This is a genomic window from Crocosphaera chwakensis CCY0110, assembly GCF_000169335.1.
Classification (GTDB): Bacteria; Cyanobacteriota; Cyanobacteriia; order Cyanobacteriales; family Microcystaceae; genus Crocosphaera; species Crocosphaera chwakensis.
Window position 1 is genome coordinate 1 of record NZ_AAXW01000008.1, and the last position, 57671, is coordinate 57671.

Genomic DNA, 57671 nt, shown 5'->3' on the forward strand with positions numbered 1-57671 from the left:
ACTCGATCAAGCGCAAAAAACTATCAAAGATTTTCAAGATAGTGATAGAATCGAAAGAACATATGATTCATCTCGTTCTTCTGTTGCTAGTCGTCCTAATCTTTCTTGGAAGTCATCTTGTGGTTCTCCTAATAATGGTGAAAAAGTTTGGTGGGCTGTAAAAACAGATGGTTCTAACCTTAATCTCGTTAAAAGGAATTATTGTGGTGATGCCATGATTTATTCTAGGGGAGAAACACAAGTGGCTAGTTTTACCTCAAAGTCTGAGGCTGAAAGTTTTGCTAAAATGTTAAATGCTCATTCTGGTGAACCATTTTGGATTCGTGAAAGTATTAGACGTTAAAATGTTAAGTTAAGTCAGTTTTTGTTTTTATAGCAGTACAAAAAAATCATGACATTATTGTAAGATGAGAAGTGCCTCCGCCTACAATATTTGGAAATTTCCTAAATGTCTTAACGATAATAAGTAATGCTATATTGAAAATACTGACTTTATTTTACTTCTTTTAATAAAATTTATAATGATTACTCAATCTAATAAAATCATCATCGGCTTTTTGATTGCTATCTCATTAAGTGCTATCTCAGGAATTAGTTTTGCTTTAATCAAAGCGAGTTTATCCAATAATTTAACTCAATCTAGTTCTGAAAATGAAGCAAATCAAAACAAAGATTATCAAGAAAGTAAAAATATTGAAAACAATTTATCAGTCATTCCTCCCCCTCGACAAAAACAAACAATTTTAACAACTCAATTATTACAACAAGAAGAAAAAAAATTTAAACAAGGAAGTGAATACTTTAATGAAGCTGATAGATTACTCGCAGAAGCAAGAGATAAAAATGATAGTCAATCTGCTATATTTTTACTAAATGAAGCTCAAAAAAAATTAGAACAAGCTGATAAGATAATGCAAGAATTTGAACCAAATAGTCCTTATTATCAATCGGCTCAAAATTATATCAACTATATTCCTTTTTATGCAGATAGTATTAATCAATGGAAAAATTATTTTACTCAATTAGATACTTATCAAGCAAAAACTCATCCTTGGGAAACGACTATTAACAATAATAATTTTATCGATCTAACTTATCATAATAAACAGTATGTCATGGCGAAAGCAAAAAAACAATCAGTGGTTTTAACGTTTGATGATGGTCCTTCCCCTCAATATACCGAGGCAATTTTAGATATTTTAAGGAAGTATAATGTTAAAGCAACCTTTTTTGTAGTTGGTAGTCAAGTTAGTCAGTATTGTCCTATTCTACGGCGTATTTATCAAGAAGGCCACGAAATTGGTAATCACAGTTATAATCATCCGTGGATGGGTAGAATCTCTTCAGAAGAACAGCAGCAAGAAATTTTCCAAACTCAGTCTATTATTGAAAATTGTATTGGTTCAAAACCCCGTTGGTTTCGTTCACCCTACGCTAGTCAAAACGAGTCAACGTTAAAAATCGCTCATCAAGCTGGTTTAAATACAGCATTATGGACGATTGATACTGAAGATTGGCGAAAAACAAGTACCACAAACAGTATTATTGAAAAAGCATTAAATTATCGCAGTAATAACATTATTTTGATGCACGATGGTGTTGAACCAAATCCCAATTTTAAGCATCCTTCTGCTTCTTCAAGTCGTAGCAATACCGTGCAATCTTTAGACATCATCATTCAACGTTTCCAAGATAAGGGATTTCAGTTTGTAACTATCAGTGAAGCATTTTCTAGTTATTAGTTAATCTATTCTGTTTCTTCCCAAAAATACTCTTGATTTGTGGATTTATCAGCACAAGCTTTTTCTATTTCTTGTTTCCATTGTGAACGAACTTCTGTAAATAAAGTGTCTATCATTGCCTCATTAAAAAATAAGCTTAATAACCCGATAGATTGTCCTTCTGATTGATGACGAAATTCATTTAAACTATAATCAGCGAGGGACAAAAAACTCTCTAATAAACCCTCAGTTAAAGGTTGTCTGGCAAGTTGGGAAAACAAAGCTTGAACTTCTTTATTATCTTTTAAAGCAGTGCGAATCATTTCTTGTTTATCAGGAGTTAGGGTTATACTAGGTTCATCCTCACAACTAATATTAATCCATTCGCCTTTTAAAGGGTTGATTGATTGAGATAAAGCTAGATTAGGAGTTAGAGAAACTGTCAAAGAAGCTAATCCCATCAGAATCGTTGATTTTTTCAAAAATGTAATTATTTTACTCATGTTTAATTTAATGAAATTATTAAAAACTCTTATTTATTCTAGCATTAGTAGAAATATTACAATTGTTCCCAATCATCTTTATTTATTTTGGCACGTTTTAGGACTCTAGTTAATAAACCAAGACTAACATCTCCCTGATGAGGATTAGGAATTGTTAATTTTAAATTATCTTTGACCATATATTGATGTTTGCCACCAGAATAAGGGCCTTGAAAACCTGCTTTTTTTAGATAAAAAATAAGTTCTCGTCATTTTATCGGTTTTAAAGGTGGCATTAGGCGACCTCTTGCGTTACGTTGAGATCAACACCGTCAATAATGGGAAAAGAATGACCTAAACGAAACCCTAAAATAATCCATCCTTCGAGTGCATCTTGTAAATCTTCTCGACAAGCTTCTAAAGTATTTGCATTACTCCAAACACCCTCACATTCAGGAATTTCTCCATAAAAAGTTCCATCTTCTAACAACTCATAAGTTGCCTTGTGCATTGCTGTAGAGATATATTTAGTCAACATATAAGCATAACCAGTTATTAGCTAATATTTGCAATTACTATTATAATCTTAATCAATCAGCATAAACCCAGATATTAGTATCAATAAAATATCTATCTTTCATATAATTTATCTCTCGAAGGTAAATCGAGATTATCCACAGTAATGAGATGAGCATAAACTCGTCTAGTTGACTTAGCTTGAGTAGGAATTAAATCAGCTTCAGCCTGTAACTTTTCTTCTAATTCCTTAATCATCTGGTTAACTCTCTCTGTGGGTAAATTATCAGGAATATTAATAACAATTTGCATTCTAATAACTCCGTTTCAGCTAAATCATTTAATGCCAACACTTTCTAAAGCAAAATGAACATTTTTTCTAACCGAATTAGCAGAAATGTGTAACGCTTCTTGCTCATTATTGCTCAATTTTATCTCTAATATTTTCTTGACTCCACGACAACTTAAAAAGCAAGGAACACCGATATAAATATCATTTAATCCATATTCTCCTTGTAAATAAGCAGCCGTTGGCAACAAACGAGATTGATCCCTTAAAATGCTTTCAATCATAATATAAGCAGCAGAAGCTGGTGCATAATAAGCTCCCCCTGTTTTTAATAATTTAACCACTTCTGCTCCCCCGTTACGGGTTCTTTCGATTAACCTATTAATGGTTGGTGAATCTAATAACTCAGTAATAGGAATGCCGTTAACCGTGCAATAATTCGGTAAAGGTACCATTAAATCCCCGTGTCCCCCTAACACCATGGCCGTTACATTAGCGGTGGAAATGCCCAATTCCATAGCGATAAAGGTTTGCAGACGGGAAGAATCCAACACCCCGGCCATCCCCATTACTCGCTGAGGGGGTAACCCAGTTACTTTACGGGTTAAATAGGTCATTACATCAAGGGGGTTGGTAATGACCATAAAAATAGCATTAGGAGAGTATTTATAGGCTTTTTCAGCTACATCAGCCACAATTTTAGCATTAATTGCCAAAAGGTCATCTCGGCTAATACCAGGGGTTCTGGCACGGCCTGCGGTGATGACCACTAAATCGGCTCCGGCTGTCTCTTCGTAATTATTTGTCCCCACCACCTCACAGTTATGGTATTCGAGTCCTTGAGCTTCCATTAAGTCAAGGGCAATGCCTTGGGGAAGTCCTTCAACAACATCCAAGAGAACCACATCAGCTAAGTCTTTTTCTACGATGCGTTGGGCCAAAGTTCGCCCCACATTTCCTGCGCCTATAATGGCTACACGGAGAGATTGACAGGGGAGAAGGGAGTCGTAAGAGACAGTCATAATCTTTAAAATTTATACGGCTTCTAGTTGGTCGAGGCGTAACCAAACACTGGGAGTGGGAACATAAAATCGAATTAAAGCATATTCGTCATTCATGTCAAGAATTTCCCCTTTGCTTTCAAACAGATAGGAAGGAAAACGGGTATCACTGGCTTTCGCTTCTACACTGTTTTCGAGCTTTTCTTTGACGACGCGCACTAAAGCACCTTTTTTAATTTTACCGGCCATAATGGTTCTGTTATTCTCAATTTTTAGAGTTTCCTTCTAATCCTAGCAAGGGAAAATCAATAAGTAACCCCTGATCATTAAAGAATTACTCTTATCGTCGCTTCGCTCCTAGGTGTGGGGAAGAAATTATTGTTCACTGAATAAATGTTTAATCTGAGGATTCTTGAAAGACCACTCTAACAATAGTTCCTTTACCCACTTGAGAGACAATATTAATTTTTCCCCCACATTTTTCGATTAAGTGATGGGCAATGGTTAATCCGAGTCCGACTCCTTCAAGATTACGATTGAGGGTATTACGTCCCCGATAAAAACTATCGAATAGTTTGGGGAGATCACTCTGTTCGATACCCATTCCTGTATCACTAACGGATATTTCTACCCCTTCAGATTTTAAGGCTGCTTGTACGCTAATGCGTCCCCCTTCTGAGGTAAATTTGAGGCTATTATGAATAATGTTTTGTAGAATGCGTCTTAACCAAACGTTGGGACAAGCTACAGGTGGAAAGCCAGGGGGAATAGTGTACCCTAAAGTAATTCCTTTTTCTTCAGCGATCGCTTGATAGGTACTAACGATACCCGGAACCACTTCTCCAAGGTGAACGGTAGGCTCAGCGTCTCCTAAACTTTGATTGAGTTGTAATAAGTCTTGTAATCCAATGAGTAGGGTATTTTGGCGATCGCATTCTCTTTTCAATAAATCGATATACCGTTGTCGAATATCCCGTTTATGTTGTTTCGACTCTAGCAACCTTAAAGCGGTTTTCATATTGGTTAACGGGGTACTCAATTCTGTGGTTAAGGGTTTAAGAAATTCTTCTCCGAGAGTTAAACTTTGTTGTGCAACGGGTCGAGCCGTTTCGGATAAATTGTTAGGGTTAACTGATAAACTGTGACGTAACAGTCGACACCATAATTTTGTGACTAAAGTAGCCTCAACGGTAGTCGGTAAAGGAAAGGATAAAACAGAGTCACTCAATACTTCGACTGGTGTGGTATCGGTAATAGTAATCAAATGTTTTAGCCCTGATAATACCTTTCGGATGATAGCGGGGTTAAAACTATAGACGACTTTGAGAACAGTAGGTTCTAGAAGTCCTGATGGTGGATCTTCTTCTGCTGGAATTTGTTCTTGTGCCAAAATCAAACTACACAGTTTGGGGGACAAAATTAAGCAAAAATGTTCTCGTCTTAGCTGAGTGTTAGTTTCTAGTACAATGGGAGTAAAGTTATCCTGGGATGGGGAAGCACCAGATGCACTATGACGACCAGGGGCCGTGCCACCAGTGCGACTAATGGTACAACGATAGATTTGTTGAGAAAGACCTTCTTGATAATAGCTGTCTAGGGTTGTCCACCAACGGGAATTCGGTGGTAATTTTGCCCATACTGTGGCTTGAATTTCTTCGTCAATTAAAAATTGAATCACCGTATCAACCCATTCCCGAAAGGTACTGGCTGACACGATTAAAGGCGATAAGTTAGGGTCGGTGCTTTGAGTTAGTTGATATAGAGATAGTTCTGAGGTGGAGGGAGGATTCATCCGTTTATAATCGCTCTTTTATTATGCTTTAGTATTTTCTCATTTTTCTTGGTTAATTGAGTTATTTTACTGAGTTTTGTTAACAAATTTTATAATTTATCTTTTGTGGTAGTTGTTATTTTTTAATTTATATGATCAATTACCTTATTTCAATGGTCATTACTCACTCAGCAGGAAGATTTTAATGAATTCCTTTCATTATCTTATTCTTATTTTGGCTTATGTCGGAGGGTTATTGATAACTGGATTATGGGGGTTTCCTAATCCTAATCCGTCTTGGCAACAATGGTGTATTGCGGGTGTATTAATTGCTATTATTCCTTTTACTTTCTTCATTTTATTAAATCGTCGTTGGCGAAGATGTCCCCGATTAAGATTTTGGTTTATTGTTTCTTTAGTTGCTTGGTTAGCTGTCTTATATTTTCAATGGCGTATCCCTTCTCCTCGTTCAACGGATATCAGCTATTTAATTCAAGATAACTTTAGACCCCAAAAAGTTCAATTGATAGGAAAGCTTATATCAGAACCCAGATTAACTAACAATGACCGTAAAAAGTTTTGGTTACAAGCTCAAAAAGTTAATTTTGATAAACCAGATAGTGATTTTAAAATAGTAACAGGAAAAGTTTATGTAACTTTACCAATCAAAGAAATTAACATTATTTATCCTGGTCAAAGTTTAATCATTGAAGGGAATTTATATCAACCGCAATCGCCTAAAAATCCTGGAGCCTTTGATTTTAAAAAATACTTAGCAAAACAAGGTTCATTTTCAGGATTAAAAGGAGAAAAAATTATCTTTACAGAAAATAAGAATAATTGGGGATTAACTAAACTAAGAAGTCGTATCATTAACGGATTTACTAATGCTTTAGGAGAGCAAAATGGATTAGTTATTAGTTCTATGATTCTCGGAAGAAGAGCGGTTGATTTACCTCCAGAAATTAGGGATTTATTTGTTAATATGGGACTGTCCCATATCTTGGCTGCATCAGGATTTCATGTGGCTTTATTATTGGGAATTATTTTTTGGTTTACTCGTTCTCTTTCTCCAACGAACAAGCTTATTTTTGGTATTACAATCTTAATTCTATATGTAGGTTTGACAGGAATTCAGCCCTCTATTTTACGAGCAAGTTTGATGGGAACTGCTATTTTAATTGGTGAAGTTGTAGATAGAAAAACAAATCCTCTTAGAACGTTATTATTATCTGCATTTTTATTATTAGTTTTTAATCCTTTATGGATCTGGGATTTAGGATTTCAGTTAAGTTTTTTAGCAACATTTGCTTTATTAGTTACCAGTCCCTCTATTGAAAATAAGTTGGATTTTTTACCGCCTAAAATTTCTTCTATGATAGCAGTTCCTGTTGCTGTATCTATCTGGACATCTCCTTTAATTATGTATGTTTTTCATACGTTTAGTTTTTATATTATTCCTTTTAACATTTTGGCAACTCCTTTAATCATATTATTAGTCATAGGAGGAATGATTAGTGCTATTTTTCTTCTCATTTTTCCTGTTTTTGGTGTAGAAATAGCTAAATTTTTATTTTGGCCGCTAGAAATTTTATTGCACTCTGCCAAACAAATTACTCAATTGAAATTAAGTGCTTTGGTTGTCGGACAAATATCTTTATCTATTTTAATTATAATTTATGGAATTTTATTAATTATTTGGTTAAATACAACCTGGCAAAAACATTGGAAATTAGGTGGTATAACAATCATTTTATTGCTGATAGTACCGATTATATCTAAAAATATTTTCTTGTCTAAAATTACAATTTTGCAAGGTAATTCAGTTCCGATTGTCATTATTCAAGATCGAGGACAAGTTACAATCTTAAACACAGGTGATGAAACAGACATTAAATATAACTTATTACCCTTTTTATATCAGCAAGGGATTAATGAAATTACAAACGCAATTTTGACTAATAATGAAACTAAAATTTCTTTATCACTACTTGAAAAGGAAATTAAAATCAAAAATATAATTTATTTATTTGATGAAGAAAAACACGGTTTTGATCATCTCGATAATCAAACCATAATCAAGCTTAATTCAACTATTATAAAAGCCTTAAATCAATTCCCCTTAATCTTAAAATGGAAAAATAATAAGCAATCTTGGTTATGGATAGATAGTCAAGTAAAAAACGATAACTTAACTATGCCAATTCCTCATCAATCTTCCGACATAATTTTGTGGTCAGGACAGAAACTATCGTTAGAATGGGTAAAATTGCTTACGCAAAATTCACCAAAATTTATTATTATTTCAACTAATTATATTCCAAAGTTTATTCAAAAAGAATTGACAAAACAAAACATTCAATGGTATTGGATACAAGAAATTGGAGCAATTCAATGGATACCAAAACAGGGCATTAAACCTTTATTAAAAAATCAAGAACAAGATAGCTAATATGTGTAATCTAAAATACTTTTGAAATCTTAACAAATAGAAAAGTTAGTTAAAACAATCACAATGGTTTTTTCAGCGAAGTGTTACCTTAGTAAAGGATAGAAATTTCTCTAGAATTTAATGATGAGGATTGTATGAATAATCCACAACTCCCTTTTAAGTGTACGAGTCAGGAACTTGAAAAAGCAGCCATTGAACGGTTCCGGACTCATATAAGTTCACTTCCTGCCCAATGTCAAATTTTCCGCGAACCCTGGAATCATTCGACAGTAATTTGTATTGACTTTGTACAATGTCCTCATTTGCTAGATACTCTTAAAGATATGGAACCTTCTTTAGTGGAAGGGGTTCAAGCATTAGGATTAGGCAATGCCATTATTTTTCGTTTAGGTAAAAAATTGATGGGATGGAAAAATATCGTCTCTTAAACTCAAATCTTACATCTTGTTTAAAATTAGGTTTTCTACATTAGGGTGGGTTAGACGGCTATCATTTAGCTACTCACAAGAATATACTAATCTGTTGTAACCCACCACCTAGGTTAAAATAAGAGATAATAATTATCTTAAGTTTTACTTGTATAAACAATATTAAAACTGTTCAGGTAGATGAAATTAATTCTCATTTATTAAGCCAAGAAAACGAACCGCTCGCTATTACAGATAAAGGTTATTTATTAGGGTATTTTTATCCTGCGTCATACTCACCATCATCTTTAGATATGAATAAGAAATGGTAAAGATTAGAGAATATTATAGCAATTCCCATAGTCATGAGGTACAGTAGCAGCAATGAGTAAACCAGTTACGAATATCTTGTTTGGTAACTTGTAACATAGCTGATGTAATGTAAGGATTCAGGTCTAGAAGTTAGGAATTAGGGAAGGAAACAAACAATTCGGATGACCGACTTTGGCTATTAATGACTTCTCGAAAAAATCAATCACCGAACGTTCTTGACGACGACAAGTTTGAATAACCGTCAATAAGTTAGCTGTTTGTTTAAATCGTTCCATGCTTCTTGAACCCCCACTAACTTTCCGTTTCGTGATGGCTAATCTTAAGGATCTTTCAGCAAGATTATTATCAGGGGGGATCTCTGGATGCTCCAGAAAATACCACCATTGCTCTGCCTTTTGCCGAAGGTTTCGCAAAAGTTTTCCGGCTTCATAACCGGCTTTAGGCTTCCATTCTTCTGTGGCTATCTTTATCTTATCTTTGAATTGTCTTGCCCAAACTTGATAACCATGCCTATTCTTATCGTTTTGCCAAATACGATAATGACGGAAAGCTTCATCAATTAATTTGAGAAAAGTTTGACCGATGGTTTTGTTATATTGACCTGGAGTTTTTATTAATCGCTGAAAGTGACGGCGTAAATGTGCCAAACATTTCTGTTGAGCAACAACAGTATAACCATTGTAAACTCCCAAATCATCACTACTTAAAACACCACCATATTCATGGCCTAACTGATCTTCTAATTCCTTACGCCCCCTAGTATCAGCAGCCCGAAACAGGCAGAAAAGTTGATTGGTAAATACCCACAACCATTCTTTGACTCCCTTCACTGGCCAGGGTGTTTCATCAACATGAATTGGGGGTTGTTCTACTTTGACCCACTTGGATAATTGTTCAACCGACGGATTAATGGCTGTTTCTACTCGTTGATTGGTGGCTACGATGGTCCCCATACCTATCTCAATTTGCCCTAACTCCCACAACATCTCTTGTTGCTTTTCATAAGGTAGATGTCCATAATTCCCTAACCATCCCAGAAAAGCTTGTAACTTCACTCCTAAATCTTGTCCTGGGACGGTCTTGGGCGACCAATTCGCTTTGGTCACTTCACCACAATGCCCACAGCGACAATGATGACGATGATATTCTACTACCTCAATGGGTTTATCTACCAGTTGTGCTACCTGCTGAGAATCAACTTTCACTGGTTCTATTAATAATTCTGTTTGACCACAGTGACTACATATTGATGGTTGCAAGATTTGAATTCTGTCAATTCTCCCAAAGCCTTTCCTTGTTTTTCCCTTATGTCCAGGTTGTCCCCCTGGTTTTCTTTTCTTATCCTTATCGTCTTCAGTTGTTTTAGCCTTCTCAGACTTTTTCAATAAGTCTGTTGATGGGGGTTTTGATGAGGTTTGGCTATCTAAATTACGACTGAGCTTTAATTTTTCTATTTCTTTTTGTAGCTGCTCGATAAGTTTCTGTTGAGCCAAGATAATTTGTACCAACCCAGATTTTGACAGTTGGTTTAATTCGTCTGGATTTAACTGTACTCCTGGTTCAGTTTGACTCATACCGTTACTTTAGCGCAGTCAGCCTGTTTGTCAATATTTGCCACCTGAATCCTTACCTTTTTCATTGTCTTTTTCAGGTGCATATAAAGTTTTTTTGACACTATAATTCAATCTTTGGCTGATTCTTCCCATTGTGGTTTTTTTGACTTGCACTCCTGTTTCTTTATAGAGTAACTCACATAATTCTTCGAGAGTTGCATCATTATTTTTTTCCATGATTTCCACTAAAATAACCAATTGCTCACTATTAAGCTTAGGAGATGGGCTTCCTCCTTGCGGTAAAGGTCTAATATCTCCAGTTTGTTGATATTGTTTAAGCAATTTTTGAATAAAGCTTTTCGCTACTCCAAAACGCTTAGCTAGATTCCTGATAGAGAGGTTTTCTTTTTTCCACACTTCTATGATTTTTTCTCTAAAGTCTATAGAATAAGGCTTCATTTTTTAGTACATCAGTAATAGATATTACAATCTATAATGTACCTCATGAGTCAGGGAAATGCTATATTTTTAGCTTCTAATATGACTATTTCTCTTTGATAATACTAAAAACTGTTGAATAATTGCAAGTTATTGCTTGGTTAATTGTGAGAGACTGTTTATAAAGTAAATCTTAAGATAATAAAATAACCAAAAATACTCGAAATTATAAAATCGAAGTTATAAGACAAAAAATCTCATAATTTACCTGAATAACCCGAATAATTATTATTAATTTTCATTGAAATTACCAATAAAGGATTAAGAAATATTAACCGAAAAGGGACTTTTGATACTTTCCCTACAAAATCTTTTCTGACAATCGCTAAACATAGAAACAGTTAGGAGTGCATTTCGGATATCAATGTGGTTGAACCATTGAAAATCCTATAACTATCCTTTGTTATTTGTTGTGATCGCTACCTAAAAACTACAGTTACAAGTTATTCAGAATTATGTTTGCGAAAGTTCCTGAACGGTATATGCACCGAGTGCGATGGGTTCTCGCATTAGGCTGGCTATTGCTAATTACCTCCTTATTTTACGACCCTATTTCCTATTGGTTAACCTTACCAGAAAACACCTGGAGTCCCCTCAGTATTAGTAATATCACGCCCTACGAATGCGTTTTAGTACAAGGGAAATGTTTACCAGAACAACCCTATCCCATTGGGGCGATAATGTTTTGGGCTTTGATTGTTCCCACTGGGGTATTTGTCTTAATGGTATTTGGCCATGAAGCATGGCGACGCATTTGTCCCTTGTCATTTATGTCCCAAATTCCCCGCGCATTAGGGATTCAAAGAACTCGGAAAAAGGTTAATCCTCAAACCGGTAAAGTTCGTCATGAATTGATCAAAGTTGACCCTAATTCTTGGCTGGCAAAGAATCATTTATACTTACAAATGGTTCTGTTTTTTCTTGGTATTGCAGCCAGAATTCTCTTTGTTAATTCTAATCGTATTGCTTTAGGATCATTTTTAATTGGAACCATTATTTCAGCAATGGTTGTCAATTACTTTTTCGCAGGAAAATCCTGGTGTCAATTTATTTGTCCTATGGCCCCAGTTGAGCAGGTATTTGCTGAACCTAGAGGATTACTCAATAGTAAAGCCCATACAGGCGATCGCCAATTGGTCACTCAATCCATGTGTCGTACCATCAACGCAGAGGGTAAAGAACAAAGTGCTTGTGTGGCTTGTCATAGTCCCTGTATGGATATTGATGCAGAGCGTTCCTATTGGGAAAATGTCACCAATCCTAAACAACAATGGCTTTATTACGCCTATGTGGGTTTAACCGTTGGTTATTTCGTCTATCCCTTTTTGTTTGCTGGAAATTGGGAATATTTAATTTCTGCTGCTTGGGCGCACCAAGAAAACCAATTAGCGACTTTATTTAACCCAGGATTTTACATTTTCGGCAATCTCATTCCCATTCCTAAACTGGTTGCTGTTCCTTTAACCATTGGTTTATTTGGTTTAGCGGGTTACTATCTCGGATGCAAAATAGAGAGACTGTATAAAGGGTATTTATTCCGTAACCATAAATTGGTGAGTACCGAAGTGGTTCGTCATCGGATGTTTACCGTCTGTACCTTCTTTATTTTTAACTTCTTCTTCATCTTTGGTGGTAGTAACTTCGTGCGGATGTTACCTTCCCCATTAAGATATCTATTCCCAGTTTTAATGGCTGGTTGTAGTGGCGTTTGGTTGTATCGGACTTGGTTTAGAAACCCTTATCGTTATCAACGAGAAAGTTTAGCTACACGACTACGGAAACAACTCAACAAACTCAAGCTCAATGTTTCTCAATTCCTTGATGGTAGAGCGTTAGATGATCTCACCGCTGATGAAGTTTATGTTTTAGCAAAAGTGCTACCTGGATTCGATAAAGAGAAGAAAATCGAAGCTTACAAAGGAGTGCTTAAAGAATCCATCAACGAAGGATATGCTAATAGTGCCAGTAGTCTTGAGATGATGCGTCAAATGCGTCTAGAACTCAACATTACCGATCAAGAACATGAACTGTTATTGACAGAATTAGAAGTCGAAGATCCCTTCTTAGTTGATATTGAACATCACCAAAACCACGAAGAGTGGTTACGTCAAGAAAGCTATCGTCAAGCATTACTCGACACCATTATGGAGTCTTCGAGGGAACATCCCCATCAAGCGATCGTTTTAGATTTATTTGATGTAATGACCGGGAAAAAGCCCTTTGAATCCTTTAATGAACTCCTGAATAAATTATCCCCTGACGAGTTACGCTCCATTGAGGAAATACGAGAAGAATATTCGATTACTTCTCAAGAAGAAGAGGAAATCTTACTGCACTCTAATCCTCATCAATTGTGGCAAACCATGGCCTATACTTTGAGTGCGATCGAACACCTTGATGCTCTAGCCGAAGGTAAAATTAATCCTGCTTGTAATCTTGGGGAAATTAGCGATCAACAAATGAATTTTTATCGCAATACCTTCAGTAAGTTTGACAAAGATGGTAACGATAACCTCTCTGCAGTGGAGTTACACTCTTTATTGAGGTCAATTGGTCGTTCTTACTCCTCTGAACGGGTGCAAGAAGTAATGGATATGATCACAGGAACTCCTAGGAGTGAATTTATCTCTTTTGGAGACTTTACTACTCTATTACACCAAGAATTAACAGAACATCCTCAAGAGGGAATGTTAGAACGGTTCCGTCGCTTTGACGTAGATAATTCTGGTTTCATTAATCTCGAAGAATTACGCTTGTGCTTGCGAGATATTGATATCAGTTTGTCTGACAGCCAAATTGAGGAAATGCTAAAGTTAGCTGATAAAAACAGTGACAATAGCATCAGCTATGAAGAGTTTTGTGAACTCTTTGGACAGTTTAAAAATACTGTTCATTCTGTGTAATCTGATTAATTTAATTAATTTGATTAATTTAATTATCTCCCGATTGAACATCGGGAGATTCCTTTTTGAACAAGGGTTTAGATGATTGTCAGCTAACCCTTCGATGATTTGTCAGTATTTTTTTGGGTTAAAAAATCATTAATTTCTCTTTGGACTCACAAAGGATTTATTGCCCATTTCTGAGCCAAGCTAATGCCCTTAAATAACCTGGATTCGGGCTTTTGAGTTCTGAGTCAGAAGGATCGAATAGGGGATTACGGCAAATTTTGGCGAACCATAATACAATGGACACCATCTTTATAAAAATACCGTCCTACGTTCTAACTCTCATGATAAAACCCCCAATTTCTGTTTGTCAGGAACTTCACAATCGTTTAGTGGGATCTCACAGATAAGTAAGTGTATGCTAATGCTTAAAGTTGGCGTGAGGAGTGAAATTAATGAATTTACGCAATAATGCTCTAAAGACTCTTAGAGAAACCAGTCGAACCTTTTATATTCCTATCAGTCGTCTTCCCGGTGACTTACAGGATGCGGTTGCTTCTGCTTACCTTTGTATGCGAGCGATTGATGAAGTCGAGGATCACCCTGATCTTGATAACTTCACCAAAGGCAAAATTTTGCGACAAATGAGCCTTAATTTACAAGCAGCCGTAGAAATGTCAAGAATTGAAGACTTTTCCGTAGGATTAGTTCCCTATAGTCATTGTTTACCCGATGTCAGTCTACGGTTAGGACAATGGGCGATGTTAGCCCCTCCCACCATTGCTCCACGGGTTTGGGATGCCACAGCATCCATGGCTGATCGCATGGCTTACTGGGCTGAAAATAACTGGACAATCCGCACAAAAGCCCATCTAGACCAATATACCTTCAGTGTTGCTGGTGCTGTGGGCTTGCTATTATCGGATTTATGGGCTTGGTACGACGGAACCCAAACTAATCGTCAATATGCCATAGGGTTTGGTAGAGGGTTACAAGCGGTTAATATTGTACGAAATCATCGAGAAGACTTACGCCGTGGGGTTAATTTTATTCCTCAAGGCTGGAAAATTGAAGATGTTCATCAATATGCCCGCGATAACCTGAAATTAGCCGATCTTTACACCCAATCCCTCGGGCCTGGGCCTGCTTTAGATTTTTGTAAAATTCCTTTAGCTTTAGCCCACGGAACTCTAGAAGTGATGGCTTTAGGTAAAGAAAAACTTAGCCGTAGTGATGTGATGGCTTTAGTACAACAGGTGACCCGTTAAAGCAGAGTGACTTCTGTGATTATTATTTTTTTTTAAAGTCTCTCCTCGGAGAGATTATTTTTTTTTTAGGTGTCAATTTCAACTAACTTGTTACGGGAGGAAACCCCCGATTTAATCAAAATGTGAGATTTTGGCACATTAAAGTGTTTAGCCAAGAGAGTTATAAGTTCTTGATTGGCTTTCCCATCGGTGGGGGGAGATTTGACCGCGATTTTAAAATGATTATCGGCCATTTCTTCTATTTTCTGCTGTTTGGCGTTGGGTTTAACTTTGACCTGGAGTTTGAGCAACATAGAACAATTGACAGAGAATAGTATGTTTAACCAGACGTTGTGAGACAAGATTTGCTAAACTAATAATTTAACGCACATTCAAACGGTAGTTAATACCGTATATTCCCAATTTATTGAGATGTAAAGGGAGTGGGGCAATAACCCGCTTTTTTTTATGGTCTGAATCATGACTCATCCTTTGATTCCACAAATTATCGATTTAGCCACCCCCATTGTTCAAGAAATGGGGTTAGACGTAGTAGAGGTAGTGTTTCAAACTAATAAACGTCCTCCCGTCCTGCGGGTTGATATTCGTAACCCTGACAGTGATACCAGTTTAAACGACTGTGAACAAGTGAGTCGCGCCTTAGAAGCGGTCTTAGACGAAACCGCCATTATGCCTGGAGCTTACGTCTTAGAAATTTCGAGTCCTGGGATTTCTCGATATTTAAGCGATGAACGGGATTTTGTTGCTTTTAAGGGTTTTGAGGTCAACGTTACCACAAATCCGCCCTATAAGGATAAAAAAGAATGGCAGGGAAGACTCCAGGGACGAGATGACAAAGCAGTGTATCTCAATCGTAAAGGACGAGCGATCGCCATCCCTTGTTCTGTCATTACTCAAGTGCAATTAGCAGACTAACCAAAATTGAAGAGGTAAGAGAGGATTTCTTAATATGTCATTAGTTAGTTTACCGGGATTGACCCAGATGATCGAAGAAATTAGTCAACGGCATAATTTACCTAAAACAGCCGTTCAAGAAGCCCTGAGAGAAGCGTTACTCAAAGGGTATGAACGGTTTCGTCGTTCTCAAAATCTAGATCGTCAACAATTTTATGATGAATATTTTGATAATTTCGAGGTAGAACTCGATACAGAAGAGGAGGGGTTTCGTATTTTATCAACCAAAAGAATTGTTGAAGAAGTCGAAAATACCGATCATCATATTTCCCTACAAGAAGTTCAAGAAGTGGCCTCCGAAGCTCAACTCGGAGATGAAGTGGTCTTAGATGTGACCCCCGAACAAAAAGATTTTGGTCGCATGGCCGCCATTCAAACTAAACAAGTCCTTCTACAAAAATTACGGGACCAACAGCGTAAACTAATTCAAGAAGAATTTCATGAGTTAGAAGGAACGGTTCTAAATGCAAGAGTTTTACGATTTGAACGACAAGATATTATTGTCGCCGTACAAAGTACTTTTGGGCAGCCCGAAGTCGAAGCCATCTTACCCAGACGGGAGCAACTTCCCAACGATAACTATCGAGCCAATGCTTCGTTTAAAGTGTTACTTAAAAAAGTCCGAGAAGGCTCCCACCGAGGTCCTCAACTCTTGGTATCCCGTGGGGCTGCCGGTTTAGTGGTGGATATGTTTTCCGTCGAAGTCCCCGAAATTGAAGAAGATATTGTCCGTATTGTGGCCGTTTCTAGAGAAGCTAACCCCCCCTCTCGTTATGTCGGACCGAGAACCAAAATTGCAGTGGATACCCTAGAACGAGACGTTGATCCTGTAGGAGCCTGTATTGGGGCTAGAGGTTCTCGTATTCAAGCAGTGGTCAACGAACTCAGAGGAGAGAAAATTGATGTCATTCGTTGGTCTCCAGACCCTGCTACCTATATCGCCAATGCTTTGAGTCCAGCGCGAGTTGATGAAGTCGTATTATTAAATGCAGAAGAACGTCACGCCTTAGTATTAGTGGCCGAAGATCAACTCAGTTTAGCCATTGGTAAAGAAGGCCAAAATGTTCGTTTAGCTGCCCGTTTAACCGGATGGAAAATCGATATCAAAGATATAGCCATTTATAAAGCTGAGGCTGAAAAAAGACAACTAGAAGCCGAAACTAGAGAAGAAGAATATGACGAAGAGGATGAAACTGAATTAGAGCCCATGACCTCTGCCGTTGAAGACGAAAACTTTGACGAAGAATCTGATCTCGACAGTTCAGATGAGTTTGATAATTCCACCTTGTCTTAATCATCAAACTTGTATTCTTGGACTGACGACGGAATAACTTGTGTTCTATGCCCGAAAAAAGTGTCATCAAACCCAATTATAGACGTTGTATTAGTTGTCGACGAGTTGCTCCGAAAGAAGCATTTTGGCGAATTGTACGAGTCTATCCTTCTCGGCAGGTACAATTAGATCAGGGGATGGGAAGATCGGCCTATCTCTGTCCTAACAAAAGTTGTTTAACCCTAGCCAGTCAAAAAAATCGTTTAGGACGGGGACTTAAAGCCTCTGTTCCTGATAGTATCTACCAAACATTGTGGGAACGTCTAGCATAGCTTGTTGAGGATACCTGATTTTTGCCATGATTATGTATATAGAATTTCGGGAAAAATTTAGGGAATAAACCCACAATTATCGTTAGCATAGGAGAGAACATTGTTTTCGTAGTCATGATTATTAAACCTAAAACCAATAGCTCAACCCAAGAGCTTAGCCGTCGCTTTTACAGGCGACTTGAACAACTACAGTAGCCAAAACCTAGTCAGGGGGATAGTGGATGAAAAACGCACACAAAGTCAGAATTTACGATTTATCAAAAGAATTGAGCTTAGAAAACAAAGACATTTTAGAAATTTGTGAGCAGCTAAATATTGCTGTTAAAAGCCACAGTAGCACGATTACTGAATCAGATGCCGAACGAATCAAGGGAATGGTTGACAAATATCTTGCTCAACAAGGAACCTCTCGCGCTAACGATGGAGGAGCCTCAGGAGACAAAAAACAACAAATTTTAGCCATTCACCACAAACAAGTTCGTCCCAATGCTGCACCTACGCCTTCAGAGACCTCATCATCTAACCTGAAGTCTCCTCGTCCCCCTGTTCCCCCTAAACCGCCAGTGTCTCCCAACCCCCCCCAAAAACCAACACCTCCCACCGCTGCCCAACCCCCTCAACCTCCCTCTAAACCGTCTCCTTCCCCAGAACCCGATCCTAAAACACCTGAAGGAGAACCAGAACCTACTGCAGCCAATCTCGTAGAACCTCCTCAATTGCTGAAACCCCCAGTGAAATCTTCCCCAGAGTCTCCTCAAAAACCAATCAGTAAACCGGTTAAAAATAAACCGATTAAATCTTCTGGGGACGGGAAAAATAAAGTTAAACCGTCTAAGAAAACGTCGAAGAATACTCCTCCCAAACCTAAAGATAAGGCTCAAAAGCCGACAGTATCTAAATCAGAGGAGTCACAAGAGACTCAACCAACTCAAAAAAATCTCAAAAAGCCTAGTCCGAGTAAACCTGACTTAAAACGCCCTGTTCCTCCTCAAGCAGAAGAGGAAGAAAAAGCCCCCGCCCTAGTGGCTCCTTCTGTCAAGCCAGCGTCAGACATGACTGAAGAAGAAGAGGATAATGACGATACCCTCGATGCTGTTCTCAAACCTAAACCTCAATTAAAACGTCCGTCTCCTCCCCGTATTTCTAAACGGAAAGATTGGGATGAGGAGGAAGACGAACAAGAACCTAAAGGTAAGAGTAAAAGTTCGACTAAAGGAAAACGCCGTTTCCAACCCATCGATGACGATGACGAAGATTTTGAAACCGAACTTAATGCTAATCCTGTTTCTCTCAGTTTAAGTCTGTCTACAGCCCGTCCCCCTAAACCTAAATCTCAAACAAAACCTAACACTAATAACACCCAAAAACCGAAAAAACCAACCCTAAAAACTGCCGATAGCCCTCCTGAACGGAACCGAAATGAACGTCGAGAACGGCCAGAAGCTCGTCAGCGGCCTGAAAAAGTTGTTCTAGAGAGAAACTTAACTGTTAGAGAACTCTCAGAACAATTGCAAATTGCCGAAACAGAAATTATTAAACATCTGTTCTCAAAAGGGATTGCAGTCAATATTACTGAAACCTTGGATCAAGATACGGCCAAAATGGTCACAGAATCCTTTGATATTGAAGTAGAAATTCCAGAAGCGAAATCAGCGGCCACTAAGAATACGGAAATGCTCGACGAGCAAGACTTAGAAAATCTACAACGTCGCCCCCCTGTGGTTACCATTATGGGTCACGTCGACCACGGGAAAACCACTTTACTTGACTCCATTCGTAAAACCAAAGTGGCTCAAGGCGAAGCAGGAGGTATTACCCAACATATCGGTGCTTATCATGTGGATATCGATCATGGAGGAGAAACTCAACAAATTGTCTTCTTAGATACCCCTGGTCACGAAGCCTTTACTGCTATGCGAGCTAGAGGGGCGAGAGTGACAGATATGGCTATTCTCGTAGTTGCTGCCGATGATGGGGTGCAACCTCAAACTAGAGAAGCTATTAGCCACGCCCAAGCAGCAGAAGTTCCCATTGTGGTGGCCATCAATAAAATTGATAAACCAGAAGCTAACGCCGATCGCATTAAACAAGAACTCTCAGAACTAAGTTTAGTGCCTGAAGAATGGGGCGGTGAAACCATTATGGTGCCAGTCAGTGCTTTGAAAGGGGAAAATCTCGATGAATTATTGGAGATGCTTGTCCTAGTCTCAGAAGTAGAAGAATTGGTAGCTAACCCCGATCGCTTAGCGAAAGGAACGGTCATAGAAGCCAACTTAGATCGGACTAGAGGACCAGTAGCTACCCTTTTAATCCAAAACGGGACATTACGAGTCGGAGATGCTATTGTAGCTGGTTCTGTCTTCGGTAAAATTCGGGCCATGATTGATGATCGAGGCAACAAAGTAGAAGAAGCCTCCCCCTCTTTTGCTGTAGAAATTTTAGGGTTGAATAGTGTTCCTGCTGCAGGGGATGAATTTGATGTTTATCCTAGTGAAAAAGAAGCTCGTACCGTTGCTGAAGATAATGCGGAAAATCAACGTCAAACTCGGCTACAACAAGCGATGTCTTCTCGTCGGGTTACTTTAAGTACCTTATCAGCCCAGGCACAAGAAGGAGAGTTAAAAGAACTAAATCTCATCCTCAAAGCCGATGTTCAAGGATCTGTTGAAGCTATTTTAGGTTCTCTAGAACAGTTGCCTCAAAATGAAGTACAAATACGGGTTCTTCTAGCTTCTCCAGGAGAAGTAACGGAAACGGATGTGGATTTAGCAGCCGCCAGTGGCGCGGTAATCATTGGCTTTAATACCACCTTAGCCAGTGGTGCTAGGGCAGCAGCCGATCATGAAGGAGTGGATATCCGCGAATACGATATTATCTATAAACTCCTTGATGATATTGAAGGGGCTATGGAAGGATTACTCGAACCCGAAGAAGTAGAATCACCTTTAGGTCGAGCAGAAGTTCGGGCTGTGTTCAGCGTCGGTCGTGGTGCGGTAGCTGGTTGTTATGTACAATCGGGTAAAGTAGTTCGTAACCGTCAAATCCGTGTCCATAGAAATAATCAAGTTGTGTATCAAGGAGCTTTAGATTCTCTTAAGCGTGTTAAAGAAGATGTGCGAGAGGTTAACTCTGGATATGAGTGTGGTATTGGTGTGGATAAGTTTAATGATTGGGAAGAAGGCGATATCATCGAAGCCTACGAACTGGTCATGAAACGCCGTACCTTAGCTGGAAAATCCAGTTAACAATGTTTAAGCCCCTATCTCAGGGGCTTTATTTTTTTGAGTCATTATAAGCTTCCATATTGGGCTTCCTAGCGACTAAGCGAACCTTGGAGATAACCTTCATGGACACCTTTTACCAATGGGGATTAACTATTATTCTTGTTAGTCAACTAACTTCATGTCATTATCCCCCCATTAAAAACTTCATCGCTAGGGGACCATTGAGTGCGATTCGTTTCTCTGAAACCTATACATATAGGGGGATAGAGAGCATCTGTTGAGTAAACCAATTTGGTTGGAGTTCGCACTTTAATCCTCAATAGAATGATAACTTCATTTTCATGTAAGTGAGTGAAAGTACCCTAGAAATCACAAGTCTTACCGTCATGGTGCTTGATTGAAAGCATTTTCCCCAGGTTCGAGACTAGCCATCAAACCCTGAAGCGGGAGAAAAAGCGTAAAGATACTAATAGCCTAATTTGGTATCACGTGAGCAAGTTCTTATGAGTAACAGAAGTGAAGGAAGGTTTGAGAACCGTCGTTATCCCCAAACCAGTGGAATAAGGCTATACACACTGGGAGTACCAAAAGGTCATAAGGTTCAACTAATTGAACATAAAGGGTGGGAAAAGTGTTCAATAACTTTTCTCAGCACTACCCTAAAACTCGGCGGACGCTTCCACTCTAAGAGAACAAAACAATGAAAATGAGGAACGAAGTAACCTATCTATTTACTCTCAATCAAGGTCGAAAGATTGAGTAGTCAGCTAAGACAAAACATCTACCAAAAAAGGTAGGTAATAGATAGGAAAGATTGAGTCAGAAGCTAACGCTTATGGTAATGCGTAAGATATGCCGACAGACTCACGGTAGAACGGAATGTAAAGCTACAAGTAGCAATGAATAAGTTATGAACACGGTTAAACCGATGTATAAATGGTCAGATATCCCCTGGCGTAAGCTAGAAAAGAACATCTACAAGTTGCAAAAGAGGATTTACAAAGCGTCTAGTCGTGGTAATGTCAAATTAGTTCGCCGACTCCAAAACTTCTAATTAAATCCTGGTCTGCAAATGTCTAGCGGTTCGTCGGTCACTCAGATAATCAAGTAGGAGACCGCAGAGTGGATGGGTTAATCTCTATCCCAAAACAGCGTCTCACCTTGACAAATAAATTAACACTGGGTACAAAAGTCGCTCCCACTAGGAGGGTATGGATTCCTAAACCTGGGAAACAAGAGAAGCGACCATTAGGAATACCGACAATTAAAGACCGAGCAATGCAGGGACTTGTCAAACTGGCACTTGAGCCAGAATGGGAAGCCAAATTTGAGCCTAACTCATACGGGTTCAGACCAGGACGCTCATGTCATGATGCAATTACAGCAATCTTTGGCTCAATAAAACAGAAGTCTAAGTATGTTTTTGATGCCGATATCAGTCAATGCTTTGATTGCATAAATCACAACAAACTACTCGAAAAACTAAATACCTATCCTACCCTACGGAAGCAAATCCGAGCTTGGCTGAAGGCTGGTGTTATGGATGGAATAGAGTTAAAACCAACTTTACATGGAACACCCCAAGGAGGCGTATTAAGTCCGCTTTTAGCGAATATTGCCTTACATGGAATGGAAAATGTAATTAAAGACTTAGTAGTTCAATATAGAATATTAAGTCCCACGGGAAGACCACTAAATACTAAAGATAAGCGACAAAGCGTAAATCTTATTAGGTATGCTGACGATTTTGTGATATTTCATGAAAACATAAACATACTTAACAAATGTATAGAGGTCATAACTCAATGGCTAAATGACATGGGGTTAGAAATAAAAGCCAGTAAAACAAGAACAACCCATACATTAATGCACTACAAAAAAGAAAAACCTGGATTTGATTTCTTGGGATTTCACATCAGACAATTTAAGTCTGGAAAATATAGAAGTGCAAAATATAAAGGGAATATTCTAGGCTTCAAAACTATTATCTCACCCAGTAAAAATAGCGCATCAGAACACTATCAAAAGATTGCTGAAATAATCAGAAAACACAAATCAAAGAGACAAGCTGCTCTCATTGATAATCTCAACCCAATAATTAGAGGTTGGTGCAATTACTTCGCAATAGCTAGTTCAAGCAAAGTGTTCAGGCGACTCAAAAACATAACATTTTGGAAGTTATGGAAATGGGGTAAGAAAAGACACCAAAATAAGGGAAGAAAGTTTGTAAAAAACAAATACTTTCATCACGTTGGTAACAAAAATTGGGTTTTTGCTACAAAGATAAGCAACAATGAACTCTTTACCTTAAAGTTACACGATGAATTCACATTCAATGATAAATACATTAAGGTTAAAGGGAATGCCAGCCCATACAATGGCAACCTGATTTACTGGAGTACAAGAATGGGAAAAAACCCTGAGATGCCTAAGCGAACAGCATCATTGCTCAAAAAGCAAAAAGGGAAATGTACCCATTGCGGATTAACTTTCAAAGATGGAGACCTAATAGAGCTAGACCATATCATCCCTAAGTCGAAAGGCGGAAAAGATGAATACAAAAATTGGCAATTACTCCATCGACACTGCCATGATGAAAAGACCAAAACAGACGGAAGTTTGGAAAGGTCTGGTAACAAAACTGACTGCAATAGTGTCATACCAAAACAACTATCCATTATCCCATCCAATTACAAATGGGTTGAGGATATGCTTGTGATGACGTACTGATGACAATAGCCGTTCTACTGAGGAGCGGTGTGACGGGAAACTGTCACGCACCGTTTTGGAGAGCAGTGGAGAAGGTGACTTCTTCACTGACTTTAATTTATTCAATCTTTAACTCAAATTTCACGATCGTTTTCAATAGAACACAATCATGCTGAACAAGTAATAGCTAAATTTGAAAGTTTAAAAATTAAATGGTGAGGTAATACCAAATCCGCTCTTTTGACCCCAGTGAGATCGCCGACGCGCGTAGGTTGGGTTAAACGAAGTGAAACCCAACAGAAAGATTTTTACACGGGTCAAATCTAGCGAGAGCGACATGAGGGGCAATCTAGATATTTTAGGTTGTTCAGGTAAGATAATATTGGATTATCTTACCTAAATTGTTCATACCTACCCAATCTAAGGGATAATAAAAAAAACGCTTTACTCCCTTTATGTCGGGATCTCCAGCCCCAAAAATTCCCCGTCATCAGTCCGTTACCTCTCCCACCGATCTCCAAAACGTTCGGGTGGAAGAATTTTTAGCAACAAAAGGCTTACCGTCGAGAATTATTGACCTTTCTCACTAAAGATTTTCGTTCGTAACTCAGTAACATTAGGAGTCTCAAAACTCAGGTTGTAAGGAAACGTCGTCTAGAGACTGGACACTCAGACGACGATTTAAGTGTTTAATGACTTTTGAGAATTGGTATAAGTTGCCTAACTCTACTTTTTACCAGCCCGTGGGGCTGCTGGCCCGTCTATTTCTACTTTAGTATCTGAAGAAGAATTAGGACTTTTGCTCGGTTCAGTTGATGTTTTCGGGCTTTGGGTAGGAGTTTTTGGCTTTGGGGGAGCAGGTGGGCTTTGATTTTGGGGGGTTTGAGTCGGAGGTTTCGGCTCTATTGGAGTTTTAGGGATAGAATTAGTGGAATTTTCAGGAGCAGGCGTAGGAGTTTTCGGCTCTGGGGGAGCAGATGGGGCTTGATTTTGGGGCGTTTGAGTCGGAGGTTTCGGCTCTATTGGAGTTTTAGGGGTAGAATTAGTGGAATTTTCAGGAGCAGGCGTAGGAGTTTTCGGCTCTGGGGGAGCAGAGGGAGCCTGATTTTGGGGCGTTTGAGGCGTTGGATTCGGTTGAATCGGAGGTTTCGGCTCTATTGGAGTTTTAGGGGTAGAATTAGTGGAATTTTCAGGAGCAGGCGTAGGAGTTTTCGGCTCTGGGGGAGCAGAGGGAGCCTGATTTTGGGGCGTTTGAGGCGTTGGATTCGGTTGAGCCGGCGTGTTGGGTGTAGCAGAAGGAGACGCTTGGGGTTGATTGTTTCTTTCCCCCTCAGCAACACCAGTTCCGCAGATGTTTGGATCGTATTCAAAAAGAACTTTTACCCGTGTTGATTGAGGAAAACTACGGGATCTGACTGTTTGTAATCCCTGATTATTCAAAAGGCCGTAGCCTGAACTACGAGTCATAAAAGGGGGTTTTCTCAGTTGTCCATTGTTATTAACTAAAACGTTATAAATCGCACTTCCCTCTAATTTTAGGTTACAAGCAGCTTTAGGATAGGTTGCTTTAATCGTCATCATTTGACTGGGTTTCAACGTGACTCCCGTTTGCTGCATCCATTCAAGATCCCTGTCTCTGGCATCTTCGCGTTTTGTCCCTTGAGGATTATAGGTTAAATTATCCGCTCCTTCTAAAGTATCTTCGAGGAGATTTCTCACAATTTCATCCCGTCGGATTGGGTTGTTATTGGGATTACGAGATATTTGAGGATTACGAGAGGGGTTATTTCCTAGGGGATTTTGATTGTTGGGGCGATCGCCTTGAAATAGTGGATTATTGGGTCTAGCAGGGGTGGGGTCGCCAAAGTCAATATTTTGACGAGGATCGACCATTTCAGGGGTTTTTGTGTCAGGTATGGGAGGGGTTTTTGGGGTTGGGGTTTGTAGAGAAGGAGGTGGTAAGGGAGTGCGATTGATCGATGGAGGGTTGCTAGGAAAAGATCGTCGTGGTGGTAGTTCTACGGGGATTCTACTATAATCGTTGTAGGAATTTAGGGGAGGTAGAGGGGGCAAAGCAGGGGGAGTTGGTAAATTATCGAAATTATTAGGTAAAGAAGACTCTAAAGAAGGAGAATCTAACATAGGCAGATCCCCTAAAGTAGAATTAGGGAATTCTGGCATACTCGATAAACTTGAATTATCCTCAGGTAAACGACTTTGTTCACTAGGGTTTAATTCAATGAGGGGAACATTGATCGGTCCTTGGTCAGTTCCTTCTGATTCAGAGGTGGGTAAATTGGTAACATAAGGAACCAGTAGAAATAATGCCAGACCATGAAGACCCACAGAAACGAGAGTCGGAATAAAATTAGAATTAAAAATGCGAATAGGTGCGTTTTGAAAATAGGAAGAAGTCATACTAGGTTATACCTAAGTCTTTATAAGTAGTTGCTATTCTGTTATTTATAACAAAAGTTGTGTCACAATGGCAGTCAGTTTTGAACCTGAGTTCAATGAAACTCGTTTATCGTCGCTTCGCTCCTGGTTATGGGGTATGGGGTGTGGTCAATTTTTGCCTGTTTTAACATCCCACCCCAGGAGCTTTTGAGTTTAAAACCCTACCGTCTGTACGGTATATTCAATTATTCAATTGGTTGGAGTTTGAATTCTCATCCAATTGACACCCTAAACCCTACGCTCTACCCCCTGTTCAATATTGCTTTTGTTGAGAAAGATAGAACTATGTAGGCTAATAGATATAATTAAGACTAAAAAGAAAGATGGGAATATTAGTAAGGTTAAGGTTTAACCCTCAGCTATATTCCCATCTGATGACTCGATTAGAGTAAGACTGAATTTCAGACTTAATCAATTTTTTCGAGTTGCCAAAGAATTTGATTTCCTTCTCGGCGAACCCGTGAAACAACCCAGTTACGCCAAGACCAATGATCACCCCGACTGGTGACAGCACTGGCATTTATATCCATTAAATCCGCTAATTCTGAGCTAGTGATTAAGTAACCCTTATCAGCGATTTCATCAGCAATGCGTAGGGTTTCAATGAGGTTTTGAATTTCGATGACTCTCTCTTCACGGGAGAGATCAAATTCTTCAATTGTATTGACAGATGAGTCAATCATAATAGTATCAACTTAAAATTGCAAAAGGGTGGTCTTGAGTAAACTATAAAGAAAGTTGCTAAGATTTCATGAATCTTGCTACTGTTTATCATAGCGACTTTTTGATAAAATATCAGTAAGGCTAAATTTTTTTTATCAGGAATGATTGACTTATGTATTTATCTAAATCTTCTTTATAGGATTCTTGATATCGAGTAACTGTAGTGTCTCTTGGTTGTAACTAGCCCTTAAACTTGAATTAGGATATCGCTCTATCATCATTATCATATCAAAAAAAATCTCTGTCGGGGACACTAAGCAGAGTAAAGGCCCTAACAGAGATCATGTTTAAAAATTAAGTGATCACAGTAGGTTTATCCCGTCCTGTAAATTGCTTAATGTGAGCAATTTCTTCTGCTAATTCAATTAGAGAAGATAAGGCTTTTTGGGTGTCTACATCATGCTTACTGGCATCAGGTTCATAACTTTCTAAATATACCCGTAAGGTTGCTCCTTTTGTTCCTGTTCCTGAGAGGCGGAAAATAATACGAGAACCATCAGTAAAGCCGATCCGAATACCCTGCTTTTCGCTAACACTCCCATCTACAGGATCAGTATAAGCAAAATCATCGGCATAGGCAACTTCATAGTTACCATAGGTTTTGCCTTTCATGTCCCCTACCAGCGATCGCAGACGGTTCATTAACTCGTTAGCCGGGCCTGACTCGACTTCTTCGTAGTCATGACGGGAATAGTAGTTACGGCCATATTCTTGCCAATGATCTTTGACAATTTTTTCGACAGACTCCCCTTTTACCGCTAGAATATTCAACCAGAAAAGTACCGCCCAAAGTCCGTCTTTTTCTCGAATATGATTCGATCCGGTGCCAAAACTTTCTTCACCGCAAAGGGTGGCTTTTCCTGCATCTAATAAGTTGCCAAAGAATTTCCAACCGGTGGGGGTTTCATAACAGTCTATACCCAGTTTAGCAGCAACTCGATCAGCGGCCGCACTGGTTGGCATGGATCGCGCAACTCCTGCAATACCATCCTTATACCCTGGGACTAGGGTAGCATTAGCGGTTAACACGGCTAAACTATCGCTAGGGGTGACAAAAAAGTTTTTACCTAAGATCATATTGCGATCGCCGTCTCCATCGGATGCTGCTCCAAAGTCCGGCGCATTGTCTCCAAACATGATTTCTACAAGATCATGGGCATAAACTAAGTTAGGATCAGGATGGCCTCCCCCAAAGTCTTCTAAAGGTGTCCCATTTTGTACCGTTCCTTCTTTGGCCCCTAAATGCTTCTCAAATAACGCTTTCGCATAGGGTCCAGTCACCGCGTGAAGGGAGTCCATACACATTCTGAAGTTATCAGAACTCACCATTGACTTAATTTTATTGAAGTCGAATAATTCTTGCATCAACTCCACATAAGGGGTTACAGAGTCGATCACTTCTACGTCCATTGTCCCTAGTTTAAAGGAACCGGGGCGATCTAAGTTGATATCGGCCGCGTCTAAAATTTTATACTCACTGATGGTTTTGGTGCGATTGTAAATAGCATTGGTAACTTTTTCCGGTGCAGGTCCACCATTACTGACGTTATATTTTACCCCGAAGTCTCCATTCGGACCCCCAGGGTTATGACTAGCGGATAAAATAATGCCTCCAAAAGCGTTATATTTGCGAATAACGGCGGATGCTGCTGGCGTGGAAAAAATACCACCACAACCCACTAAAATGCGCCCGATATTGTTAGCTGCAGCCATTTTTAGGATAATTTGAATGGCTTGACGATTATAATAACGTCCATCCCCTCCTACTACCAGGGTTTGGCCTTCGCAACCATCGAGACTATCGAAGATCGATTGAATAAAGTTTTCTAAATAATTCGGCTTTTGGAAGGTAGGAACCCCTTTTCGGAGTCCAGAGGTTCCAGGTTTTTGGTCATCAAAGGGGGTTGTAGTAACGGTACGAATTGTCATAATGCAATTAGACCTAGATTTTGTATGCTGCTATACCTATGCTCAGGTATCATTTATAACCACTTTACGTCATTTACGGTCACGTTTAGTTAAGAGTTCGGAGTGAGGAATTACTTTAGTGGACTGAGACAGCTAAAATAGTGTAATAGATAAGCCCAGTCAGGAGCTTTTACGACAATTTTGCCATTTACCGTAGCGCAAATGCGGTCATAGGCGATTGCGAGTGCATTATCTGCAACTTTCCCTGTAACTTCTAAACTATCGGTTAAGGCCGCAGCTAAAGCAGATTGATGAATCTTATCCACAGGGTCATCAGGTAAGATAAAAAAGAGATAATAATTCTTCATGATGGAGGTATTTTGACTGTACCTGAAATACTCCCAAGTTGGGAGTTTCCTGTTGCAGACATCTGCTCTCCAGAGTTTGATTAATTCGCCTCAATTATGATTTTTGTAAAGGGAAATTTAACCTTTCTCGTTGTTGTAAATATAAGTTAGCCACTTCCCTCGCTAAATTACGAATACGACCAATATAACGAGTTCTTTCTGCGACGGCAATCACTCCCCTCGCATCTAACAAATTGAAAGAATGAGAGCATTTTAAAACATAATCTAAGCTAGGAAAAACTAAACCACGAGCAATTAATTGTTTCGCTTCTTGTTCATATAAAGCAAACAATTTAAACAATAAATCTGCATCGGATGCTTCAAAATTATAAGTACATTGTTCTACTTCACTTTGTAAGAAAATATCACCATAATTAATCTGATCATTCCACTGAATTTTAGTAATAGCTTCTACTTCTTGTAGATACATTGCTAATCGTTCTAAACCATAGGTAATCTCAATAGAAACAGGACGACAATCAATACCACCACATTGCTGAAAGTAAGTAAATTGGGTAATTTCCATGCCATCTAACCAGACTTCCCAACCGACACCCCAAGCTCCCAAAGTAGGAGATTCCCAGTTATCTTCTACAAAACGAATATCATGATCTTCTGGTTTAATGCCTAATGCTCGTAACGAGTCTAAATAAATTTCTTGAATATTATCGGGAGACGGTTTTATTAATACTTGATATTGAAAATAATGCTGAAATCGGTTAGGATTTTCACCATAACGGCCATCAGTGGGACGACGACAGGGTTCGACATAGGCAACAGCCCAGGGTTCAGGCCCGATCGCCCGAAGAAAAGTATGGGGACTCATGGTCCCTGCCCCTTTTTCCGTATCGTAAGGCTGAACAATTAAACAACCGCGATCTCGAAGAGATTCGCTTTGCGGTGCGCTCCAAAATTCGTTGAGTTTAGCAATAATTTCTTGAAAATTAATTGACACTTTTTGTTTGACTTTCCTATGCTAAGTTTTTAGTTTAAGTTGGTTTATTATACCAAAAAAAATCTAATTTTGCTTTTAATTCTATATTATTTTAAGAATATTTAATAGTGATTGTCGTCGACAAATAATAAATAAAAATAAAGTTTCACCAAAGTTTTAAGGCTGATAAGAGATGTCTAAGTTAATCTAAAAAGTAGAGAGACTCATTAAACAAAAAACTAAATGAAATTTTTTAGTCGATTAAGTATTCAGTCAAAACTGATGTTAATGTTACTTGCTGTTAGTATTGCATCTATTTTAGTCATAAGTTATGTTGGTTACACCAGTGGCAAAGAAGCTATTTTAGAAAACATATATTATCAAATTACGGAATTAAGAAACTCTAGAGCTAGACAAGTTCAATCATACTTTAATTATGTTCAAAATCATGCTATCACTTTAGCAGAAGATCCCACTGTGATTGAAGCGACAGTATCTTTTACTGATAGTTTTAATCAATTAGAAAATGAGGAAGTTTCTAGCAATATGATCTCTGAGCTTTGGCGATTTTATGAAAAAGAGTTTATTCCTCGTTTACAAATGAATGTGGATGGAAATCCAACGGTTTTAAGTTACTTTCCCAAAGAAAATATTGCTCGGTATCTCCAATATCACTATTTAGTAAAAAATCCTTATGATGTTGACAATAAAAGTCGTTTAGACATGGCTCAAGATGGGAGCAAATACAGTGAAATACATCAAAATTTTCATAAGTTCTTTCGATCAATAACCACTAGATTTGATTATAGAAATTTATTTTTGGTTGATAGTGAAACAGGAAATATTGTTTATAGTGTACATAAAGATACTGGCTTTGCCACTAGCTTTAAAGATGGTCCTTATGCCTATAGTGGGGCAGCTAATCTATTTGAAACCTTACAAAATAATCGAGAAAGGGGGGCATTTGAAGTTATAGATTTTACCTCTTTTCGTCCTAGTTATGGTCAACCTGTCGCTTTTATTGGTAGTCCTATTTTTCAACAGTCAAATTTAGTAGGCATCCTATTACTTCAGTTACCTGTCAATGAAATTAATCGTATCATGACAGGTAATTTTCAATGGAAAAAAGACGGATTAGGAAAAACAGGAGAAACTATTTTAGTGGGTTCAGATTATTTAATGCGTTCTCAGTCTCGTTTCTTAGTAGAAAATCCTGATACGTATTTTAAAGAACTAAAAAAACAAAATATATCTGATAGAATTATTCAGAGAATAAAAGAAAATAACAGTCCTATTTTATTACAAGAAGTTAAAACTAATTCTATTGAAAAAGCCCTGAAAGGAGAAGAAGGATTAGGAATTTTAGATGATTATCGTGGTGTTTCTTCTTTAGTTGCTTACGCTCCTTTAAAATTATCGGATAATTTGGACTGGGTGATTTTATCAAAAATTTATGTTAGTGAAGCATTTGAACCCATACAAATTTTTGGTAAAAGAGTATTAGTCACCAGTGCTATTTTAGTTCCAATTGTCACAATTTTATCGCTCTTTCTTTCCCGTCGTTTAGTGATGCCAATTTATCGATTAATTTCAGGTACAAAAAAAATTACATCAGGACAAAGTAATGTTGTTGTAACTGTCCCTTCCGATGATGAATTTTGTCAACTTGCTGGAGCATTTAATAAGATGGCTAGAACCATTGATGAAGAAAAAGAAGCCCTAGAAGAACAGATTAGAAAAAATGATGCACTACTTTTAAAAACATTACCAGCACCTATTGTAAAACGATTGAAACAAGGAGAAGAAAAAATTGCCGATAAATTTCCCCATGTAACTGTATTATCAGCAAATATTGTGGGCTTTGATGAACAATGTGATTTAATGAGTGCAGAGGAAGCCGTTGGACTTTTAAATGATATTATTAGTGCTTTTGATGATGCAGCGCAACGCCATGATGTAGAAAAAATTAGTACCGTGGGAACTTCTTATTTAGCTGCTAGTGGGTTATTTGTACCACGATTAGATCGGGATAAAGCAGTGATAGAATTGGGATTAGAAATGTTAAGAATTGTACGAGCTTTTAGTCAAGAAAAACATCTCAAATTCGAGATTCGCATTGGAATTTACTCAGGAGAAGTTATCGGAGGATTATTAGGTAAACAAAAATTTATTTATAATTTAATTGGTAATACAGCTAAAGTAGCTCGTTTTCTCATGATTGTGAATTCTGTAGAAGGTAAACCTAATTCTATTCTAATTAGTCAAAATTTATATGAACCTTTACAGGAATTTTATCAATTTTTTAAAATGGGAGAAATTGATATTCCTAGTCAAGGTAAAATGGCAGTATGGTTATTAAGTGATGGCAGCCATAAAAAATAAAATTAATGTAGGTGCTGAATAATATTAAGCCCTTACAGAGGGAACCATTCCCAATACACCTGTCAATTTGCTACAATTTCGGCACAATAGAAATAGACTTATTAATTGCTTAAAGCAATCAACACCATTCACATTTTAGTTTGTCTCATGAGAAAACGTGCATTTTGGGTAACTCTTCTCGTTATTTTTTCCCTTTTGTTCAACTTTTTTGCTTGGACTCCCAATGCTAGTGCTTTTACAGAAAATCAAAAGCTGCTTTTGCAGTCGTGGCGACTGGTTAATCAATCTTATTTAGATGATACCTTTAATCATCAAAATTGGTGGTTATTAAGACAAGATTTATTAAAACGTCCTTTAGATGATCGCCAAGAAACCTACGATACCATCGAGGAAATGCTAGCTAGTCTTGATGAACCGTTTACCCGTTTATTAAGACCAGAACAATATCATAATTTGCAAGTTAGCACCGCAGGAGAATTGTCAGGTGTAGGCTTACAAATTAACATTAATCCTGAAACGGGTAACTTAGAAGTCGTTGCCCCTATAGAAGGATCTCCCGCAGAAGCAATCGGGATCAACGCCCGCGATCGCATCTTAAAAATTGATGATGTCGATACCACCACTTTAACCCTCGATGAAGCAGCCACAAAAATGCGCGGACCGAGGGGAACTACGGTTTCTTTGACTATTTTACCCTACCAAAAAGAATCAGACGTGCGCGATATCAAAATTGTTCGCGATCGCATTTCTTTAAGTCCAGTTACTGCTAGTTTAAATCAACCAATTCCCAACCTTCCCATCGGTTATATTCGGTTGAATCAGTTCAGTGCTAATGCGGCCCAAGAAATGGCAGAAGCTATCAATAACTTAGAAAAAGAAGGAGCGCAAGGTTATATTTTAGACCTCAGAAATAATCCAGGAGGACTCTTACAAGCAGGGATACAAGTAGCTCGTTTATGGATGGATCAAGGAACCATTGTTTATACTGTTAATCGTCAAGGGGTGCAGGATAGTTTTACCGCATCAGGAACTGCATTGACTGACGATCCTTTAGTATTATTAGTGAATCAAGGAACCGCTAGTGCGAGTGAAATTCTAGCTGGTGCTTTAAAAGATAATGGACGAGCAACATTAGTCGGAGAAAAAACTTTTGGTAAGGGGTTAATTCAATCCTTATTTGAGTTACCAGATGGTGCCGGTTTAGCTATTACAGTGGCTAAGTATGAAACGCCCAGTCATAGCGATATTCATAAATTAGGAATTCAACCAGATAAAGTAGTTGCTCAAGATCCGATTTCCTATCAACAAATTGGCACAAAAGATGATTTACAATATGAGGCTGCTATCGAACTTTTAACCGGTAATTCTGTGTTAGCGAATGCAGGTTAAATTCAGTTATTTAGTGAACAGTTATCAGTGAAAAATTATAAATTAAGCTATCCACTGGTAGCTGTTCTCAATTTTACTATTTTGATTAATATTAATAGTTCATAATTATTCACAAAAGATGAAAATTGCTACTTGGAATGTTAACTCAATTCGGACTAGAAAACCTCATGTTGTTGACTGGTTAACTAATAATTCAATCGATGTTCTCTGTTTACAAGAAACAAAAGTAATCGATCAAGATTTTCCGAGAGAACCTTTTGAAGAATTGGGTTATCATGTTTATATTTATGGACAAAAAGCTTATAATGGCGTTGCTATTTTTAGCCGTCAACCGATGACAGATGTGATCACAGGATTTACCCCTATGGTTGGGGAAGAAATAGCTCAACAGTTTGATGAACAAAAACGGGTTATTTCAGGGGTTATTGATGGCATTCGTATTATTAACTTATACGTTCCTAATGGTGCATCTGTAGGCAGTGAAAAATATGAATATAAGTTACAATGGTTTAAAGTTTTAAAAGCTTATTTAGATAATTTAATTAAAAAAGAGTCTTATGAATTATGTATTTGTGGAGATTTTAATATTGCTTTAGAAGATAAAGATATTTATAATTCTAAGGGTAAAGAAAATCATATTATGTCCTCTCCTTTAGAAAGAGAAGCCTTAGAAAAAATATTAAAAATTGGTCTAAAAGATGCTTTTAGAAAATTTACCACAGAAGGGGGGCATTTTAGTTGGTGGGATTATCGATCAGGGGGACTTCAACGGAATCGGGGCTGGCGTATTGATCATCTTTATCTTACCAATAAATTGTACGAAAAAGCAGTTAATTGTACAATAGATATAGAACCCAGAAAACAAGAAAGACCAAGCGATCATACACCAGTTATTCTTGAAATCTAAGTTAAACTTACTAAGAAAAATATGAATCAAAAACGTCCCATTGCTGTTGATTTATTTGCCGGCGTTGGAGGTATGACGCTGGGATTTGAACAAGCTGGTTTTGATGTTTTAGCATCAGTAGAAATTGATCCTATTCATTGCAGTATTCATCATTATAATTTTCCTTTTTGGACAACGATTTGTACTTCAGTGACAAAGATAACTGCTAACCAAATTAGAGAGTTATCAAAGATTAAAAATAAGCCTATTGATGTTGTATTTGGTGGTCCTCCATGTCAAGGTTTTTCTTTAATGGGAAAACGGAGTTTAGAAGATGGTCGTAATTCTTTGGTTAAGCATTTTATCCGTTTAGTTATAGAGTTACAACCAAAATATTTCATCATAGAAAATGTTCCAGGAATGACCATTGGTAAACATAAAATTTTTTTAGAAGAAATTTTTAATGAATTTGCTAAAAATAACTATCAAGTCAAAACAGATTATCAAAATTTAAACGCTGCTAATTATGGGGTTCCTCAACTGAGAGAAAGACTTTTTTTACTAGGAGCAAAACAAGGGTTGATTCTACCGAATTATCCTAATTTTGTTACTCAATATAATCAACAGGATAATTTATTTCTTCCTACAACTCCAAATGTTAAAGATGCTATTCAAGACTTACCAGAAGTCAATCACTATCCTGAATTAAATTATCGAGATTGGGTAATAGCTGACTATGGAAAACCAAGTGGTTATGTAAAAAATCTTAGAGATTTATCTAATGTAATTGATGATTATTCTTATTCAAGAATATATAATAAACAATTATTAACTGCTAGTTTAAGAACCAAACACACACAAAAATCTATAGACAGATTTAATAATACTCCTCAAGGAAAAATTGAACCCATCAGCCGGTTTTTAAAGTTGCATCCTGACGGTTTTTGTAATACTTTAAGAGCAGGAACTCCCAGTAATCGTGGGGCCCATACGTCTCCTCGTCCCATTCATCCTTTTACCCCTAGATGTATTACAGTAAGAGAAGCTGCAAGACTCCATTCATACCCTGACTGGTTTCGATTTCATGTCACAAAATGGCACGGGTTTCGACAAATTGGTAACTCCGTTCCTCCCTTATTAGCAAAAGCTATTGCTCAAGAAGTTATCAAAGTCCTTGAAATTTCACCGATTAAACCAATGACTAAATATAAATTAGAAAACGAAGAGATATTAAGTTTTAATATCTCTCAAGCAGCTAAATATTATAATGTAAGTCCTGATGTTATTGGGAAAAGAACCAGAAAAAAATATATTACTTATCATAACGTTACAACTAATATCTAATTTTTAAACAATCATCATATGAATTTATAATTTTCGATATTATTGCTGCTAATTATCTAGCCAAAAAAGGTTTAGGCGAGAAAATTTCAGGGATTTATACTTTTGGTGCGCCTCGTATCGATCTTTATTATTTGAACTACTTCTAGAAATAGAAGAAGCAATTCGTAGAATTGAGCGTAGGTTTACAATTATACAAAAACCAGATGACTTTATCGTTAATGATGAAGGTCTTGACCGATTAGATAGTATTAGTATGATGCTAATTACAATCAGCGAAAATATTAGAAGAATTGATAGAATGATGGGAGATGTTTTAAATAATCGTTATCCTGAAATTCCTTGGTCAGATGTCAAGGGAATTAGAAATATTTTAGCCCATGATTACTTTAATATAGACCCAGAGGAAATTTACAAAATTTGTGCCAGTGATCTCTTGATTTTGAAGCAGGTATTGACTAGAATGCGTCGAGACTTATTTTAATTAATTAGTAAAAGTCTATTTTAAAAAGTTATAAATTAGTTGAATGGTACAACAATGAAACCTAAATAGTCTTTAATAAAGATGAAAACTATATGATTAAAAGATGAAATGAATATGACAGCTTGAATAACTAAGATAAGTTATAGTAGAGAAGTTTGTAAGCTTTCAATGATTAAAGAATGGAATTAGTTAATATAACTTTTTTAGGATTAGGGTTAGCTGCTGATGCTTTTGCTGTCTCTTTGAGTAGTGGTTTTATGATTCAGCGAATCAAACTCAATAAAGCCTTAAAAATAGCTTTATTTTTCGGTCTCTTTCAAGCTATCATGCCCTTGATTGGTTGGTTAACAGGTTTGTCTTTTAGAGCATTTATGAGCAATATCGATCATTGGATTGCCTTTATTTTACTATTCGGTATTGGTAGTAAAATGATTTATGAAGCTTATAAGGATATGGATGATGATGATAAATTTAATCCCTTAGATACTTATACCTTATTTGCCTTAGCTGTTGCCACCAGTATTGATGCTTTAGCAGCCGGATTAGGATTATCCTTATTAAAAACCTCTATTTTATTACCTTGTACTCTCATCGGTTTAATTACCTTTTCCTTATCATTTATCGGCGTGTTTATCGGACATAAGTTTGGTGGTGTGTTTAACCAAAAAATTGAAGTAATTGGTGGTTTAACCCTAATTTTAATTGGTAGTAAAATTCTCCTTGAAGACTTAGTTAAGCCAATTTAAACATCTTATGATACCCTAGGGACTTACAAGTATCGCTAGGAAACTGAGTCCAGTGTCCAAACAAAAATCAGGAATCATTCTCTTACTCGTCTTTTGTGTTGCCGTAACCATTATTGGTATTGTCCTTTTAAGGGAACTAGACCCCGAAAAACTACAAGTTTGGTTAGGAGAAATGGGCATTTGGGCCCCAATTCTTTATATGATTCTCTATACCATTGCCACCCTATTTATCCTACCTTCTACCCCTCTTAACTTAACGGGGGGTGTCCTATTTGGTATTTGGTGGGGAACCCTTTGGACTACCCTTGCTGCTTTGTTAGCTGCGGTTATGGCTTTTCTATTTACTCGCACCATTGGCCGAGACTATATGAGTCGTAAACTAGCAGGAAAATGGGAAGCCATTGACGGCGAAATGTATCATGGTGGCTTATTTTACATGATAGCTATTCGTTTAATGCCTATTATTCCCTATGGTATTGTCAACTTTGCTGCCGGACTTACTTCTATTCGATTTCGGGATTATTTTGTAGGAACTACAATCGGCACTTTACCCGGTATTTTACCCTTTGTAATGATGGGTGCTGGTTTTCAATCTCTTTCTCAAGGGGATATTATGCCTTTATTATTATCCTTAGCCTTGACAGGAATTTTGGTCGGGGGAGGGACTTGGTATAGTCGTCGTCGTCAGTTTCCTAAGAAAAGTGTAGAAAAAGCAACTCAAGATAATCATTAAAGATGATGACTGATAGCGTTTATTTTAACGGGTGGGGTTGACCTTAATTTCTCACTCGTTCTCTGTTAAATAGAATTAAATAATCATTGGTATGTTTATCTCACTTTGTGCAAAAAGGTTTAAATCTTGTCAGTAATAAAGCTAAAAGTACCAGTGTTTGATTGTTTTTCAAAACAAACCACTTTACCATAACTTATTCTTATTAAATTTTTTAGTTGGCTTTTTCATTGACAATAATAATTCTTCGTATTTCTCTAAAATAGGTTCAAAATTATACACCTTTTTAGCATACTCTCGACCTTGCTCTCCTAAGGATTTAACTATTTGAGGATTTAAGTATAAATGTTCTATTGCTGAAGCTAATCCTTCAGCATCTTCTGGGGGAACCACTAAACCCCCGCCACTTTTTTCAATAGCCCTTGCTGCAGTTCCATTAGCAGGAACGGAAGCAATAATCGCCTTGCCACTGGCCAATAATACTTGGATTTTAGAAGGCATATTAAAAGAAATGACGTTATGTTTTTGCATCACCATACCAATATTAGCTGCTGCTAACATTTCAGGTAACTTATGTCTAGGTTGAAAGGGCTTCAAAATAACATTAGTGGCTTTTTTCCGCTCACAATATCTTTGTAATCTTTCTAAAGCTTCTTCTTTCCCAACAATGACAAAAGCTATATCGTCAATATGGTTGAGCTTAACGGCTGCATCAATTAAAATCTCTAAAGGCTGAGTTAGGGCAATATTACCTGAATAAAGAACGACAAATTTGCCTTCTAAGTTATTTTCTTGGCGAAAGTAGTTTTTTTCTTGAATTAGGGGTTTGATAAAGTTGACATCTACCCAATTAGGAATTTCTATAATTTTTTCTTTAGGAACTTTTTTTTCTAACAGATTTTCTGTAAATCCATCACTAATAACACTGATTTTGGTAGCTGCTTTATAAGCAAAATTTTCTAACCATGTAAACAATCGAATCATTTTTGGATTGCGAATTAATCCTACATGAACCGCAGCATCCGGTAAAATGTCTTGTAAATTTAACACAATGGGTGTTCGGTACAACCAACTGAGAATGGCTGCCGGAACACAAACCGGTAAACCAGGAATGGTTAGAAAGATAACATCAGGACGAGAACCATTTAAAACCTGAAAAAAACTTAAAATAACAAAACTAATCTCGAATAAAGCCCGATTTTTAAAATTTCTCTGACGAGAAATCCACACGAAATTTCGTTGAATTCTAACTCCATTAATATTTTCGGTTGAATATAATTTACCTCGATACTCTGGAGAAATTTCATTATTAGGATACCAAGGCATGGCTGTCACCACTCGCACTGTATGTCCCTTTTTAACTAACCCTTCAGCTAACTCTGTCATTAAAGGAGCAATGCCAATGGGTTCGGGATGATAATTATACGAGTAAATAAGGATGCGCATATCCTGATAATTAAAATTAAATTAAAGTAAACAAATTTATAATTGAGCAATTTTAGGGTCTACTAGCTGGTAATCATAAAGTATCTTGGCTAACTTTAAACATATATTGATACCTAATATCCTATATTCAAACTCAATCAATCCTAAAGGTCAAGAGAAGTTTTTAAAGACTTAACCGAGACTGACTCAGATAACTTTAACAAGAAATTCCTAAAAATGGTTAAGATAGATAATAGGCGACCTTCTTCCCAGTGCGATTCATGACAGTATCTTCTGATAATTACCCTAAAGTGTTAATTCGTCCCGTCCAATATCGGGACATTGACTGGTTAGAAGCTATGACGAGTCAAACTAACCAGATGGCTAAAAATTCAGCCTCTTTTCAAGAACAACTGCAACAAGTTCGGCGTTGGTTTGGACTCCTTAAGTTTCTTAGCTGGTTTCCCAATACCTTTCAAAACCATTTTCGTGTCTATGTGGCTGAGCTACCCCAAGGATATGACAATAAACTAAAAGGGTTTATTCATATTTCTCCTTTCAATCGAGTACGTAGTACCTGGCGAGTAGAAAGGGTGATGGTTGCTTGTGATGAAGGAGAAGCAGATTTACTTACTAATCCTAAAGGGGTAGGTTCCCAACTATTGCGCTATTGCTTAGAAACTGTTTGGGAAGCAAGAACTTGGGTGTTAGAAGTAAATATTAATGAAAAAAATACTCTAGCTTTATATCGTCAAAATGGCTTTCAACCCTTAGCTCAATTAACCTATTGGTTATTAGATTCACAATTATTACAAACCCTCGCTGAACAAAATACAGAGTTACCCAATTTACTGCCAGTCAGTAACGCTGATGCTCACTTATTGTATCAGCTAGATTGTGTTTCTATGCCTCCTTTACTTAGGCAAGTTTTTGATCGAAATCCACAGGATTTTAAAACTCGTTTTTTCGCGGGGTTATGTTCAAAATGGCAGCAATGGTTTAATGAAAAAGAAATAGCACAAGGCTATGTTTTTGAACCCCAAAGAAAAGCAGCTATTGGCTATTTCAAGTTAACTCTTTCTAAAGAGGGTTCTCAACCTCATCAGGCACAGTTAATTGTTCATCCTGCTTACACTTGGCTTTATCCGAAGTTACTAGGGCAAATGGCACAAATTGTCCAAAAATATCCTAGTCAAAATTTAGAATTAGTATCAGCAGACTATCAACATGAGCGGGAAGAATACCTAGAAAAATTAGGAGCAAATCCCATAGAACGTACTTTGCTTATGTCTCGTTCTGTCTGGCATAAACTGAGAGAAACTAAACCCGAAGGACTTCATCTATCAGAGATGCTACAGGGATTACAAGCTGTTCCTCGTACCCCTATTCCTACTCGTTTTTCCTGGGCTAAAAAATCAGTTAATCTTGTAGAAAAAAATAAAATAAATCCTCAGCACTATCATCCTAAAGATAATAATAACTCGTTGGATTCTTCAGAAAAAATTGATCAAGAGTAAGTTGCTAGAAAAAACCTAATGATACACTAGACAGACTAAAGAGTTTTCTCTATTCTAGATTTATTGTATTTCTCTAGTGTTTCTTCAACCACTAAATTTGTATAATCATAGCAATTTCTTCCTTTGTTTTTTGATCGATAAAGAGCGTGATCCGCAGCATCAATTAACTTTTGAGAAGAATAAAAGGGATGGCAATGAGTATGAGCAATACCTATACTTAAAGTAATATATTGATTGATTTGAGACTGCTTATGCTCAAGTTTTAAATTACTAATATATTTTTGTAAATTTTTTGCTACTTTAATTGCTCCGTCTAAGTTAGTCTTAGGTAAAATCATGGCAAATTCTTCTCCTCCAAATCTTGCTGCTAAATCGGCCGGACGTTGTGCAGCTTTTTCTATGGCTTTGGCTACTTGTTTTAGACATTCATCTCCTTGAGGATGTCCATAACGATCATTATATTTTTTAAAGTAATCAACATCACATAAAATTAAAGATAAAGGCTCTCTTTGTCTACTTAATCGGTTCCATTCTTTTTTAAGATAAGTGTCAAAATAATAACGATTAGCAATTTGTGTCAATCCATCTAAACTAGCTAATTTACTGAGTTCTTTATTGGTTTTAGTCAGTTGCAATTCTACCTCTTTTCGTTCTTTAATTTCTTGATTAAGTTGCAATAAAGTCTTAGTTAAAGAAAAAATTAAAAGTCCAGTTAAGAAAGCGATAATGATTCCACCTATTGTAATCCATAACATTGATAAAGAATAGAATGGCCAACCATGAACAGGGATAGCAGCTAACTGCCAAGAACCATTCGGTAGAGTTACATTTAAACTAACTGGATTATTGGTAAAAATGGCTTCTTTTCCCCAGAAAAATTGACCCTTTTCTCCTAATCCATCATATCCTCTAATACTATATTCTAAATCATTTTCTTTGTTTAAGATTCCTGCTTCTTTTAATAAGATATCTTGTTCAATACCGATACTAACCATTCCCCAATACTCCCCACTTTCAGCAACACCATTAGAAGGGGTTAAAAAGACAGGAGTTCGCGTAATGAACACCATCCCCCCTTGAGGAAATAAATCAACTGGACCTGATAAAACGGTTTTTTTTGTTTTAATTGCCCTTTCAAATGCTTCTTTTGCTTCGGGAATTTTTAACGGTTCAAACCCTAACGCTTCTTCTTGTCCTTCTAAAGGATAAAGATGAGTACAAATAGAATTTTTAAATAAAGCAGCACTGGGAATTCCGTTAACTTTAGCCACAATAACTTTTGTTAAATCTTCAAATTCTTTTTGAGTAATGTCAGAATTCTGAGTAGAAATATAAGCAACTAATCCTCGCATTAAAAATATTCTTTCATTTAATACACCTTCTAATTTTGCTCTTGTGGTACTCAGTTCATTTAAAACATGATTTCGATTAGCCTCAAGGAATCTATTGTGTTCTAAATTGACTAATATAGTAGTAAAAATTAAGATAATAATGACAGATAAAACGCCAAAAACATAGGGTAAAAGACAAAATTTTTTTTTATTGATTATTGTTAAAATAAACATTTCACCGTTCCCTAACGAGCAAAATAAAGTTAATGAGCGTTATTAAAAAAAGCTAATCTATTAAAAATGGATTTAGATAGTTATAGGGTTAAGGAACAATGACTATTTCTTAATAAATAGTTAATATACATTCTATTGATTTTTATTAAACTGTCAACATTGCTATACTCATATCTTGCCCCTTCGATTACATGAGCTAGTTTAGGGAGGCAAGAGGCAACAGGCAATCCGCAATAGTATTTCATTTTGACGCTAACTTATTCACAATTGATTACCTTCTGATAATTATTAAGTTTTCTTGTACTGATGCAAGATGTCAGTACAGCACCATACTGCTACGGAAAAGACAAGAGGCAAGAGTAAAATTAAAATGTCCTAATGTATGTTTGTAATGCTATCGTTAGCATTATAAAAAAGACGCGATCGCTCGCGCCTTTTATCATACAACTTTAGGGAATGATTAAATGACCTTAACCACCCACTTTAACCACTGGTTCAAAACTAGGAACCACCAACTCCCGATCTTGTTTAGTTAACTTGTTATACAAGCGTTCAGTGTTGGGGAAGTTGGCCGCAGGAAGGGTCGGGAAACGACGATAGGGAACTGTATCTTCTCCAAATAATTGGAGATATTCCATACTATTTACCATTGCCCCAATAAAGCCACGAATTCCTTGAGTGGCTAAAATTTGATTGTATTTTTGAATCTCTTTTTGAGTTAAAGGCGCACGACCTAAGAAATGTTTAGTTCCTAGTTCGATCACCTTCGTGTTGGGGTAAGGAGTATAGAACTCTTTGATATAGAGATCAGAATATCCTAACCCTTGAATAAACTCTTTAACGGTGATTTCTCCATTGCCTAACTTACTTTCAAGAGCAGTAAATTCAGCTTGAATAATGTACGGGTCAAGATCCCGTTCAAAAATCTGACGATAAGCAGCACGAATAGCATTTTGTAAGGCTACTTTGTCGGTTGTGGTTAACAACTTAAAGATTTTAGTTTGCTGACGTTGGGTACTAACCCCTTGATTAACACGGAACTTAATTTCAGGTTCGGTGCGGTTATCCGAAACTTGACCCAATTCCACAAATCTTGGGGTCACTTCCTTATCAACTCGCTTACCAATATCCTCTTTGATCGCACCAGGACGAGCCATGCGTAACTGCATTCCACCAGGGGTCAAATACCGTTCATAAGGAACCGTATCTTCACCAAAGGCTTCAGTGTATTCGTTACTATCAATCATGGCATCTACTAAGGCATAAAACCCTTTCTTAGAAGCCAAATCAAAGTAAGCGTTCATTTCTTGGCGACCGTAGGTAGGACGACCCAAGAGACGACGGTGAATATATTCGATCGCTTTAACCACATAGAAAGGAGTCCAATAGGTCTTGAGGAAAACCTCAGACTTGGCCAGATTTTTGATAAACTCTCGTAGGGTAATATCGCCATTTTCTAGCTTAATTTCGGCAACTTTTAACCGTTGTCCTTCATAGACATCTCGGCCAAACACCTGACGATAAGCAGCACGAATCACTGCTTGAGTGGAACTCTCGCCAAATTTAACACTCGCTCCATTGCTACTACCAGGAAGTTCATTGTTGAGACGGAAAACTTTTGCTCCTAAACTACCAGGAAACTCACCCCGTGCTGCAGGATTACTGTTTTGGTTGTTAATACCAGCACCACGGTGAATTAAAATCCGTTTCGTATCTTTACTAAAGGGAGCAGGACTCTTGCTGGGATTACGGGTCTCTTTCGGGAAAATTGCCCCAAATTGAATTTCTAGGGGATCGTTTCCAGAACCATAAACGTGCTGATCTGGTAAGGGTTGATTATACTTGGCAAAGGTCGTAATAAATTGAGGAACCTTACGAAAAGGCGCACTGTAATTAAACAGGTCTTGCTGCATTCCCCAGTTACGACATTCTTGCGCTTCTTGCCCTAAACCGCGCAGGTAAGGAACGGTTTCTTCTCCGAAGTAATCAGCGTACTCTTGAGAGTCTACTAACGCATCCACTAAAGCAGCCAGTCCACCGTCAGAAACGATAGCAAAGTAGTTTTGGACTTCTTCGCGAGAACTAGGACCACGGCCTAAAATATGACGAAAAGCTAATTCTAAAGCCCGACTGTTAATGAAGGGTTCAAAGAATTGCTTACGATAAAGAGGAGACTTACAGAGTCTGCGGACAAACTCTTTCATCGATATGTCACCATTTTTCACCTGAGATTCTAGGTAAGAAATGGATTGACTATAAGCTTTGGTAATATCTCTCTCAAACAGTTGACGATAGGCTGCTCTGATGATTTCCCCTTTCTCCAATTCAGATAAGCCGGGCTTCATCACAAATTTTTGACGGGTAACAGAGGCATTAAAATAGCTCTGAGGCAGTTCTAACCCTTGTAAGTCATCAGAAGGACGTTGACGTAACTTATTTGAGGGAGTTGGTGCTTTGAATTCTGTGATTAAGACATCAAAGTATTCGGTAACAATGGCTTGTGCTTCTGCATCTTGACGAAAATACTCTCTAGAAGCAGCCCGCATTTCTTGCAGTGCCACTAAAGTCGCATCCGTAGAACAAGCTCTTTCGATGATTTCTCTTAAACCACGGGTATTGACTACGATGATGCTAGGATCACCGGCCACAATGGCATAGGTGACATAGCGCAAAAACCAAGACATATCTCTCAAGGACTTCTGCATATTGCTCGGTCCATAGCGAGATATATTAATCGGGCGAAATCCGGGGGGAATCGGTCCGCTAGAGCTAAAAATGGAGCGTAACCCTCCAAATAAGCCGCCGCCACCCCCACCACTTTCTACGTAGGTTTCGTTTCCTGGTTGGGCTGTTTGGGTTGCCCCTGCCATGGCCAGTTCTTTTTTGGGGGCTTCCACTGGGGGTTTTTCTAGATACGCCATGGGCGATCCCCCAGTGAAGATCCGGTTAGCTGCCCGTGACACAATTAAATCTGAATTGGTCGTTATGGTTTGGGCGATCGCCAGTCTCTTCTGTCCAGACTGGAAATAGGTAACTAATTCATTGAGTTCTGTCTTTGCTAAAAAGCGATCCTGTTGCTCAGCTTGACTAATGGCTGAGACGGGAACGGTTTGATAGAGTTGGGGTCTTGCTAACGAGCTTCCACCACTTGCCTTTACACTCATTGGATTTCAACTATCTCCCATGAAAAAAATTGCTAATCTACTCCTCGATGGAGTTCAGATGTTTGCAACATCTTGATTAAAACCAGATGTTTCTTAAAAAGTTAATCAGCATCTAGATTAAACTGTTTCGGGCTTTCTGAGGAGTTTTGTAACAAAATGTATCCTTTCTATCTTCATTATTCTTTATCTTGACAAAATCACATTTATGTGAATTTAGAAAAAAGTAATAGTGAAATTAATAATATTCGTCGAAGGTTAAGAATTTATGACCATCAGGTCGAAATATCTCTAAAGTTTCTGAGGTTAATTCAAACTTTATTCCGAGTGTGGGACTTACCCAACCCTTCATTTCTTCAATCACATTTAACTCCCCATTATTCCTTAACCACCCTTGTAAATCAATTTTATCGGGGTCATAGATATAATATTCTTCAACTCCATGATGTTCATAAAATTTGAACTTTTTAGCCATTTCTAATAAACGTTTTCCTGGGGATAAAATCTCAAAAACCACTTGAGGAGAAACATTATCTTCTACCCATTGTCGATAGGAACCACGATCGCCTTTTGGTCTTCCAAACACTATCATAATATCGGGTGCTTGACGAGTCTTATTATCTCCTTCGATGGGATACCAAAGTAAATCACCAGCTACAAAAATGTTAGGATTATCAGCAAATAATAATTCTAAATTTTCTTTAATAACTCTATCCAACGAAACTATTTTGTATTATCTGACATGGGGGTTCCATCTCTTTCAGGATAGATAATATTAGATTGATTTGCTCTAGAAACTGATTCTACCATTGTCTTTTTCTTTTAATTATAAGTTAGTTTTACTTTTATTGTTCTTGTCAGAACTAAAACTAATATTTGATGATTCATAATTAGGGGGTTCTACATGAATGATAATCCGAATTGGAGCAAATTTTTCTTTTAAAATTCTTTCAATTTCTTCGGTTATTTTATGAGAAGTTTTCACATCTTGTGCATTAACAATTAAGTGCATTTCTAAAAAAACTTGTCGTCCAACTATTCCCCGTGAAGCAATATCATGACAGTTGATAACACCAGGAACATTCATAACAATTTCATAAATCTTTTCGGGTGCGATCGCCATTTCATCTACTAACCAAGGTAAATTAGATCGCACCACTTCCCAACCACTATAAAAGACTAAAATGGCTACAGGAAACGCAAAAATAATATCTAACCATTGTAGTTGAGGTAAGTTAAATTGTTCACCTTGCCAAATTCCAATTAATCCTAATAACACCATAATAGTTACCCAAATATCACTCATGGTGTGATAAGCATCAGCAATTAAAATCGGACTATCTACCTCTTTTCCTATTTTTCGCTCATAGAAAGCAACAAAAATATTGATCCCTAAAACAATCAATAAAATCCATAATTGTTCTGGTGAAATAGTAACCGAATCGCCACCATGCCAAATTTTGTCTATAGCACCTTGTATAATTTCAAAACAAGCAATTCCTAAAAAAGCAGCAATTCCTAACGCTGCTACTCCCTCATATTTTTGATGTCCATAAGGATGACGGCGATCAGGAGTAGGGGAAGAAAAATGACTGGCTACTAACCCTAAAATATTATTAGCACTATCGGTAACACTATGAAGCGCATCTGCTTGTAAACTTAAAGAACCTGTTATAATTCCGACAATCGCTTTTAACCCCATCACCAATAAGTTAAGCAATAGCGTTATTAGTAACACTCGACGGACTTGAGAACGATTATCTTTTGTCACAATATTTATATAAACCGTACAGGGTTAACCATTAGTTGAGATAATAGGGATCTTAGTTATATTATAGTGTTTGGTAATGACTCAACTTACCCTTAATTTAGTACAAGGATCGGTTAGGTTTAATTTTTCTGCTGAAGCTGCAACCTCTCTTAAATCAGAAATTGATCAATTAATGCAACAATTGAAAACTGTGGCTGCTAATGCAGGAAGTGGGCAACGGCCAAAACCTGAAAAACCGATGGAATATCGATACACAGGAGAGATATTTTTAGAAGTTTTCTGTAATCCTAATATTTATCCCAGTCCTTTTGCAGCCAAAGTCTTATTAACGGTTCGAGATGACAAAATACGCTTAACCACAGAAGCAGAATTAACTCGTCTTATTGAAGATTTAGGACAGTATTTAGAACAAGTTAGTTAATCCTCTGTCTTTCCTGTTGCGGTCAAGATTTAGTCAATTTATAATTAGATTGTTTTATTTGTTGTAGGTTCCTTGTCTAAACTACGTCTGGATCTCCTTTTAGTGGAACGTAATTTCTGTTCCTCCCGTCAACAAGCACAACGCTGTATTCGGGCTGGAGAAGTTAAAGTTAATCAAAGAATTATTGATAAACCTGGAACGGAAGTTAAGATCACAGCAGACATTGAACTCAAACAAAAACCCCCCTACGTCTCTCGCGGTGGTCTTAAACTCGAAAAAGCTCTAAAACTCTTCAAAATTCCTGTAGAAGACCGAATATGTCTCGATGGTGGCATTTCTACAGGGGGGTTTACCGATTGTTTATTACAAGTCGGGGCAAAACAAGTTTACGGCGTAGATGTAGGTTATGGACAAGTCGCTTGGTCATTACGCCAGGATCAGCGAGTGATCTTAAAAGAAAGAACAAACTTCCGTTATCTTACTCCTGAAGAATTATATCAAGGTAATCCCAAAGCAGATTTAGGGGTCATGGATGTTTCTTTTATTTCCTTAATAAAAGTCTTAGAACCCTTATGGAATCTGCTACAAGAACCCAGAGAAGTGATTTTATTAATCAAACCTCAATTTGAAGTGGGGCGATCGCGGGTTGGTAAAAAAGGAGTAGTTCGAGATCCTCACGATCATACTCAAGCCATTTATCAAGTGTTACAAACTGCTTATACTTTCGGTTGGTTTTGTTGTGGGTTAACTGTTTCTCCTATTACTGGACCGGCTGGAAATACGGAATATTTAGCATGGTTGCGTTGCGATCGCGGAACTCACAACTATTCTTTAGATATTATTACCCAATTGACTATCGGTAATTTGACAGAATTAACCCTCTAAATTTGGTGAATTTACTAATACTGCATAAATAAATTTAATTAAGTAACAAAATATTCTTACTTTTATAGAATTATTTAGAGAATTACGTAGAAGCATAAAAATCAACTTACACTTTCATTCCAAGATTTTCAGTACGTGAAATCCACATAATTTTAGGCTAAAAATCTAATTTTAGTTTTTTTGTTGCCCTTAAATCAGTATTTTTATCCTGTTTTTTTTATAAAAACCAATTTTAAGTATTATTTTTTACATATTTTTTTGCTCAGTAATTATTGAAATTTAATCAAAAATAGAATCAAAAACCAGTGCTTTCTCGATTCTATTTTAGGAATCACAAAACATAGAATTAAAAAATAACAAAAATATGTGACTAGAATCACGAAATTACTAGCACTTTGCTCATTTACACAGTTAAGTAAATGGCAATCACTAAATAGAAATCAAAATTTTATGAATATGTTACTGAATCAAAAACTAACAGAAAAAGTATTAAAACAAGAAGATAACGATTTTAATCAACATAATCTATCGGTCAATAATATTAGATGTGCTTGTCCTGGTTGTGTTAATGGAACCCTCCAGACTAATAACACTACTAATAGTAGCACTAGCGGAAGTAGCTCTACCTCTTCTAATTCTGCACTGATATCTCCACCAATTGAAGGTGTTTTATCTGGTTATCAATGGAATCTAGGTATAGATAGAATCATTACCTATAGTTTTTTTGAAGATGACGATTTTTCTAACTCCTATTACGGCTCAGAATCAGGAGTAAAAGAAGTTAGCAACGCAGTTAAAAACAGTTATAGAGAAATTTTTTCTTGGTTAGAAAACGTTATTAATGTCGATTTTGTTGAAGTTGATGAAATTAATAAAGATACATACGGTGACATCCGTATTCAGGATTCTAACAATCCCAATTATGCCTATGCTTATTATCCCACCAGTGCCTATTCAAAAGTTGCTGGGGATGTTCATTTAAACTCCAATTATGACCGTCTCGGAGATACTAATGGTTTCCAACACGATCCTGGAAAACATGGTTACATGACCTTAGTCCATGAACTAGGCCATGCACTGGGATTATCCCATACCCATAGTGGAACCCCATTATCCAGTGAGTTAGATAATACAGATAACTCTGTAATGACCTACAATTTTACTGGGAATTCTGCAGCTACTTTTATGCCTCTTGATATTGCAGCTTTACAACACTTATATGGGGCGAAAAGTCACAATGCTGGAGATACGACCTATGTCTTTGGCAATTATATTGATCAAGTCAGTGTTAATGGCATTTCTCTTGTAGAAACCTCTAATCGAACCAAACAAACTCTCTGGGACTCTGATGGCATTGATACCTTAGATTTTTCGGGTTTAAATGCTCAAAGTAGTGGATTTCATCTCGATTTAAGAGGAGGGGGACTTCTAAGTAAGACATTTAGCACTACAACCAGCTATTCTACTGCAATATCTTACGATTTTGAGGTAGAAAATGTGATCAACTCTAGTAGTGATGACAAAATTTATCTCAACAATGTGAAAAATGAGATTAGGGGTTATGATACCAATCGAGTTACTGGCAACGATAAAATCTATTATGCGACCAATGAGGACATTCTAAAATTAGATTATAGTTCGCATGAAGTTACTACTAGGCAAAGTGGTCAAAACTTGATTATTAATTTAGGCAGTAATGGTTCTGTTGAGTTAGTCGATTATTATGCTGATACCAGTAATCAAATCCAAATTCTTTACAGTGATATAGAACCAACTGCTGATCCTAATACTGACCCTGATCCCGATCCTGATCCCGTAACTGACAATCAGATCATCGCTCAAATGGGTCGAATTACAAATTTAGACCATAACAGTCAAACAATTCTTCTCGATCACAATTTCATCAATCCTGTTATCTTTGCTCAACCCTTATCTTACAATGGTTCCGATCCTTCCATTGTCAGAATTACCGATATTCAAGGCGATCGCTTTTCAGTCAATGTTCAAGAAACCACTTTAATTAATGGCAATACCCACAGTGGTAATCATACCCAAGAAACCTTTAGTTTTTTAGTCTTAGAACAAGGAGTTTGGCAACTCTCTGATGGTACGATTATCGAAGTGGGTACAGTCACCACCGACGCTACCACTCGCTCTGATTGGCATAATATTACCTTTAATCATGATTTTACAGATACCCCCATTGTTTTAACTCAAGTTCAAACGGATAATGATGGCACTTTCGTAAGAACCCGTCAAAATAATACAACCAATAATGGCTTTCAAGTTGCTTTAGAAGAAGAAGAAGCTTATCTTAATAGTGGCCATGGTTCAGAAACCATTGCTTGGTTAGCTATTTCCCCAGGACAAGGAAATTGGGATGGAAACACCTTTATTGCTGGAAATACAGGAGATCAAGTTACCCATGATTGGCATACTCTCGATTTTGGTAACACCTTCAACACAACCCCTCAATTCCTAGGAAATATTGCTAGTTATGATGGTGGTGATTCTTCAGGGTTAAGACATCGCAATCTGAGCAATGGACAGGTGGAAATCATGATCGAAGAAGACACCAGTAGGGATAGTGAGATCAATCACACCACCGAAGTTGTCAATTTCTTTGCTATTGACAAAATAGGAACTTTAACTGGATCAACTAATCTCGATCCTAATACTGACCCTGATCCTGACCCCACAACTAATAATCAGACCATTGCTGAAATGGGTCAAATTACAAATTTAGACCATAACAATCAAACAATTCTTCTCGATCACAATTTCATCAATCCTGTTATCTTTGCTCAACCCTTATCTTACAATGGTTCCGATCCTTCCATTGTCAGAATTACCGATATTCAAGGCGATCGCTTTTCAGTCAATGTTCAAGAAACCACTTTAATTAATGGCAATACCCACAGTGGTAATCATACCCAAGAAACCTTTAGTTTTTTAGTCTTAGAACAAGGAGTTTGGCAACTCTCTGATGGTACGATTATCGAAGTGGGTACAGTCACCACCGACGCTACCACTCGCTCTGATTGGCATAATATTACCTTTAATCATGATTTTACAGATACCCCCATTGTTTTAACTCAAGTTCAAACGGATAATGATGGCACTTTCGTAAGAACCCGTCAAAATAATACAACCAATAATGGCTTTCAAGTTGCTTTAGAAGAAGAAGAAGCTTATCTTAATAGTGGCCATGGTTCAGAAACCATTGCTTGGTTAGCTATTTCCCCAGGACAAGGAAATTGGGATGGAAACACCTTTATTGCTGGAAATACAGGAGATCAAGTTACCCATGATTGGCATACTCTCGATTTTGGTAACACCTTCAACACAACCCCTCAATTCCTAGGAAATATTGCTAGTTATGATGGTGGTGATTCTTCAGGGTTAAGACATCGCAATCTGAGCAATGGACAGGTGGAAATCATGATCGAAGAAGACACCAGTAGGGATGATGAAACCAGCCACACCACCGAAGCTGTCAATTTCTTTGCTATTGAAGGAACAGGAACCTTAACTGGGTCAGCTAAGGCTGATGCTTTACTGGGATCAATGAAACAGCAACTGGGATCAGCAGGAGAAGATAGCTTTGTGGTAGGAGATGCTACAGAATCATTCTATGATAACTATGGACAGCAAGATTATCTTGAAATCTCTGGGTTTGATACTTCCCAAGATATGATTCAATTACACGGAAACGCCAATGATTACGCTATCGGCGCGTCTCCTCTTAGAAGTAATGATCAAGGTATTTTCCTCAAAGTTGCTGGTATGCAAGACGAATTAGTGGCTATCGTTAAAGATAGTAATAATTTGGATTTGAACAGTAACAATTTTGTCTTTGCTTAATCTGTAGTAATTGTTATGAGGGGATGAGGTACTGGATATAAATTTCCCCTAACCCCTCTCTACTAATTGAATTTGGAGAAAGATACACGCGCCTACAGTAGCTGAGAACTACAATTTCCACTAATGACTTGTCAAAGAGGAGATAACAGCTAATATGGCCAACCCTGCATTAATCAAGTAAAAAATCCCGACGATTTGGGTTTCGCACCAACCACTTAATTCTAGATGATGGTGTAACGGTGCCATTTTCAACAGTCTTTTTCCAACGCCATCAGGGCCTTTGGTGGCTTTATAGTAACTCACTTGAGCAATGACCGATAGAGATTCGACAAAGAAAATGCCACTCACCACAAATAATGCCCAGAGATTACCACTCAAAATACCAACGGCAGCTAAAGCTCCCCCCAACGCTAAAGAACCGGTATCGCCCATAAATACAGTAGCCGGATTACGATTATGAAGAACAAATCCTAAGCACCCCCCACTCATACAAGCACAAAAAATTCCTAATGCTGGTGTGGTAGTAGCGACTAAAATTCCTAACCCTAGAAAAGCTAAGGCCGCAGTTCCCCCGGCCAACCCATCAACTCCATCAGTGAGGTTGGTAGCGTTACTTTCGGCCACGAGAACAAATCCTGCTAAACCCCAAAATAAAAACCCTAACGGTAAAATGAAACTCCCTGGTAAAACTACATTGGTAATGCTAGCCGGTTGAGTATAAGCCATCCAAACACAAAAGGCAATGGCGATCGCAATTTGCAAGATCAATTTCATTCGGGGAGTGAGTCCCTTATTTGATTTTTGTCGTAAAATTTGCCAGTCGTCTACCCAGCCAATCATCATATATGCTAGGGTAACTAGGGCAACAGCGATCACAGACGAGGCAAATTGTGATCCAATTAAAGCAATAATAACCACCACAGGCACAAAAAAAATTCCCCCCATGGTTGGGGTTCCTGCTTTACTTAAATGGGTTTGTGGTCCGTCTTCTTGGATAATTTGACCAGCTTTTAACCGTCGTAAAAAAGGGACTACTCCATAGCCTATTAAGCCACTAATTACAGCAGAAACTCCCAAAGGAAGCAATAATATTTGACTAAAAGTAACCAATTCACCAAAAAATTCAGCAAAACCCAAAGTCAGAAGTAATAATAACCCTGTGAGTAACACTAATAAGTTGTTTCCTGAGGGTTTTCTTAAGGAGATTTCAGGAGAAATGTTTGCATCTACCACAGCAATTAAAATACCATTACAAGCTCAACATTAACTATATGGGATGAAAGAGGAATGATGATATTTGTTCCCCTTTCTCTTTGTTTAAGACTTAATCATCATCATCTAGACTGACATCATCATCGTCGTCGTCATAGTTATCATCGACATCAATTAATTCAGAGATTTCTGCATCTTCTTCTAGGGGGGGTTTCGTCTCTTCCTGTTCACGGTAAATTAAGCGATTCGTCGCTTCTAACCAATTAATGATAGAAGAGTCTCGCTTAACAGGAATGACTGCAGCTGGTTCATATCGTGCTTCTTGGGAAATAGCAGGAGATAATTCGTCTTTAGACATAAGATTTAACATTAATAGTTCTTATTCATTATCATCTTAATACATTGAATCGCTCTCATATACAACACATCTTATTCAATTAATCTATATTGACAATAAACTATGAAATTTTCGAGCTTACCAGTCCCTCTTCTTGTTACAACATTCGTTTTTATTACACCTCCTTATCTATTCGACCAAGAAAGCGGTAGGGCGTACCGTTCAAGGAAAAGCTTGTGGAGGCGATGCAACGGGGTTTAAGCAATTAAATTTGTTTGAGCTAGTTGGCAGCTAACGAAACAAGAATCTCCCGTTAAATTGCCTCAGCAATTAACGGCGAGAGTGTCAATAATTTACATATTATAAGCTCCTTCAGTTTCTGGACTTTCAACCTTAGGAAGTCCCATACTATAATTAAGGACACGACTTTTCAAATTGTAACTAATCTCACCTTTTTGGAGAAGATTGCGGACAAAATGTTCTAAATCTGAACCAATACGACGTAAATTATAATCGCTTAATTCTTCTCCACTGGCAGATTCTACTAACTCATCAAATTTACGATAAACTTTCTGTAAAGCGTCTTCATCCCAGTTGAATTCGTTATCAGGATCAACATCTAAAGTGAGCATATTATCACTTTCTACCAGTTCATTATTGTGAACTTCGGCTGCATAAATACGAATATGACGAGTTGTAGATTTAACAAACATAGTAAGTCAACAAAAATAGAGCGTATATTTAGATGGTAATGGTTTCTCTTTTAAAGAGCAATTAAACCATCTTAAAACTATCTTTGGGGGACAACGACATTAGTCATTATCCCCACTCAGTGACTATTTACTTCCTGCTTTCACACATTGCTCAACTAAAGGCATTACAGAGTTAACATCTTTCCACCCTAAGATTTCTGTCACTTTTTTCTCAAGATTTTTGTAGGTGCGGAAAAACTCAGCAATTTCCTCTAAACGGTGAGGTGCAATATCTTTAAGGGACTTTACCTCAGCATAGCGAGGATCTTCTTCAGGAACACAGAGAACTTTTTCGTCGCGATCGCCACCATCGATCATTTCTAACATACCAATGGGACGAGCTGCAATGACACAGCCAGGGAAAGTGGGTTGATCCATAAGTACCATTCCATCCAAGGGATCACCATCATCAGCTAAGGTATTGGGAACGAACCCATAATCATAAGGATATTGTACCGAGGCAAACAAAACGCGATCAAGAGCAAAGGCGTTCATATCTTTATCAAATTCGTATTTATTCTTGCTACCTGCGGGAATTTCAATTAAAACATTGATTAAACCAGGTTTAGGTTGAGCAGGAATGAGTGATAAGTCCACAATTTTCTCCGAATGCTTACTAATTACTGTGATTGAGGAATATGACACAATTATGGGTTTACTAAGGAAATATTCCCTTTGAGTGCATAATCTTTCCTTCGCTGCTTATTTTACAATGTATTTTACCTAAACGTTGATAACAATCACATTTTCACTGTGATCATTGCTACGGGGGATAAGACAGAAAACGAACATAATAAATACAGGATTCAAAAAGCGGGTGCATACAACAGCACGGGGTTATTTATTGTATTTTGCAGTAAATAGCCTCTTTTTTTTCTTATTTTTTACCTTGATAACAATCACATTTTCACTGTGATCGCTACTACGGGGAATAAGACAGAAACCAAACATAATAGATACAGGATTCAAAAAGCGGGTGCATACAACAGCCAGAGGTTATTTATTATTTTTTATAGTAAATAGCCTCTTTTTTTCTTATTTTTTACTTTGATAATAATCACATTGTCACTGTGATCGCTACTACGGGGAATAAGACAGAAACCAAACATAATAGATACAGGATTCAAAAAGCGGGTGCAAGGGGTTATTTATTGTTTTTCACAGTAAATAACCCTTTTTTTTTACCAGCTGTTAGATATGATTTAAAACTCTGCGCTTAAGGGGGTACGAGGAAACGGAATTACATCACGAATATTCGTCATTCCTGTCATAAATTGTACCACTCTTTCAAACCCTAAACCAAATCCTGCATGGGGTACAGTTCCATATCTTCTTAGGTCTAAATACCACCATAAATCATCAGGAATAATCCCCATTTCATTGATCCTTTTTTCTAAAATGTCTAGTCTTTCTTCCCGTTGAGAACCACCAATAATTTCACCAATTTTAGGAGCTAGAACATCCATTGCAGCAACAGTTTTATTATCATCATTTAAGCGCATATAAAAAGCTTTTATTCCCGTGGGATAATTAGTAACAATTAAGGGTTTTTTAAACAATTCTTCTGCCAGATATCGTTCATGTTCTGATTGTAAATCAATGCCCCATTCTACGGCATATTCAAATTTTTTATTCGATTTCTCCAGTAATTCAATAGCTTTAGTATAAGTTATTCTTTCAAATTCATTATTGATAATATTGTCGGCAGTTTCCAACACAGACTTATCAATACGTTTATTAAAAAATTCCATGTCTTCGGGACAAGCTTCTAACACATATTTGAAAATGTATTTTAAGAATTCTTCTGCTAAATCTTGATCCCCTTCTATATCGCAAAAAGCCATTTCTGGTTCTACCATCCAAAACTCAGCTAAATGACGAGAAGTGTTAGAATTTTCTGCTCGAAACGTAGGGCCAAACGTATAAACATTTTGAAAGGCCATGGCCATAACTTCGGCTTCTAATTGTCCACTTACCGTTAGATAAGCTTGTTTACCAAAAAAGTCTTGAGTATAGTCTATTTTTTGTTGTTTATCGAGAGGAACTTTGCCTAAATCAAAATTAGTTACCGTAAATAATTCCCCTGCCCCTTCGCAGTCACTAGCGGTAATAATAGGAGTATGAATCCAAAGAAAATCTCGTTCTTGAAAAAATTTATGAATAGCCGTTGCACAAGCATTTCTCACGCGGATGACTGCTCCTAAGGTGTTCGTCCGCGATCGCAGATGTCCAATGGTGCGTAAAAATTCAAAGGAATGGCGTTTTTTCTGAAGGGGATAGGTTTCGGGGTCAGATGTGCCATAAACCTGCACTTTAGCAGCCTTTAACTCGATGTTTTGACCCTTTCCGGGGGATTGTACTAGGGTTCCTGAAACTTCCACAGAAGCCCCTGTATTGAGGAGTTTGAGAACATCTTGATAGTTGGGGACGCTTTCATCGAGAACAACCTGTAAACTGTTGAGGGAAGAACCGTCATTAACTTCCATAAAAGCAAATTCCTTTAATTCCCGTTTGGTGCGAACCCACCCTTGAATGGTAACGGTTTCATCGGGTTTGCCGTATCTTAAGATGTCTCTAACTCGTTTGGTTTGCATTATTTATTGAATGGTTTATCAATCCGTTGCTTGATTATTTTAGCAAATTTTGTCTTTAATTCTAGTAATAATCAAAGAAAAGCCACTCAAAAAAGACTCATAAGATTAT

Annotated in this window: 46 protein-coding genes and 4 pseudogenes; 24 read left to right on the top strand and 26 right to left on the bottom strand. The window is 37.5% G+C overall.

Annotated elements, in window-relative coordinates; translation table 11 throughout:
* A pseudogene (locus CY0110_RS06835) lies at positions 1-343 on the top strand (serine/threonine-protein kinase); the annotation flags it as partial.
* A 178-nt stretch (positions 344-521) separates the two neighbouring features.
* Positions 522-1742, top strand: coding sequence for a polysaccharide deacetylase family protein (locus CY0110_RS06840; protein ID WP_008274635.1), 1221 nt, complete (start codon positions 522-524; stop codon positions 1740-1742).
* A gap of 5 nt (positions 1743-1747) precedes the next feature.
* Here CY0110_RS06840 and CY0110_RS06845 read toward each other — a convergent pair whose 3' ends face one another.
* The 7 genes from CY0110_RS06845 to CY0110_RS06875 form a co-directional block, all read right to left on the bottom strand.
* Positions 1748-2224 (bottom strand): hypothetical protein, encoded by a 477-nt coding sequence (locus CY0110_RS06845; RefSeq protein WP_035798757.1) that lies wholly within the window; start codon positions 2222-2224, stop codon positions 1748-1750.
* Between the two features lie 56 nt (positions 2225-2280).
* Positions 2281-2463 (bottom strand): type II toxin-antitoxin system HicA family toxin, encoded by a 183-nt coding sequence (locus CY0110_RS06850; RefSeq protein WP_050779977.1) that lies wholly within the window; start codon positions 2461-2463, stop codon positions 2281-2283.
* Positions 2464-2498: 35 nt separating this feature from the next.
* Positions 2499-2741, bottom strand: coding sequence for a type II toxin-antitoxin system HicB family antitoxin (locus CY0110_RS06855; RefSeq protein ID WP_035798760.1), 243 nt, complete (start codon positions 2739-2741; stop codon positions 2499-2501).
* Between the two features lie 92 nt (positions 2742-2833).
* Positions 2834-3031: a hypothetical protein gene (locus CY0110_RS06860; protein WP_008274639.1), complete on the bottom strand. Its 198-nt coding sequence runs from the start codon at positions 3029-3031 to the stop codon at positions 2834-2836.
* Positions 3032-3055: 24 nt separating this feature from the next.
* Positions 3056-4030: a malate dehydrogenase gene (gene mdh / locus CY0110_RS06865; RefSeq protein WP_008274640.1), complete on the bottom strand. Its 975-nt coding sequence runs from the start codon at positions 4028-4030 to the stop codon at positions 3056-3058.
* Positions 4031-4042: 12 nt separating this feature from the next.
* The gene (gene ndhO / locus CY0110_RS06870; protein WP_008274641.1) at positions 4043-4258 is read right to left on the bottom strand and encodes an NAD(P)H-quinone oxidoreductase subunit O; all 216 of its coding nucleotides are present in this window, start codon (positions 4256-4258) and stop codon (positions 4043-4045) included.
* A 148-nt stretch (positions 4259-4406) separates the two neighbouring features.
* Positions 4407-5801: a DICT sensory domain-containing protein gene (locus CY0110_RS06875; RefSeq protein ID WP_008274642.1), complete on the bottom strand. Its 1395-nt coding sequence runs from the start codon at positions 5799-5801 to the stop codon at positions 4407-4409.
* A 184-nt stretch (positions 5802-5985) separates the two neighbouring features.
* On the opposite strand from CY0110_RS06875, the gene CY0110_RS06880 reads away from it, so the two are divergent.
* Both CY0110_RS06880 and CY0110_RS06885 read left to right on the top strand, forming a co-directional pair.
* On the top strand, positions 5986-8232 hold the full coding sequence (locus tag CY0110_RS06880) for a ComEC/Rec2 family competence protein (RefSeq protein WP_008274643.1): 2247 nt from the start codon (positions 5986-5988) through the stop codon (positions 8230-8232).
* Positions 8233-8366: 134 nt separating this feature from the next.
* Positions 8367-8660, top strand: a complete 294-nt coding sequence (locus CY0110_RS06885; RefSeq protein WP_008274644.1) for a hypothetical protein — start codon at positions 8367-8369, stop codon at positions 8658-8660.
* A 434-nt stretch (positions 8661-9094) separates the two neighbouring features.
* On the opposite strand, the gene CY0110_RS06890 is transcribed toward CY0110_RS06885, so the two are convergent.
* Entirely contained in the window at positions 9095-10546 is a 1452-nt protein-coding gene (locus tag CY0110_RS06890; RefSeq protein ID WP_008272619.1) for an IS66-like element ISCysp3 family transposase, read from the bottom strand.
* Between the two features lie 33 nt (positions 10547-10579).
* Positions 10580-10984 (bottom strand): annotated as a pseudogene (locus tag CY0110_RS06895) (helix-turn-helix domain-containing protein); the annotation flags it as partial.
* 494 nt (positions 10985-11478) lie between these two features.
* On the opposite strand from CY0110_RS06895, the gene CY0110_RS06900 reads away from it, so the two are divergent.
* Complete coding sequence (locus tag CY0110_RS06900) at positions 11479-13926, top strand: EF-hand domain-containing protein (RefSeq protein WP_008274646.1); 2448 nt, start codon at positions 11479-11481, stop codon at positions 13924-13926.
* 166 nt (positions 13927-14092) lie between these two features.
* Here the strand turns inward: CY0110_RS06900 and CY0110_RS31345 are convergent, their stop codons facing one another.
* Positions 14093-14221 carry a hypothetical protein gene (locus CY0110_RS31345; RefSeq protein ID WP_269719925.1) on the bottom strand — a complete coding sequence of 43 codons (129 nt, stop codon included), beginning with the start codon at positions 14219-14221 and terminating at the stop codon, positions 14093-14095.
* Positions 14222-14366: 145 nt separating this feature from the next.
* Here CY0110_RS31345 and CY0110_RS06905 point away from each other — a divergent pair, with 145 nt between their 5' ends.
* Positions 14367-15179, top strand: a complete 813-nt coding sequence (locus CY0110_RS06905) for a squalene/phytoene synthase family protein (RefSeq protein ID WP_008274647.1) — start codon at positions 14367-14369, stop codon at positions 15177-15179.
* A 65-nt stretch (positions 15180-15244) separates the two neighbouring features.
* Here CY0110_RS06905 and CY0110_RS06910 read toward each other — a convergent pair whose 3' ends face one another.
* Positions 15245-15472, bottom strand: coding sequence for a DUF167 domain-containing protein (locus tag CY0110_RS06910; protein WP_008274648.1), 228 nt, complete (start codon positions 15470-15472; stop codon positions 15245-15247).
* Positions 15473-15638: 166 nt separating this feature from the next.
* Here CY0110_RS06910 and rimP point away from each other — a divergent pair, with 166 nt between their 5' ends.
* From rimP to CY0110_RS31350, 7 genes and pseudogenes are all read left to right on the top strand, one after another.
* Entirely contained in the window at positions 15639-16094 is a 456-nt protein-coding gene (rimP, locus tag CY0110_RS06915; RefSeq protein WP_008274649.1) for a ribosome maturation factor RimP, read from the top strand.
* A gap of 34 nt (positions 16095-16128) precedes the next feature.
* Positions 16129-17427, top strand: a complete 1299-nt coding sequence (gene nusA / locus CY0110_RS06920) for a transcription termination factor NusA (protein ID WP_008274650.1) — start codon at positions 16129-16131, stop codon at positions 17425-17427.
* Between the two features lie 47 nt (positions 17428-17474).
* A complete protein-coding gene (locus CY0110_RS06925; RefSeq protein ID WP_008274651.1) occupies positions 17475-17738 on the top strand; it encodes a YlxR family protein in 264 nt (87 codons plus the stop codon).
* Positions 17739-17959: 221 nt separating this feature from the next.
* Positions 17960-20983 carry a translation initiation factor IF-2 gene (gene infB / locus CY0110_RS06930; protein ID WP_008274652.1) on the top strand — a complete coding sequence of 1008 codons (3024 nt, stop codon included), beginning with the start codon at positions 17960-17962 and terminating at the stop codon, positions 20981-20983.
* Between the two features lie 482 nt (positions 20984-21465).
* Positions 21466-21666, top strand: coding sequence for a hypothetical protein (locus CY0110_RS29865; protein WP_157464518.1), 201 nt, complete (start codon positions 21466-21468; stop codon positions 21664-21666).
* Positions 21667-21872: 206 nt separating this feature from the next.
* A pseudogene (ltrA, locus tag CY0110_RS06935) lies at positions 21873-23692 on the top strand (group II intron reverse transcriptase/maturase).
* 434 nt (positions 23693-24126) lie between these two features.
* Positions 24127-24261, top strand: a complete 135-nt coding sequence (locus CY0110_RS31350) for a hypothetical protein (protein WP_008274654.1) — start codon at positions 24127-24129, stop codon at positions 24259-24261.
* 136 nt (positions 24262-24397) lie between these two features.
* On the opposite strand, the gene CY0110_RS06940 is transcribed toward CY0110_RS31350, so the two are convergent.
* From CY0110_RS06940 to glyQ, 5 genes are all read right to left on the bottom strand, one after another.
* Positions 24398-26089 (bottom strand): energy transducer TonB, encoded by a 1692-nt coding sequence (locus CY0110_RS06940; RefSeq protein ID WP_008274655.1) that lies wholly within the window; start codon positions 26087-26089, stop codon positions 24398-24400.
* Between the two features lie 446 nt (positions 26090-26535).
* Entirely contained in the window at positions 26536-26811 is a 276-nt protein-coding gene (locus tag CY0110_RS06945; RefSeq protein ID WP_008274656.1) for a hypothetical protein, read from the bottom strand.
* 334 nt (positions 26812-27145) lie between these two features.
* A complete protein-coding gene (locus tag CY0110_RS06950) occupies positions 27146-28780 on the bottom strand; it encodes an alpha-D-glucose phosphate-specific phosphoglucomutase (protein ID WP_008274657.1) in 1635 nt (544 codons plus the stop codon).
* Between the two features lie 110 nt (positions 28781-28890).
* Positions 28891-29127, bottom strand: coding sequence for a hypothetical protein (locus tag CY0110_RS06955; protein ID WP_008274658.1), 237 nt, complete (start codon positions 29125-29127; stop codon positions 28891-28893).
* 94 nt (positions 29128-29221) lie between these two features.
* Positions 29222-30121 (bottom strand): glycine--tRNA ligase subunit alpha, encoded by a 900-nt coding sequence (glyQ, locus tag CY0110_RS06960; protein ID WP_008274659.1) that lies wholly within the window; start codon positions 30119-30121, stop codon positions 29222-29224.
* 222 nt (positions 30122-30343) lie between these two features.
* On the opposite strand from glyQ, the gene CY0110_RS28470 reads away from it, so the two are divergent.
* From CY0110_RS28470 to CY0110_RS06995, 7 genes are all read left to right on the top strand, one after another.
* The gene (locus CY0110_RS28470; RefSeq protein ID WP_008274660.1) at positions 30344-32482 is read left to right on the top strand and encodes an adenylate/guanylate cyclase domain-containing protein; all 2139 of its coding nucleotides are present in this window, start codon (positions 30344-30346) and stop codon (positions 32480-32482) included.
* Between the two features lie 147 nt (positions 32483-32629).
* On the top strand, positions 32630-33871 hold the full coding sequence (ctpA, locus tag CY0110_RS06970; RefSeq protein ID WP_008274661.1) for a carboxyl-terminal processing protease CtpA: 1242 nt from the start codon (positions 32630-32632) through the stop codon (positions 33869-33871).
* Between the two features lie 118 nt (positions 33872-33989).
* Positions 33990-34778 carry an exodeoxyribonuclease III gene (gene xth / locus CY0110_RS06975; protein WP_008274662.1) on the top strand — a complete coding sequence of 263 codons (789 nt, stop codon included), beginning with the start codon at positions 33990-33992 and terminating at the stop codon, positions 34776-34778.
* A 21-nt stretch (positions 34779-34799) separates the two neighbouring features.
* Positions 34800-36101 carry a DNA cytosine methyltransferase gene (locus CY0110_RS06980; RefSeq protein WP_008274663.1) on the top strand — a complete coding sequence of 434 codons (1302 nt, stop codon included), beginning with the start codon at positions 34800-34802 and terminating at the stop codon, positions 36099-36101.
* Between the two features lie 160 nt (positions 36102-36261).
* On the top strand, positions 36262-36582 hold the full coding sequence (locus CY0110_RS27900; RefSeq protein ID WP_269719929.1) for a HepT-like ribonuclease domain-containing protein: 321 nt from the start codon (positions 36262-36264) through the stop codon (positions 36580-36582).
* Positions 36583-36761: 179 nt separating this feature from the next.
* On the top strand, positions 36762-37328 hold the full coding sequence (locus tag CY0110_RS06990; RefSeq protein ID WP_008274665.1) for a manganese efflux pump MntP: 567 nt from the start codon (positions 36762-36764) through the stop codon (positions 37326-37328).
* A 52-nt stretch (positions 37329-37380) separates the two neighbouring features.
* The gene (locus CY0110_RS06995) at positions 37381-38061 is read left to right on the top strand and encodes a TVP38/TMEM64 family protein (protein ID WP_008274666.1); all 681 of its coding nucleotides are present in this window, start codon (positions 37381-37383) and stop codon (positions 38059-38061) included.
* Between the two features lie 183 nt (positions 38062-38244).
* Here the strand turns inward: CY0110_RS06995 and CY0110_RS07000 are convergent, their stop codons facing one another.
* Entirely contained in the window at positions 38245-39504 is a 1260-nt protein-coding gene (locus tag CY0110_RS07000) for a glycosyltransferase family 4 protein (protein ID WP_008274667.1), read from the bottom strand.
* Between the two features lie 260 nt (positions 39505-39764).
* Here CY0110_RS07000 and CY0110_RS07005 point away from each other — a divergent pair, with 260 nt between their 5' ends.
* Positions 39765-41000: a GNAT family N-acetyltransferase gene (locus tag CY0110_RS07005; protein WP_008274668.1), complete on the top strand. Its 1236-nt coding sequence runs from the start codon at positions 39765-39767 to the stop codon at positions 40998-41000.
* 35 nt (positions 41001-41035) lie between these two features.
* Here the strand turns inward: CY0110_RS07005 and CY0110_RS27905 are convergent, their stop codons facing one another.
* The 4 genes and pseudogenes from CY0110_RS27905 to CY0110_RS07030 all read right to left on the bottom strand — a co-directional run bounded on the left by CY0110_RS27905 (position 41036) and on the right by CY0110_RS07030 (position 47497).
* A complete protein-coding gene (locus CY0110_RS27905) occupies positions 41036-42565 on the bottom strand; it encodes a diguanylate cyclase domain-containing protein (RefSeq protein ID WP_008274669.1) in 1530 nt (509 codons plus the stop codon).
* Positions 42566-43035: 470 nt separating this feature from the next.
* Positions 43036-45729 carry a phycobilisome rod-core linker polypeptide gene (locus tag CY0110_RS07020; protein WP_008274670.1) on the bottom strand — a complete coding sequence of 898 codons (2694 nt, stop codon included), beginning with the start codon at positions 45727-45729 and terminating at the stop codon, positions 43036-43038.
* Positions 45730-45973: 244 nt separating this feature from the next.
* A pseudogene (locus tag CY0110_RS07025) lies at positions 45974-46536 on the bottom strand (Uma2 family endonuclease); the annotation flags it as partial.
* A 16-nt stretch (positions 46537-46552) separates the two neighbouring features.
* Positions 46553-47497, bottom strand: a complete 945-nt coding sequence (locus CY0110_RS07030) for a cation diffusion facilitator family transporter (protein WP_035798766.1) — start codon at positions 47495-47497, stop codon at positions 46553-46555.
* Between the two features lie 76 nt (positions 47498-47573).
* Here CY0110_RS07030 and CY0110_RS07035 point away from each other — a divergent pair, with 76 nt between their 5' ends.
* From CY0110_RS07035 to CY0110_RS07045, 3 genes are all read left to right on the top strand, one after another.
* Positions 47574-47918, top strand: a complete 345-nt coding sequence (locus CY0110_RS07035) for a hypothetical protein (RefSeq protein WP_008274674.1) — start codon at positions 47574-47576, stop codon at positions 47916-47918.
* Positions 47919-47990: 72 nt separating this feature from the next.
* Positions 47991-48803: a TlyA family RNA methyltransferase gene (locus tag CY0110_RS07040; protein ID WP_035798768.1), complete on the top strand. Its 813-nt coding sequence runs from the start codon at positions 47991-47993 to the stop codon at positions 48801-48803.
* Positions 48804-49253: 450 nt separating this feature from the next.
* Complete coding sequence (locus CY0110_RS07045; RefSeq protein WP_008274678.1) at positions 49254-52667, top strand: matrixin family metalloprotease; 3414 nt, start codon at positions 49254-49256, stop codon at positions 52665-52667.
* A 120-nt stretch (positions 52668-52787) separates the two neighbouring features.
* Here CY0110_RS07045 and mraY read toward each other — a convergent pair whose 3' ends face one another.
* The 5 genes from mraY to asnS form a co-directional block, all read right to left on the bottom strand.
* The gene (gene mraY / locus CY0110_RS07050) at positions 52788-53900 is read right to left on the bottom strand and encodes a phospho-N-acetylmuramoyl-pentapeptide-transferase (protein ID WP_008274679.1); all 1113 of its coding nucleotides are present in this window, start codon (positions 53898-53900) and stop codon (positions 52788-52790) included.
* Positions 53901-53991: 91 nt separating this feature from the next.
* On the bottom strand, positions 53992-54237 hold the full coding sequence (locus CY0110_RS07055) for a DUF3134 domain-containing protein (RefSeq protein ID WP_008274680.1): 246 nt from the start codon (positions 54235-54237) through the stop codon (positions 53992-53994).
* Positions 54238-54569: 332 nt separating this feature from the next.
* Positions 54570-54929 (bottom strand): NAD(P)H-quinone oxidoreductase subunit M, encoded by a 360-nt coding sequence (ndhM, locus tag CY0110_RS07060; RefSeq protein WP_008274681.1) that lies wholly within the window; start codon positions 54927-54929, stop codon positions 54570-54572.
* A gap of 123 nt (positions 54930-55052) precedes the next feature.
* The gene (locus tag CY0110_RS07065) at positions 55053-55565 is read right to left on the bottom strand and encodes an inorganic diphosphatase (protein ID WP_008274682.1); all 513 of its coding nucleotides are present in this window, start codon (positions 55563-55565) and stop codon (positions 55053-55055) included.
* 605 nt (positions 55566-56170) lie between these two features.
* Positions 56171-57562, bottom strand: coding sequence for an asparagine--tRNA ligase (gene asnS, locus CY0110_RS07070; protein ID WP_008274683.1), 1392 nt, complete (start codon positions 57560-57562; stop codon positions 56171-56173).
* Positions 57563-57671 lie beyond the last annotated feature (109 nt).

Coding starts and splice junctions, on each gene's coding strand:
- CY0110_RS06840 (WP_008274635.1), top strand. CDS start 522: ATGATTACTCAATCTAATAAAATCATCATCGGCTTTTTGATTGCTATC.
- CY0110_RS06845 (WP_035798757.1), bottom strand. CDS start 2,224: ATGAGTAAAATAATTACATTTTTGAAAAAATCAACGATTCTGATGGGA.
- CY0110_RS06855 (WP_035798760.1), bottom strand. CDS start 2,741: ATGTTGACTAAATATATCTCTACAGCAATGCACAAGGCAACTTATGAG.
- CY0110_RS06860 (WP_008274639.1), bottom strand. CDS start 3,031: ATGCAAATTGTTATTAATATTCCTGATAATTTACCCACAGAGAGAGTT.
- mdh (WP_008274640.1), bottom strand. CDS start 4,030: ATGACTGTCTCTTACGACTCCCTTCTCCCCTGTCAATCTCTCCGTGTA.
- ndhO (WP_008274641.1), bottom strand. CDS start 4,258: ATGGCCGGTAAAATTAAAAAAGGTGCTTTAGTGCGCGTCGTCAAAGAA.
- CY0110_RS06875 (WP_008274642.1), bottom strand. CDS start 5,801: ATGAATCCTCCCTCCACCTCAGAACTATCTCTATATCAACTAACTCAA.
- CY0110_RS06880 (WP_008274643.1), top strand. CDS start 5,986: ATGAATTCCTTTCATTATCTTATTCTTATTTTGGCTTATGTCGGAGGG.
- CY0110_RS06885 (WP_008274644.1), top strand. CDS start 8,367: ATGAATAATCCACAACTCCCTTTTAAGTGTACGAGTCAGGAACTTGAA.
- CY0110_RS06890 (WP_008272619.1), bottom strand. CDS start 10,546: ATGAGTCAAACTGAACCAGGAGTACAGTTAAATCCAGACGAATTAAAC.
- CY0110_RS06900 (WP_008274646.1), top strand. CDS start 11,479: ATGTTTGCGAAAGTTCCTGAACGGTATATGCACCGAGTGCGATGGGTT.
- CY0110_RS31345 (WP_269719925.1), bottom strand. CDS start 14,221: ATGGTGTCCATTGTATTATGGTTCGCCAAAATTTGCCGTAATCCCCTA.
- CY0110_RS06905 (WP_008274647.1), top strand. CDS start 14,367: ATGAATTTACGCAATAATGCTCTAAAGACTCTTAGAGAAACCAGTCGA.
- CY0110_RS06910 (WP_008274648.1), bottom strand. CDS start 15,472: ATGTTGCTCAAACTCCAGGTCAAAGTTAAACCCAACGCCAAACAGCAG.
- rimP (WP_008274649.1), top strand. CDS start 15,639: ATGACTCATCCTTTGATTCCACAAATTATCGATTTAGCCACCCCCATT.
- nusA (WP_008274650.1), top strand. CDS start 16,129: ATGTCATTAGTTAGTTTACCGGGATTGACCCAGATGATCGAAGAAATT.
- CY0110_RS06925 (WP_008274651.1), top strand. CDS start 17,475: ATGCCCGAAAAAAGTGTCATCAAACCCAATTATAGACGTTGTATTAGT.
- infB (WP_008274652.1), top strand. CDS start 17,960: ATGAAAAACGCACACAAAGTCAGAATTTACGATTTATCAAAAGAATTG.
- CY0110_RS29865 (WP_157464518.1), top strand. CDS start 21,466: ATGAGTAACAGAAGTGAAGGAAGGTTTGAGAACCGTCGTTATCCCCAA.
- CY0110_RS31350 (WP_008274654.1), top strand. CDS start 24,127: ATGTCGGGATCTCCAGCCCCAAAAATTCCCCGTCATCAGTCCGTTACC.
- CY0110_RS06940 (WP_008274655.1), bottom strand. CDS start 26,089: ATGACTTCTTCCTATTTTCAAAACGCACCTATTCGCATTTTTAATTCT.
- CY0110_RS06945 (WP_008274656.1), bottom strand. CDS start 26,811: ATGATTGACTCATCTGTCAATACAATTGAAGAATTTGATCTCTCCCGT.
- CY0110_RS06950 (WP_008274657.1), bottom strand. CDS start 28,780: ATGACAATTCGTACCGTTACTACAACCCCCTTTGATGACCAAAAACCT.
- CY0110_RS06955 (WP_008274658.1), bottom strand. CDS start 29,127: ATGAAGAATTATTATCTCTTTTTTATCTTACCTGATGACCCTGTGGAT.
- CY0110_RS28470 (WP_008274660.1), top strand. CDS start 30,344: ATGAAATTTTTTAGTCGATTAAGTATTCAGTCAAAACTGATGTTAATG.
- ctpA (WP_008274661.1), top strand. CDS start 32,630: ATGAGAAAACGTGCATTTTGGGTAACTCTTCTCGTTATTTTTTCCCTT.
- xth (WP_008274662.1), top strand. CDS start 33,990: ATGAAAATTGCTACTTGGAATGTTAACTCAATTCGGACTAGAAAACCT.
- CY0110_RS06980 (WP_008274663.1), top strand. CDS start 34,800: ATGAATCAAAAACGTCCCATTGCTGTTGATTTATTTGCCGGCGTTGGA.
- CY0110_RS06990 (WP_008274665.1), top strand. CDS start 36,762: ATGGAATTAGTTAATATAACTTTTTTAGGATTAGGGTTAGCTGCTGAT.
- CY0110_RS07000 (WP_008274667.1), bottom strand. CDS start 39,504: ATGCGCATCCTTATTTACTCGTATAATTATCATCCCGAACCCATTGGC.
- CY0110_RS07005 (WP_008274668.1), top strand. CDS start 39,765: ATGACAGTATCTTCTGATAATTACCCTAAAGTGTTAATTCGTCCCGTC.
- CY0110_RS27905 (WP_008274669.1), bottom strand. CDS start 42,565: ATGTTTATTTTAACAATAATCAATAAAAAAAAATTTTGTCTTTTACCC.
- CY0110_RS07020 (WP_008274670.1), bottom strand. CDS start 45,729: ATGAGTGTAAAGGCAAGTGGTGGAAGCTCGTTAGCAAGACCCCAACTC.
- CY0110_RS07035 (WP_008274674.1), top strand. CDS start 47,574: ATGACTCAACTTACCCTTAATTTAGTACAAGGATCGGTTAGGTTTAAT.
- CY0110_RS07045 (WP_008274678.1), top strand. CDS start 49,254: ATGAATATGTTACTGAATCAAAAACTAACAGAAAAAGTATTAAAACAA.
- CY0110_RS07055 (WP_008274680.1), bottom strand. CDS start 54,237: ATGTCTAAAGACGAATTATCTCCTGCTATTTCCCAAGAAGCACGATAT.
- ndhM (WP_008274681.1), bottom strand. CDS start 54,929: ATGTTTGTTAAATCTACAACTCGTCATATTCGTATTTATGCAGCCGAA.
- asnS (WP_008274683.1), bottom strand. CDS start 57,562: ATGCAAACCAAACGAGTTAGAGACATCTTAAGATACGGCAAACCCGAT.